This is a genomic window from Lacinutrix sp. MedPE-SW (genome assembly GCF_001874145.1).
Lineage (GTDB): Bacteria > Bacteroidota > Bacteroidia > Flavobacteriales > Flavobacteriaceae > Lacinutrix.
Map to the genome: position 1 here is coordinate 1 of NZ_MPCX01000016.1, position 53013 is coordinate 53013.

General features: G+C 29.7%; 47 protein-coding genes and 1 other RNA gene. 18 read left to right on the forward strand and 30 right to left on the reverse strand.

What is annotated here, in order from left to right; genetic code table 11:
• From BM549_RS13020 to BM549_RS13045, 6 genes are all read left to right on the forward strand, one after another.
• Positions 1-1738 (forward strand): T9SS type A sorting domain-containing protein (locus BM549_RS13020; protein WP_290470663.1); only part of this gene is annotated, 1738 nt, incomplete at its 5' end.
• 88 nt (positions 1739-1826) lie between these two features.
• A complete protein-coding gene (locus tag BM549_RS13025) occupies positions 1827-2834 on the forward strand; it encodes a glycosyltransferase (protein ID WP_290470704.1) in 1008 nt (335 codons plus the stop codon).
• The gene (locus BM549_RS13030) at positions 2834-3796 is read left to right on the forward strand and encodes a YbbR-like domain-containing protein (RefSeq protein WP_290470664.1); all 963 of its coding nucleotides are present in this window, start codon (positions 2834-2836) and stop codon (positions 3794-3796) included. Before BM549_RS13025 ends, BM549_RS13030 begins: the two co-directional genes overlap by 1 nt.
• Entirely contained in the window at positions 3793-4380 is a 588-nt protein-coding gene (coaE, locus tag BM549_RS13035; RefSeq protein WP_290470665.1) for a dephospho-CoA kinase, read from the forward strand. The genes BM549_RS13030 and coaE overlap by 4 nt, the downstream gene beginning before the upstream one ends.
• Before the next feature lie 75 nt (positions 4381-4455).
• Positions 4456-6012: an ATP-binding protein gene (locus BM549_RS13040; protein ID WP_290470705.1), complete on the forward strand. Its 1557-nt coding sequence runs from the start codon at positions 4456-4458 to the stop codon at positions 6010-6012.
• 4 nt (positions 6013-6016) lie between these two features.
• Positions 6017-6721 carry a response regulator transcription factor gene (locus BM549_RS13045; protein WP_290470666.1) on the forward strand — a complete coding sequence of 235 codons (705 nt, stop codon included), beginning with the start codon at positions 6017-6019 and terminating at the stop codon, positions 6719-6721.
• A 58-nt stretch (positions 6722-6779) separates the two neighbouring features.
• Here the strand turns inward: BM549_RS13045 and BM549_RS13050 are convergent, their stop codons facing one another.
• From BM549_RS13050 to BM549_RS13090, 9 genes are all read right to left on the reverse strand, one after another.
• On the reverse strand, positions 6780-8045 hold the full coding sequence (locus BM549_RS13050) for a DUF2254 domain-containing protein (RefSeq protein ID WP_290470667.1): 1266 nt from the start codon (positions 8043-8045) through the stop codon (positions 6780-6782).
• Positions 8046-8089: 44 nt separating this feature from the next.
• Positions 8090-9010 carry a tRNA (adenosine(37)-N6)-dimethylallyltransferase MiaA gene (gene miaA, locus BM549_RS13055; protein ID WP_290470668.1) on the reverse strand — a complete coding sequence of 307 codons (921 nt, stop codon included), beginning with the start codon at positions 9008-9010 and terminating at the stop codon, positions 8090-8092.
• A 5-nt stretch (positions 9011-9015) separates the two neighbouring features.
• Positions 9016-9876, reverse strand: a complete 861-nt coding sequence (locus BM549_RS13060; protein ID WP_013871560.1) for an ion transporter — start codon at positions 9874-9876, stop codon at positions 9016-9018.
• A gap of 28 nt (positions 9877-9904) precedes the next feature.
• Positions 9905-11278, reverse strand: coding sequence for an exonuclease domain-containing protein (locus BM549_RS13065; protein ID WP_290470706.1), 1374 nt, complete (start codon positions 11276-11278; stop codon positions 9905-9907).
• Between the two features lie 14 nt (positions 11279-11292).
• Complete coding sequence (locus BM549_RS13070; RefSeq protein WP_290470669.1) at positions 11293-11961, reverse strand: YggS family pyridoxal phosphate-dependent enzyme; 669 nt, start codon at positions 11959-11961, stop codon at positions 11293-11295.
• Complete coding sequence (locus BM549_RS13075) at positions 11961-12200, reverse strand: hypothetical protein (RefSeq protein WP_290470670.1); 240 nt, start codon at positions 12198-12200, stop codon at positions 11961-11963. The genes BM549_RS13070 and BM549_RS13075 overlap by 1 nt, the downstream gene beginning before the upstream one ends.
• Positions 12201-12207: 7 nt before the next feature.
• A complete protein-coding gene (locus tag BM549_RS13080) occupies positions 12208-13446 on the reverse strand; it encodes a DUF1015 domain-containing protein (RefSeq protein ID WP_290470671.1) in 1239 nt (412 codons plus the stop codon).
• 64 nt (positions 13447-13510) lie between these two features.
• On the reverse strand, positions 13511-14401 hold the full coding sequence (locus tag BM549_RS13085; protein ID WP_290470672.1) for a 3-hydroxybutyryl-CoA dehydrogenase: 891 nt from the start codon (positions 14399-14401) through the stop codon (positions 13511-13513).
• A 109-nt stretch (positions 14402-14510) separates the two neighbouring features.
• A complete protein-coding gene (locus BM549_RS13090) occupies positions 14511-15470 on the reverse strand; it encodes a Gfo/Idh/MocA family oxidoreductase (RefSeq protein WP_290470707.1) in 960 nt (319 codons plus the stop codon).
• A gap of 156 nt (positions 15471-15626) precedes the next feature.
• Between BM549_RS13090 and BM549_RS13095 the strand changes: the two genes are divergently transcribed.
• Positions 15627-16268, forward strand: a complete 642-nt coding sequence (locus tag BM549_RS13095) for a protein-L-isoaspartate(D-aspartate) O-methyltransferase (protein WP_290470673.1) — start codon at positions 15627-15629, stop codon at positions 16266-16268.
• Here BM549_RS13095 and BM549_RS13100 read toward each other — a convergent pair.
• The 4 genes from BM549_RS13100 to BM549_RS13115 form a co-directional block, all read right to left on the reverse strand.
• A complete protein-coding gene (locus BM549_RS13100) occupies positions 16265-16780 on the reverse strand; it encodes a DUF1648 domain-containing protein (protein WP_290470674.1) in 516 nt (171 codons plus the stop codon). The two genes, BM549_RS13095 and BM549_RS13100, sit on opposite strands and share 4 nt — an antisense overlap.
• 9 nt (positions 16781-16789) lie before the next feature.
• Positions 16790-19255 carry a DUF5686 and carboxypeptidase regulatory-like domain-containing protein gene (locus BM549_RS13105; RefSeq protein ID WP_290470675.1) on the reverse strand — a complete coding sequence of 822 codons (2466 nt, stop codon included), beginning with the start codon at positions 19253-19255 and terminating at the stop codon, positions 16790-16792.
• Positions 19256-19384: 129 nt separating this feature from the next.
• Positions 19385-19840, reverse strand: a complete 456-nt coding sequence (gene smpB / locus BM549_RS13110; RefSeq protein ID WP_290470676.1) for an SsrA-binding protein SmpB — start codon at positions 19838-19840, stop codon at positions 19385-19387.
• Positions 19841-19866: 26 nt separating this feature from the next.
• On the reverse strand, positions 19867-20385 hold the full coding sequence (locus BM549_RS13115; protein WP_290470677.1) for a phosphoglycerate mutase family protein: 519 nt from the start codon (positions 20383-20385) through the stop codon (positions 19867-19869).
• A gap of 94 nt (positions 20386-20479) precedes the next feature.
• Between BM549_RS13115 and mqo the strand changes: the two genes are divergently transcribed.
• The gene (gene mqo / locus BM549_RS13120; RefSeq protein WP_290470678.1) at positions 20480-21967 is read left to right on the forward strand and encodes a malate dehydrogenase (quinone); all 1488 of its coding nucleotides are present in this window, start codon (positions 20480-20482) and stop codon (positions 21965-21967) included.
• A 1-nt stretch (position 21968) separates the two neighbouring features.
• On the opposite strand, the gene BM549_RS13125 is transcribed toward mqo, so the two are convergent.
• The 3 genes from BM549_RS13125 to clpB form a co-directional block, all read right to left on the reverse strand.
• Entirely contained in the window at positions 21969-22373 is a 405-nt protein-coding gene (locus BM549_RS13125) for a hypothetical protein (protein ID WP_290470679.1), read from the reverse strand.
• A gap of 54 nt (positions 22374-22427) precedes the next feature.
• Positions 22428-22817, reverse strand: a complete 390-nt coding sequence (locus tag BM549_RS13130; protein ID WP_290470680.1) for a hypothetical protein — start codon at positions 22815-22817, stop codon at positions 22428-22430.
• Positions 22818-23009: 192 nt separating this feature from the next.
• A complete protein-coding gene (clpB, locus tag BM549_RS13135) occupies positions 23010-25616 on the reverse strand; it encodes an ATP-dependent chaperone ClpB (protein ID WP_290470681.1) in 2607 nt (868 codons plus the stop codon).
• A 258-nt stretch (positions 25617-25874) separates the two neighbouring features.
• On the opposite strand from clpB, the gene BM549_RS13140 reads away from it, so the two are divergent.
• The 3 genes from BM549_RS13140 (at position 25875) to ytxJ (ending at position 29686) form a co-directional block, all read left to right on the forward strand.
• Entirely contained in the window at positions 25875-28811 is a 2937-nt protein-coding gene (locus BM549_RS13140; RefSeq protein WP_290470682.1) for a PAS domain S-box protein, read from the forward strand.
• A 2-nt stretch (positions 28812-28813) separates the two neighbouring features.
• Positions 28814-29230, forward strand: coding sequence for a response regulator (locus BM549_RS13145; RefSeq protein WP_290470683.1), 417 nt, complete (start codon positions 28814-28816; stop codon positions 29228-29230).
• A gap of 69 nt (positions 29231-29299) precedes the next feature.
• A complete protein-coding gene (gene ytxJ / locus BM549_RS13150) occupies positions 29300-29686 on the forward strand; it encodes a bacillithiol system redox-active protein YtxJ (protein ID WP_290470684.1) in 387 nt (128 codons plus the stop codon).
• Between the two features lie 65 nt (positions 29687-29751).
• On the opposite strand, the gene BM549_RS13155 is transcribed toward ytxJ, so the two are convergent.
• Together BM549_RS13155 and fahA are read right to left on the reverse strand one after the other, a co-directional pair.
• Entirely contained in the window at positions 29752-30933 is a 1182-nt protein-coding gene (locus tag BM549_RS13155) for a hypothetical protein (protein ID WP_290470685.1), read from the reverse strand.
• Between the two features lie 120 nt (positions 30934-31053).
• Complete coding sequence (gene fahA / locus BM549_RS13160) at positions 31054-32340, reverse strand: fumarylacetoacetase (protein WP_290470686.1); 1287 nt, start codon at positions 32338-32340, stop codon at positions 31054-31056.
• Positions 32341-32562: 222 nt separating this feature from the next.
• On the opposite strand from fahA, the gene glyA reads away from it, so the two are divergent.
• Positions 32563-33837 carry a serine hydroxymethyltransferase gene (gene glyA / locus BM549_RS13165; RefSeq protein WP_290470687.1) on the forward strand — a complete coding sequence of 425 codons (1275 nt, stop codon included), beginning with the start codon at positions 32563-32565 and terminating at the stop codon, positions 33835-33837.
• Between the two features lie 72 nt (positions 33838-33909).
• On the opposite strand, the gene BM549_RS13170 is transcribed toward glyA, so the two are convergent.
• The 3 genes from BM549_RS13170 to BM549_RS13180 all read right to left on the reverse strand — a co-directional run bounded on the left by BM549_RS13170 (position 33910) and on the right by BM549_RS13180 (position 36966).
• Entirely contained in the window at positions 33910-35478 is a 1569-nt protein-coding gene (locus BM549_RS13170; RefSeq protein ID WP_290470688.1) for a hypothetical protein, read from the reverse strand.
• A 68-nt stretch (positions 35479-35546) separates the two neighbouring features.
• On the reverse strand, positions 35547-35936 hold the full coding sequence (locus tag BM549_RS13175; RefSeq protein WP_290470689.1) for a thioesterase family protein: 390 nt from the start codon (positions 35934-35936) through the stop codon (positions 35547-35549).
• A gap of 1 nt (position 35937) precedes the next feature.
• Positions 35938-36966, reverse strand: a complete 1029-nt coding sequence (locus BM549_RS13180) for a glutaminyl-peptide cyclotransferase (protein ID WP_290470690.1) — start codon at positions 36964-36966, stop codon at positions 35938-35940.
• An 87-nt stretch (positions 36967-37053) separates the two neighbouring features.
• Here BM549_RS13180 and ffs point away from each other — a divergent pair.
• The 3 genes from ffs to fsa all read left to right on the forward strand — a co-directional run bounded on the left by ffs (position 37054) and on the right by fsa (position 38802).
• An RNA gene (ffs, locus tag BM549_RS13185) (signal recognition particle sRNA small type) lies at positions 37054-37152 on the forward strand.
• A 106-nt stretch (positions 37153-37258) separates the two neighbouring features.
• Positions 37259-38059 (forward strand): SDR family oxidoreductase, encoded by an 801-nt coding sequence (locus BM549_RS13190; RefSeq protein ID WP_290470691.1) that lies wholly within the window; start codon positions 37259-37261, stop codon positions 38057-38059.
• 89 nt (positions 38060-38148) lie between these two features.
• The gene (gene fsa / locus BM549_RS13195) at positions 38149-38802 is read left to right on the forward strand and encodes a fructose-6-phosphate aldolase (RefSeq protein ID WP_290470692.1); all 654 of its coding nucleotides are present in this window, start codon (positions 38149-38151) and stop codon (positions 38800-38802) included.
• Between the two features lie 68 nt (positions 38803-38870).
• Here fsa and BM549_RS13200 read toward each other — a convergent pair whose 3' ends face one another.
• Positions 38871-40295 carry a redoxin domain-containing protein gene (locus tag BM549_RS13200; protein WP_290470693.1) on the reverse strand — a complete coding sequence of 475 codons (1425 nt, stop codon included), beginning with the start codon at positions 40293-40295 and terminating at the stop codon, positions 38871-38873.
• A 224-nt stretch (positions 40296-40519) separates the two neighbouring features.
• Between BM549_RS13200 and BM549_RS13205 the strand changes: the two genes are divergently transcribed.
• Positions 40520-42145 carry an ABC-F family ATP-binding cassette domain-containing protein gene (locus tag BM549_RS13205; protein WP_290470694.1) on the forward strand — a complete coding sequence of 542 codons (1626 nt, stop codon included), beginning with the start codon at positions 40520-40522 and terminating at the stop codon, positions 42143-42145.
• A 70-nt stretch (positions 42146-42215) separates the two neighbouring features.
• Here BM549_RS13205 and BM549_RS13210 read toward each other — a convergent pair whose 3' ends face one another.
• From BM549_RS13210 to pheT, 3 genes are all read right to left on the reverse strand, one after another.
• Positions 42216-42455, reverse strand: coding sequence for a DUF2007 domain-containing protein (locus BM549_RS13210; RefSeq protein ID WP_290470695.1), 240 nt, complete (start codon positions 42453-42455; stop codon positions 42216-42218).
• Between the two features lie 205 nt (positions 42456-42660).
• Complete coding sequence (locus BM549_RS13215) at positions 42661-43509, reverse strand: phosphatase PAP2 family protein (RefSeq protein WP_290470696.1); 849 nt, start codon at positions 43507-43509, stop codon at positions 42661-42663.
• Positions 43510-43528: 19 nt separating this feature from the next.
• On the reverse strand, positions 43529-45955 hold the full coding sequence (gene pheT / locus BM549_RS13220; RefSeq protein WP_290470697.1) for a phenylalanine--tRNA ligase subunit beta: 2427 nt from the start codon (positions 45953-45955) through the stop codon (positions 43529-43531).
• A gap of 189 nt (positions 45956-46144) precedes the next feature.
• On the opposite strand from pheT, the gene BM549_RS13225 reads away from it, so the two are divergent.
• Both BM549_RS13225 and BM549_RS13230 read left to right on the forward strand, forming a co-directional pair.
• Positions 46145-46474 carry a hypothetical protein gene (locus BM549_RS13225; RefSeq protein ID WP_290470698.1) on the forward strand — a complete coding sequence of 110 codons (330 nt, stop codon included), beginning with the start codon at positions 46145-46147 and terminating at the stop codon, positions 46472-46474.
• Between the two features lie 122 nt (positions 46475-46596).
• Positions 46597-47808, forward strand: coding sequence for a TlpA disulfide reductase family protein (locus BM549_RS13230; protein ID WP_290470699.1), 1212 nt, complete (start codon positions 46597-46599; stop codon positions 47806-47808).
• 58 nt (positions 47809-47866) lie between these two features.
• On the opposite strand, the gene BM549_RS13235 is transcribed toward BM549_RS13230, so the two are convergent.
• The 5 genes from BM549_RS13235 to BM549_RS13255 all read right to left on the reverse strand — a co-directional run bounded on the left by BM549_RS13235 (position 47867) and on the right by BM549_RS13255 (position 52805).
• Entirely contained in the window at positions 47867-48970 is a 1104-nt protein-coding gene (locus tag BM549_RS13235; RefSeq protein ID WP_290470700.1) for an ankyrin repeat domain-containing protein, read from the reverse strand.
• 374 nt (positions 48971-49344) lie between these two features.
• Positions 49345-49551 (reverse strand): hypothetical protein, encoded by a 207-nt coding sequence (locus BM549_RS13240; protein WP_290470701.1) that lies wholly within the window; start codon positions 49549-49551, stop codon positions 49345-49347.
• A 502-nt stretch (positions 49552-50053) separates the two neighbouring features.
• Entirely contained in the window at positions 50054-50617 is a 564-nt protein-coding gene (locus BM549_RS13245; RefSeq protein ID WP_290470702.1) for a helix-turn-helix domain-containing protein, read from the reverse strand.
• A gap of 288 nt (positions 50618-50905) precedes the next feature.
• Positions 50906-52069 (reverse strand): PQQ-dependent sugar dehydrogenase, encoded by a 1164-nt coding sequence (locus tag BM549_RS13250; RefSeq protein WP_290470703.1) that lies wholly within the window; start codon positions 52067-52069, stop codon positions 50906-50908.
• Between the two features lie 232 nt (positions 52070-52301).
• On the reverse strand, positions 52302-52805 hold the full coding sequence (locus tag BM549_RS13255; RefSeq protein ID WP_115839513.1) for a hypothetical protein: 504 nt from the start codon (positions 52803-52805) through the stop codon (positions 52302-52304).
• Between the last annotated feature and the right edge of the window lie 208 nt (positions 52806-53013).

Consider the following 53013-nt stretch of genomic DNA (forward strand, 5'->3'; position numbering starts at 1 on the left):
AGATGTTTGGTATAGTTTTACTGCAGCTGTAGATGGTACATATACTGTAACTATAGATGAGACTTTCGATTCTGGTTTTACATCTACATATGTTTCTGCATACGAAGGTAGTTGTGGAGCATTAACTCAAATTGGTTCTTCAACGAGTTGTTTTAATACTTCAAATTTAATTGTAACAACAGTTTCAGGCCAAACTTATTATGTTAATGTAAGAAGTAGTTCTGCTACAAATTACACAGAGTTTGATTTATGTATTTATGTAAATCCACCAGCTCCTGCAAATGACGATTGTGAAAATGCAACACCAATAAGTGCGTCTACAGATTCTTCATGTAATAATGTAATATCTGGAACAACACAAAGTGCAACAGATAGTACAGATGGATGTGGTACAAGTGGAAGAGATGTTTGGTACTCTTTTACAGCTCCTGCAGATGGAGATTTTGTTATAACAGAAACAGAGACTTTCGACTCAGGTTCTACTACAACATATGTAACGGCTTATGAAGGAGCGTGTGGAGCACTTACTCAAGTAGGAAGTAGTACAAGTTGTACTAATTCAAATGCTCTAACTCTAACTGCAGTTTCTGGTACAACGTACTATGTTAATATAAGAAGTAGTTCTGCTACAAATTATACAGAGTTTGATTTATGTATTTTCCAACTTGTTGTTCCAGAAAATGATGCTTGCGAAAATGCAACTACTATTAATGCTGGAGATTCAATATCTGGAAGTACTGTTGGTGCTACTAATGTAGAAAATTTAACAGTATGTTCAGGTGGTACAGTGGGTACTACTTGTGACCCAGGAGGAGATTCTTCACCTAATGGAGGTACTCTTGTTTTTGGAACTGGAGTATGGTATGTATATAACTCGCCTGGAAACGAGTCTATTTCTATAGAAGATTCTGCGGGTGCTTTTGATTCAGAGATTCAAGTTTGGTCTGGTGCTTGTGGCTCATTAGTATGTGTTGCAGGAGATGACGATAGTTCTAATGTAGGATCTGGTGGTTTTGTTTGTTTCGACTCTGAAGCCGCACCTACAACATATTATATTTATATAGATGGTAATGCATCAACAGGAGTAGGTAATTACACATTAAATTTAAATACAACTCCATTACCTCCAGCAAACAATTTATGTTCTGGTGCAGAGGCTTTAACTTTAGGAGTTCAAGCAACAGGAGATACTACTAATGCAACAGACTCTGGAGTTGCAGCAGCTTCTTGTGGAGCAGCAGGAGCAGATCAAGATATATGGTATTCTTTTGTAGCAACAGCTACTGGTCAAGTTGATATTGATACAGATGCAGATACAGCTGCTGTTTATGATGCTTGTGGAGGAACAGAAATAGCATGTGTTGGTACAGGTGTTACAAACGTTGATGGTTTAGTAGATGGTACAACTTACTATGTAAGACTTTATAATACAGGTACCGCTAAAGTAGCAGGACCAGTTGTGTTAACTGTTACAGAAAGTAGCTTATCTACTACAGATTTTGACAATAATATAGTATTCTCGTACTATCCAAACCCAGTTAAAAACACATTAACATTAAGTGCTCAAGAAGAGATTTCTAATGTTACTATTGTAAACATGTTAGGCCAAACAGTATTAAAAGCTGCACCAAATGCAGTTTCTAAAGAATTAGATATGTCTAGTTTAAGTTCTGGAGCTTACTTTGTTCAAGTAACTGTAGGTAATGCTGTTGACACAGTTAAGATTATTAAAAATTAAAACTAATACATGTTTTAACCTTTTAAGTGTTAAAAAAAGCCACTCAATTTTGAGTGGCTTTTTTATTGCGTTTCAGTACATTTGTGAGATGCAAAATGATTTTTCTTTTATAATACCTGTTTATAATAGGCCAAATGAGATTGAAGAACTTCTATTAAGTTTTACCAAGCTTACAACAAAATCAAAATATGAAATTGTTATTATTGAAGACGGTTCTACAGTTTCATCAAAGCCTATTGTAGACTCCTTTAGTTCTCAATTAAATATTTCATATTATTTTAAAGAAAATTCTGGACCTGGAGACTCTAGAAATTATGGAATGCAAAATGCCAAAGGCAATTATTTTATAATTTTAGATAGTGATTGTATTTTACCAATTCATTATTTAAATGAAGTAGAAAAAGAACTAAACAATGAATATGTAGATTGTTTTGGTGGTCCAGATACGGCAGATGATGCTTTCACAAACCTTCAAAAAGCTATAAATTTTAGTATGACTGCTTTTATAACCACTGGTGGTATTAGAGGTAAAGAAAATAGTGTTAATAAATTTCAGCCTAGAAGTTTTAATATGGGCTTATCTAAAAAAGCATTTATAGCAACAAAAGGCTTTGGCGATATTCATCCAGGAGAAGATCCAGATTTATCAATAAGATTGTGGCAATTAGGTTTTAAAACGAAATTGTTTAGTAAGGCTTATGTTTACCATAAAAGACGAATCTCTTGGTCTAAATTTTATAAACAAGTTAATAAATTTGGTAAAGTACGTCCTATATTAAATGCTTGGCATCCAAAAACAAAAAAACTTACCTATTGGTTTCCCAGTATATTTACTTTAGGTTTTATTGTTTCAATACTATTACTTATATTAAATATACCATTTGCATTTTATTTATTCTGCGTTTATTATGCAGTTGCATTTGTATCAGCTTTATTAAGTACTAAAAATATATTGGTAGCAATTCAATCTATAATAGCTATAACTATTCAGTTTTTTGGATATGGTGTGGGTTTTTTAAAATCTACGCTTTATCTTACAATATCAAATAAAACACCAGAGCAATTATTTCCGGAATTATTTTTTAAATCTAAATAATGTCTGCATTAAAAATAAAAATTAGAAATATTTTAAGAAGTAGAAAAATTAATAGCTTTTTGCTGTTTCTAGGTATGGCTTTTGGTATTTTAATATTAACCAAATTATCTAAAGATTATACAAACACAATAACGCTAGATATAAAAACGGTAAACTTGCCAGATGAGGTTGTAATTGTTAACGATTCTTCTCAAAAAATAAACTTAACATTAACAACATATGGTTTTAATTGGCTTAGCTATTATTTAAAGCCTCCTAAAATTGAAGTAGATTTTAATAAAGATGTTATTAAAAAAAATGAAACATATTTATGGACATCTAAAAAAGGATTTTCTAATATTAATAAACAAATTGGAAAAGAAACTACAATTCAAAATATAACACCAGACACATTACTTTTTAATTTTGATGTAAATGCTATAAAATTAGTACCTGTTAAACCAGAAATAGATTTAGATTTTAGTTTTGGTTACGATATAATGAAAGGTCTTAAGGCATATCCAGACTCTGTAAAAATTATAGGTCCTGAAACCTTAGTCTCAAAAATTAAATTTATAAAAACACAAAAATTAACATTAGAATCTGTAAATAAGCCTATAAATAAAAAAGTGAGTTTAGAAATAGACTCATTGAACCCAATTATAAATGTAAAAACAAAATGGGTTACCTTAAAAGCTAATGTAGAAAAGTTTACTGAAGGAGTTATAGAAGTACCAGTAACACTAATTAATGTGCCAAGCAATCTTACTATAAATTATTTTCCTAAAACAATAAAAGTGTCTTACTATACAAGTTTAGAGTATTTTAATAAAGTAAAAACTCAAGATTTTAAAATTATTTGCGATTTTAAAAAAGCTGATAAAAACAGTAGTTTTTTAACTCCAAAATTAGTGAGCGAACCAAGTTTAATTAAAACAGCAAGATTGCAACAGCAAAGTGTAGAATTTATAATAACAGAATGAAAATAGTTGGACTAACAGGCGGAATAGGTAGCGGAAAAACAACAGTTGCAAAAATGTTTAATAAATTAAATGTACCTGTTTACATTGCAGATGATGAAGCAAAAGCCTTAATGGTACGATCAAAAGTACTAATTAGACAATTAAAAGCTTTATTTGGAGAAAACGCTTATATAGGTAAAGAGCTTAATAAAAAGTTTTTAGCTAATGCTATTTTTAATGATAAAAACCTTTTAAAAAAAATGAATGCAATTGTACACCCAAAAGTGGCAAGGCATTTTAAACGTTGGGTTGCAAAACAAGATTCGCCATATGTTATTAAGGAAGCTGCTATATTATTTGAAAATGGTAACTATAAGCAGTGTGACATAGTAATAACTGTAACGGCACCACTTGAAACCAGAATTAATCGCGTAATAAGTAGAGATAATACTACTAAAGAAAAAGTTTTAGCAGTAATAAATAATCAATGGCCAGACTCAAAAAAAATAGAAAAATCTAACTACATAATAGAAAATACAGACTTAGAAGACACTAAACTACAAGTTAAAAAAGTCCATAAATTAATAGTTAATAAATCTCAATAATTCAAAATTTAACATTTTTGTTAACGTTAGGTTAAATGCTATGACATCTAAATGTTAAAATGTTAATTTTGATTGATGAAGAAGAAAGTGTTTCTTGTATTAGTCATTTTAATGACCCTATCGCTAATAGGAATAATATTTGTACAAGGCTATTACATATCGAACTCTGTTGCTAATAAACAAGACCAATTTACATTTAATGTTAAGAAAGCATTAAGTAATGTGTCTAATGAAATTAGTGATGAAGAGTACATGGATTTTGTTAAAAAAATTCGAGATTTATTAAGACAAGGTGTAGCAGTAAATGTAGATACAACAGCATTTATAGACCTTTACATAAAACAAGATATTTCTAATACAGACGAAACACTTATTTACAAAAATGGAATATTAGAAGAAAACTATAAGTTATCTTCTGCGATCTTTGACATAGGTTTAGATAGCGTAAGCATAAAAAAAATAATAAGTAAAAACGAAACGAAAGTTTACAAATCTAGTTCTTTAGATGGTACAGAAACCACAATATTTAGAAGTGGAGAAACCAATAGAACAGAAGATATAGATTTTGAACCACTATATCTTAAATATTCTAGCAGAAGACCAATACATAAACGAATTACTGTAGAAAAAATCGATAGATTAATTAAACTACAGTTACTGCAAGATGATATAGATATAGAATACGAATTTGCTGTATATAATAATGATTTAGCAACTAAAGTTAAAACTGAAAACTTTGATTATGAAAATGCTTTTATGAGCGTTCCTTTTTTTGATAATAAAAGCGAAAATAATTATAGATTATTAGTTGAGTTTCCAGATAAAAAAGAATTCATTTGGTCATCAATCATTGGTATGATAGCATTATCAATAATTTTTACAACTATTATAATTGTAGCATATTCTAGTGCCTTGTTTCAATTAATGAAACAAAGACAGATTTCTGAAATTAAAACAGATTTCATTAATAATATGACACACGAGTTCAAAACGCCTATAGCAACAATAAACTTAGCTTTAGACTCTATTAAAAATCCAAAAATAATAGACGATAAAGAAAAAGTGAAACGCTATTTACACATGATTCGTGAAGAAAATAAACGTATGCATGCACAAGTAGAAAATGTTTTACGAATATCTAAACTAGAAAAAAATGAATTAAACATTAGTAAAGATAGAGAGCGTTTGCACGACTTAATAGAAGATGCTATATCACATGTAGAGTTAATAGTAGAAGACCGTGGCGGTCATATAGAAACAAGTTTAAAGGCTTCAAAATCTACCGTATTAGCAAACGAAACTCACTTTACAAATGTATTGGTAAATATTCTGGATAACGCCATTAAATATTCTCCAGAAGCACCAATTATAAAAGTAGATACGCTAAATGTTGGAAACAACATTATAGTAAATATAAAAGATCACGGTAGCGGTATGAGTAAAGCCGTTGCAAAACGTGTTTTCGAAAAATTTTATAGAGAACACACAGGAAACGTGCACAACGTTAAAGGTCATGGTTTAGGATTGGCCTATGTAAAAAGAATAGTAGACGACCATCACGGTCATATATCAGTAGAAAGTGAAAAAGACAAAGGAAGTACATTTACAATAAAACTTCCGTTAATATCATAACATTATGGATGAACAACAAAAGAAAATATTATTAGTAGAAGACGACCCAAATTTTGGAACCGTTTTAAGAGATTATTTAATGATGAATGACTACGAAGTAGTACATGCCAAAAATGGTATGGAAGGTTTCGAGAAATTTAAAAAAGATGATTTTGATCTTTGTATTTTAGATGTTATGATGCCATACAAAGATGGATTTACCTTAGCAAAAGAAATAAGAGAAAAAAATGCCGATGTGCCAATTATTTTCCTTACCGCTAAAGCAATGAAAGAAGATGTATTAAAAGGTTATAAAGTTGGAGCAGACGACTATTTAAATAAACCTTTTGATAGTGAAGTGTTATTAATGAAAATAAAAGCTATCATGCAACGTAAAGCAACAGAGACAGTTGCAGATAGTAAACAATTTGAATTTAAAATTGGAAGTTTTGATTTAAACTCTAAACTTCGTTTTTTAACTTATAAAGGTGGAGAACCAACAAAACTATCTCCAAAAGAAAACGAATTATTACGTCTATTAGCGCTTCATGAAAATGATTTAATGCCAAGAGAATTAGCGTTAACTAAAATATGGAGAGATGATAATTACTTTACCTCTAGAAGTATGGATGTTTACATCGCAAAACTTCGTAAGTACTTAAAAGTAGATGAGAAAGTTGAAATATTAAACATTCATGGCGAAGGATTTAGATTAGTTGTAAATCCTTAATCAAGCATTGTTACAATAAAAAAAAGCACGACAGTTTTAATTGTCGTGCTTTTTTGTTTTATAAAGCATTAATAAATTTTACATCTCTTTCATTATCAACTGCACTTTTAGCATCTTCTACTAAAGCGTCAATTTCGTTAGCTATACAAGTGTTATAATTAGAATTTGTACAAACCTTTTTTAAATCGGTTAACATTTTATGTAGTTTAGTAACTAAAATTACATCGTGTTTGCAATAGGTTCTCAATGCAGCCATGACATAATATAATAAATCTTTAAAACTTACTGTAGCTAAGGCAACATTAGTAATCTCTTCATATTTATATAAACTCGTGTCACTTTTTTTACATCTTAAAACAAATAATTGTGTTAAGTAATCTATAGCATTTAAAGCTGTTCCAGGATCATTAATTCCAGGAGACATGGCTTTTAAAGCAATTTCTGTTAACTGTTTAAAAGCAAGTATATAATTATCTTCTATAAGTTCGCTTTTGGCAAAATCAAAATGTTTTAAAATAAGTTCTACTTTATCGTTATCAAGTTCTTTTTCAGATTTAAATAAACTGTCTTCTTTTAAAATAAAAGTTCCTTTTATAGGTAGTACTTCAATTTTAGTTTTAAGTTCATGGGCTATTCTTCCTATATTATCTATAGAAATATCTTGTAGGTAACCATTGTTTTTTGGTGTGTAAGTTGTCCAGTTACTAGTGTCTTTAAAAGCTTCAGTTTCTAAGTCTTTTTCAAGATCAATTAATTTTTCTAATCTAGATTTAGAGACTTTAAATATTTTAGACATAATGTTACTTATCTGTATTTCTTGAGAAATAGAGTGTATAAAATATATAAATGCAGCTAAGCAATTCACCATAAATATTATTGAAAATAAAACCGAAAAACCAGGAAGTTGATATTTGTTTCCGTCTGGTTCTATAGAAACTAAAATAAAAATACAATACAATATGGTTGCTAAATAAAAGCCTAAAACAATTTGATGTCTTCTATTAGATATTAGTCCTGGTAATAATCTTGGAGAAAAATTACTTGAGGCTTGGTTTAATAAAATCATTACCATAGAGAAACTAAAAACCATTATAGAAATTAAACCAGCAATAAAGGTTGTAAGTAAAGCTCTTGCAGTTTCACTGTTATTTATAACTAATTCTGGAACAATTTCTAGCAGGTATTTAGATATACCAAGATTTTCTAAAAAAAACATTAAATAAGCAAAAAGGCAGCCAGCAAGTCCTATTATAGAAGGATAGAAAGCTATTTTGTCTTTTAGTTTATATATTGTTCTAAAAAGTTGATTTATTTTATCTTTCATAATATTAGTTGTAAGTACTAATATAATGTTTGTAAATAGAATATTTAGTGGCTTTGCATATTAGTTTTTATACAGGCAATAATCTCTGTAACGTTGGTATTATAATCAAACCAGAAAGTAGATTTGTTTCTCTTAAACCAAGTAAGTTGTCTTTTTGCAAAACGGCGAGAATTTTTTTTAATTTCTTCAATAGCAAATTCTAAACTCCATTCGTTATTAAAGTATTTAAAAAGCTCTTTATATCCAACAGTATTTAATGCATTTAAATGTTGTTTGCTAATTAAGGCTTTTGCTTCTTCAATTTGTCCGTTATCAATCATGATATCTACACGCTTATTAATGCGGTTATAAATAATGTCACGATCTGCTGTTAAACCAATTGTTATAGTTTTAAAGTTACGGTTGTTTTTATCTTTATTTAAAAATGAAGAATATGGTTTTTTAGTTCCAATACATATTTCTAATGCGCGTATTACACGTTGCGGATTATCTATAGCTATTGTATTGTAAGATTTAGGATCTAAAGTTTTTAGTTTTAACTGAAGCGACTCTAAACCATGTGTTTCTAAATCCTTGTTTAACTGTGTTCTAATACTTTTATCTACGTCTGGAAAATAATCTAACCCTTTAGTTACAGCATCAACATAAAGACCAGAACCACCAACCATTATAACTACATTTTTATCTTTAAATAAAGTGTTTAATGTATTAATTGCTTCCTTTTCAAATGTGCCAACACTATAGTCATCAATTATAGATTTATTATGAATAAAATGGTGTTTAGCTTGAGAGCGTTCTTCATGAGTTGGAGCTGCAGTACCAATTTGCATTTCTTTAAAAAACTGTCTTGAGTCTGCCGAAAGTATTTCGGTATTAAAATGTTTAGCAAGTTTAATGCTTAAACTTGTTTTTCCTATAGCGGTTGGTCCAACTATGGCAATTAGGTATTTGTTATTTAAGCTCAATTTAATTATTGAATATGAAGGTTGTGACCACAGCTATAGCAATACTCTGCATCGTCTTTATGTTTTGTAGATAAACAGTTTTGGCATCTTTGCGAGTTTAATTGTATATCGTCATGATTGCCATTGTTTTTATTACCTGTTTTATTTGCACTTTTAGTATATTCTGCAGATACTATTCCTGTTGGTACTGCAATAATACCATAACCCATAATCATTATTAATGTGGCTAAAAATTGGCCTAATGGAGTTTGTGGTGCAATATCACCAAAACCAACTGTAGTTAACGTTACAATACACCAATACACACTTTTAGGAATATTGGTAAACCCATTTTCTTCACCTTCTATGAGGTACATTAACGTTCCAAAAATTATTGAAGCTATTATTACAGCAAATAAAAATACAGAGATTTTTGCACGACTAGCCTTTATAGCAGAAGCCAATTGGTTTGATGCACCAAGATACCGTGCTAGTTTTAGAATTCTAAATACTCTTAATAGACGTAATGCTCTTAAAGCAACTAGAGCATGAGTTCCTGCAAAAATTATAGATAAATATTTAGGTATTGTTGATAGGAAATCTATAATACCATAAAAGCTAAATATATACTTTAAAGGTTTTTTTACAGTTATTATTCTTGCAATATATTCTACGGTAAAGAGTATGGTAACTATCCATTCGCCGATATTTAGCAGGTTGTGATATTTATCATCAATCCACCTTACACTTTCAAGCATAACAAGTATAATACTTGCTAAAATAAAAACAAGTAAAACAACATCAAAAAGCTTTCCTGCAGGAGTATCTGCTTCGTAGATAATCTCATATAGTCTATCTTTCCAATATGTGTTTTTCTTTTTACTCATAGAATCAAAAGTACTAAAAAGATTACGTTTAATTTTCAGTATTAAATTTAAGAATTTTTAAACGCTTTTTTTTACGCATGTATGTTTGAATAATATGTTGCGTATCTCTATTATTATCCATTGGTGTTAATATAGATTTTAAGATTTCTATATTGTTTAATTGATAGTTTAAATCGTAAAAACTATAACCTTTATAAACACCATTTTCAATTAAAATGGCGCTTCGTTCGTTTACATTTCTTCCGCGATCAATTATAATCATGTTTTGATTACTGTAGCTATATTTTGTTATAATTTTTTGAACTCTAGAATTATAAGCTTCTGTGTTCTCTTCATTTATACAAGCGCCTTCACATTCTTTAATTTCGTATTTAAAACAACTGCTTAAGGTTTTTTCTAAACCTGTAAGTTTTAAGCATAGCTTATGTTTTTCGGCTGCATGATTTAAAAAAGCTTTGCCACTTTGTTTGTTTGTAAATGTGGTTATTGCTTTTTTTCTACCATCAACAGGTTCTATATTTAAATTTATATAACCATTGGTGTCAATAGATTTATAAAGGCCGAGAGAGAATAAACTTTTTTTTAGTGCTCTATTTAAAATAGGTTTATTACGCTTAATTTCTTCATTTTCTTTTAATAAAGCAATAAGTTCGTTTCCTGTTGCTTCGTAAGTTACTGTTGCTACTTTTAGCTGGATTTTTTTAGACTTACTATCTGTACCAGTAAAATGTTGGTTTATACGTCTTTTTATATTTTTACTTTTTCCTATATATATAATATCACCATCTTTATTATGTATATAATAAACGCCAGTAATACTTGGCATTTGTGCTATAATATCTACAAGCTTTGGTTCTAATTGAAGCTTTGGCTGTTTGCGTAAAAATGTTTGAATTATAGTTTTCTCAATATCTTTACTAAGTAAAAGTTTAAAAAGTTTAACTGTAGCTAATGCGTCTCCAGATGCACGATGCCTATCTGTCACGGGTATACCAAGTGAACGCACTAATTTACCTAGGCTATATGATGGTAAATCTGGAATAAGCGTTTTAGACAACTCTACAGTACAAAGTGTCTCGCGTTCAAACTCAAAACCTAAACGCTTAAATTCTGTACGTAAAATTCTATTATCAAATTGTGCATTGTGAGCAACTATAATACAGCCTTCGGTTATTTCAACTATACGTTTTGCAACCTCATAGAATTTTGGAGCATTGCGTAACATATTGCTATTTATACCTGTTAGGTTTACTACAAAAGGTTGTATTTCACGTTCTGGATTTACTAAACTTATAAATTGATCTACAACTTCGTGGCCATCAAATTTATAGATTGCAATTTCTGTTATGCCTTCTTCATTATACTTACCACCAGTAGTTTCTATGTCTAAAATTGCGTAAATAGGCTAAGTTCTTTTTAATTATAATTTCTAGCTCCAAATATACTACTTCCTATTCTAACCATTGTGCTTCCACAATCTATTGCTAGTTTATAATCGCCACTCATTCCCATACTTATAGTTTTTAGGTTACAGTGCTTACTATTTAGGAGTTTTAATTCTTCAAAAGCCGTTTTTAAAAGTTTAAATTCTTTTTCTATTTGAAGTTGGTTGTCTGTAAAGGTTGCCATTCCCATAACACCTGTAATATTGATGTTTTTTAATGTTGAAAAGTCCTCCGATTGTAAAATATCTGAAGCTTCTTGTGTAGACATTCCAAATTTAGAATTTTCTTCGGCAATTTTAATTTGAAGTAAACAATCTATAACTCTATCATGTTTAATAGCTTGTTTATTAATTTCTTTTAAAAGCTTAAAACTCTCAACACCATGAATTAAGCTAACAAATGGAGCCATGTATTTTACCTTATTACGTTGTACATGTCCAATCATGTGCCAAGCAATATCTTTAGGCATTTGTTCATGCTTTTCTACCATTTCTTGAATTTTATTTTCTCCAAAAATGCGTTGTCCAGCATTATAAGCTTCCATTAAATCACTTACCGGTTTTGTTTTAGAAACAGCTACTAGTGTAACTTGTTCTGGTAGTGATTGTTTAATTATGTTGAGGTTGTTTTGTATGCTCATTATTCTTCTTTTCTAGTAATTGCGTAATATATTACATAAAACCAGCTAAATAATCCATGAATTATTGCGAATAAAATAGATTTGTTTCTATCCAATGATGTAACTACAGCAATTACAGATCCCAATCCAACGCCATTTTTTATTATGGTTTTTTGTATTGTGGCAGATTCGTTTTGAAACGCAAAACATTCTAAGCCTATTAAAAATATAATACAAAAAGAAATAATGTGTTTATTCATATTTTATTTAAAATTCGTAGATAGTTACACCACTTCGTAGCTTAGGTTCAATATATGTGCTTTTTGGTGGCATTTTAAGGCCATCGTCTGCAATTTGTTTCATTTGTTCTATTGTTGCAGGAACCATACCAAAACCAACTTTAAACTCGCCACTATCTATTTTGCTTTTTAAATTTACAATATCTTTTTTTCCGCTTAAATAATCTATTCTATTATCATTACGTAAATCGGTAATACCAAGAATAGGTTTTAAAACGGTTTGGTAAAGAAGTTGTGCATCTAATTCTTCTAGAGAAGTTTTAAATTTATAGTGTGTTTTACGTAAATATAGTGAGTAAAACTCACCATCTAAATACATGCTAAAGTGATGAGGTTTAGATGGTTTGTAGGGCATTATTCCTCGATTTTCTATACGATAAATTGTGTCTAGTTGTATTAAAAATTCTTCTTTAGTATAGCCGTTTAAATCTTTTACCAATCTATTAAACTCATGAATTCGTAATTGAGATTCAGGAATTAAAAAACTCATAAAAAAATTATAAGCTTCATTGCCTTTATGGTTTTTATTTTCGGTTTTTAACTCTTTACAAAGTAACTGTGATGATGCCGAGCGGTGGTGACCATCTGCTATATAAAGTGTAGGCATATTTGCAAAAGCGTTACTAATAGTTTTAATGTGCTTTTGGTTGTCTATTTGCCATAAATAATGCGTATCGCGGTAAGTTGTGGTAAACTCAAACTCTGCACGTTGCTCTTGTATCTCATTAATAATTGTATTAATGGCTTTATTATCTGGATAGGTGAGTAGTACAGGTTCTGCATTAAAACCTACTGTTTTTAAGTAGTCTTTAAAAATGACTTCGCGACTAACAATAGTGTCTTCGTGTTTTTTAATAATATCGTTTTGGTAATCTTCAACACTTGCGGCGGCAACAATACCATTAAAAACCTGTTTATCTCTGTCTACAACTTTGTAAATGTAAAAACTAGAAGCATCATCTTTTTTAAATACAGCATCTTCTTTAAATTCCAAGTAGCGGTTTTTTACTAATTGATAACGTGCTTCTCCAGAAATTTCTTTTGCATATTTATAACCAGGATTTACAATGTGTAAAAACGAAAATGGGTTATAATCTAATCGCGCTTCACGTTCTGCTTGTGTATAACTTTGATACGAGCGTGAGGCAACTAAGCTAACTTTATCTCGTGTTGGTTTTACTGCTTTAAACGGAAGGATTTTTGCCATTAATTTTTATTACTTCTTTTATTTTTTAAACGGAAAAGCTATCAATTATTGTAAAAATCCCAGTTTACTTAATAAACTGAGATGATACTTTTTCTGCTTTTCTACTTTCTGAATAATCGTAAAAACCTTCACCAGATTTAACACCTAATTTTCCAGCTTGAACCATATTTACTAATAATGGACATGGTGCATATTTAGGGTTTTTAAAACCATCATACATCACATTTAATATAGATAAACAAACATCTAAGCCAATAAAATCTGCTAATTGTAATGGTCCCATTGGGTGTGCCATACCTAATTTCATTACCGTATCAATTTCTTCAACTCCAGCAACGCCATTATATAATGTTTCTATAGACTCGTTAAGCATTGGCATTAATATGCGGTTGGCAACAAAACCAGGATAATCGTTAACTTCTGTTGGTGTTTTACCTAAAGTTTTAGATAACTCCATTATGGTATTTGTAACTTCGTCGCTAGTATTGTAACCACGAATAATTTCTACCAGTTTCATAATAGGTACAGGATTCATAAAATGCATACCAATTACCATTTCTGGTCTTGATGTTACAGCAGCTATTTGTGTAATAGAAATAGACGACGTGTTTGTTGCTAAAATGGTGTCTTCTGGGCAAGCCTCGTCTAATTGCTTAAAAATTTTAAGTTTTAAATCTAAATTTTCTGTAGCTGCTTCAACCACTAATCCTGCATATTCAACACCTTCATTTACGTTAGTGTATGTTGTTATGTCTGCTAAAGTATTTGCTTTGTCTGCTTCAGAAATTTTTTCTTTAGCAACCATTCTATCTAAGTTTTTGGTGATAGTTGCAATACCTCTTTTTAGTGATTCTTCACTTATATCTATTAATTGAACTTTAAAGCCTGATTGTGCAAAGGTATGAGCAATACCATTTCCCATAGTTCCTGCTCCAATTACTGCTACGTTTTTCATATAAAAAAAATATTATTTTAATTCCTAAGAGATAAGGAATGTGTTATTATTAAATTGTTATAATACATCATTTAAGTATAAATGATTTTTGATTTTTATTTTGTGCTAATTAAAATTGATCGATTATCATAGTAGCAACACGTAAAGCCTCGGTACCATCATGTAATGTTACTATTGGTTTTGTGTTGTTATTAATAGCATCTGCAAAAGTTTCTAACTCGTCTAAAATGGCATTATTGCTTGATATTTGAGGGTTGTCAAAATAGATTTGCTTTTTTACACCTTCGGCATTTTGAAGAATCATATCAAAATCTCCAGGTTGTGTTGGTGCATCTTTCATTTTTACAACTTCGCATTTTTTCTCTAAAAAGTCTACAGAGATGTAAGCATCTTTTTGAAAGAAACGTGTTTTACGCATGTTTTTTAATGAAATTCTACTGGCTGTTAAATTAGCAACGCAGCCGTTTACAAATTCAATTCTTGCATTTGCAATATCTGGTGTGTCGCTTATTACCGAAACGCCACTTGCAGATACATGTTTAACTTTAGAGTTTACTACACTTAAAATGACATCGATATCATGAATCATTAAATCTAAAACTACAGGAACGTCTGTACCTCTTGGGTTAAATTCTGCCAAGCGATGAGTTTCTATAAACATAGGGTTTTCCAGTTGGTCTTTTATTGCAATAAATGCTGGATTAAAACGCTCTACGTGACCAACTTGACCTTTTACGCCATATTCTGCCACTAAGGTTCTTAGAGTTTCGGCTTCTTCAACAGTATTAGTAATTGGTTTCTCTATAAATATGTGTTTGCCTTTAGCAATTGCTTGCCTTGCGCAATCGTAGTGAGATAAAGTAGGTGTTACAATATCTACCATATCTACAGCATCTATTAATGCATCTATAGTATTAAAAAATTTATAACCAAATTCGGCTTCAACCTTTTTGCCATTTTCTTCATTAGCATCATAGAAACCAACAAGGTTGTATTTAGTAGACTCATTAAGAAGTCTTAAATGAATTTTTCCAAGGTGTCCAGCACCTAAAACTCCAGCGTTTAGCATTCTGTTTACGTTTTTTTCAAAAATAAGATATTTAGCTACGAATTTCACAAAATTGAGTGAATTTTTCACTGTTTTTTAGTTTAAAATTAAATTAAGAAATTACTTTTAAAACGAAAGATGTTTTGCTAATTTTATCGTTCCTAACTGCTTCCTATTTTGAGAGATACTTTTAAACATCAAGGCTTAAGACAACAACTTGTTAATGTGTTAAAAAACAAAGGTATTACAGATGCTTCTGTATTAGCTGCCATTGGTAAAATACCACGCCATTTATTTATGGATTCTAGTTTTTTAGATCATGCTTACCAAGATAAAGCGTTTCCTATTGCTGCAGACCAAACGATTTCTCAACCTTACACAGTAGCTTTTCAAACCGAATTAATGCAAGTAAATCGCGGTGATAAAGTTTTAGAAATTGGTACTGGTAGTGGTTATCAAACTGCAGTATTATGTGAAATAGGTGCAAAAGTTTATAGTATTGAAAGGCAACAAGAGCTTTTTAAAAAAACTAGCAAATTTTTACCAAAATTGGGATATAGAGCTAAAAAACTAATTTTTGGTGACGGTTATAAAGGTTTGGTAGAACAAGCACCTTTTAAAAGCATTATTGTAACAGCTGGAGCACCTTTTGTGCCAAAACCATTACTGGCACAATTAGAAATTGGTGGTCGACTTGTAATTCCTGTTGGTGATAAAGTACAGACCATGACTCTTTTTGTTAGAAAAGGACCAACGGAATTTGATAAAACTGAGTTTGGTGAGTTTAGATTTGTACCTCTTTTAGAAGATAAAAACTAAGGTTTCTTAAAAACATTAATTATAACTAAAACAATTGGTGCAAAGGTTAAAACTCCAATTATAATATATATTAAATATTCGCTCCATACTCCAAATTGGTTGCCGTTTTTTAAAGCAATATTTACTACTTGGTAACTAATAATAGCAAATAGTATAGCAATTAATAAATTTACATAGCTAAGCATTTTTACAGCATCTTTGTACTGTTTTTCTACATTTTCTGGAGTGATTTTTACTGGATAATTAAAAATATGAGGATGTTGATTAAGCTTATACAAACCAAAAGCTGTTATTGCTCCTATTATGCCTAAAACAAATACAGAGTTTTTACTACCGTAATTATCTACTTCTCCTTTGTAATTAAAATGCATTGGTACTTGTTCTGGTAAAACCGAATAATATATTGCTGGATAAATAAAACAGAAAGCAACACATAAAAATGTTATTAATTCTAACACTTTTTGAGTTTGATTTTTTTGAAGTTTTATTTTTGGTCTATAGTCGTTAAACATAAAAAAAAATTAAAAACTAATACCAAACATAACAGCATCGTTTAAAAAACCACTTTGGTATGAGCGAACATAATCTACACGTAAAAATCTAAATTTACCAAAACCAATATTATCTACACCAACAGAATATTCTGAATAGGGTTTGTTTTCTTGAGTGATTGCAGAATTAAAACCTAAGATAAGATTAAAATTTAATTTATTTACTAACGGTATTTTGTTTAAAATATAACCGTTAAAGCGATGTTCGGCATGAAACTCTGCATAGTTATTGTTTGTACTTAATGCGTAATATGGTAAGTTTTTAAAGGCATTTAAATAGGTGCCATTAATTTTTACATGTGTTTGATTACCGTTAAAATGATGGTAGTCCATAAAGGCTATGTTTTCTGCATTAGAAAATATACCTCCTAAAATATTATATTGAAATTCTCCTTTATTTCCTGCATCTATGCGTTGTCTTAACCTCGCTTTAAATTGGTCAAAATTATAATTAGAATCTGTTGCTGCGAACCCTTTTTCGTAACCTATTGAAAGTAATGGAAATTTTCTGTTAGGTATATTATACTTACCATTTGGATAACTTAAATAATCTTGAGCAAAACTAATAGTTGCATTTACATTAAGTTTAGCAATATTATGTGTTTTAAATGGTTTGTTTACAAAGTCTGTTTCGTTTAATGGGTTATTACTTGTGTATGTATCACGATCTTCATTTATAATTACATAATCTGTATTATTAACTAAAGTTTTACGACGTTCAAAACCTAAACTTGTATTTAATCTAAATCCATTAAATAGTTCTTGAAAATATTGACCTTGAATATAGCTTTTATCGTAAAGTTTTATGTAATTGTCTTCAAAAAACAATGAGCTAACTAGATTTTCTTTATTAGATATTGGATTAGAACTATTAAACTGCTCAACTTTTACACCTCCAGAAATCGAAATAAATTTATCATTGATATTATTAAATTTATAGTTTGCAGCTATTGTACCTCGTAATCTATTATCTGCTTCACCATAATTTATATTACCAGATATATTAAAAAATCTTTTATACTCATCTATTTGCTTTGTGTAGCGCAATCCAACACTACCGTTCCAGCCTTGTACTGTATTAAATGTAATTTTTTCTAGAGGAGAATCTATATTAAAGCGATAGTTTTTATGTGAATTTTGATAACTGTAACCATTAATAATATCACTTATTTTAAAAGTATTATTTTTTCTATCTATAGAGTCTAAATAAGGTTTAGATTCTTTAACTAACTGTATGCTATCTTTTTTAACATAGTCTGAAGATTCTTCAGCAGTTAAAGGTACAGGTCGTTTGTTTTTCCAAAATAAAGAGTCTTTTTTATTAGAATTTTCTTCAAAAGAAAGAATCTCGCGAGTAAAATGTTTATCGTCAAAATTTGGAGAAAAATCGTAATCACTATATACGGCAGTAAACCTTCCGTCTCCTTTAATACCAAAAAGACCATATTTAAAATCTATTGTTTGCGATATTAGTGCCCAGATATTATTTGTCTCAGAGTAGGCGAATGTTTGTTTTAAAGTAAGTAAATCTACAGGAGCAATACCTGTGCGTTTTCCTGTTATTGTAACATCTGTAGCATAAATTAACCATTGGTCTTCTACAATATAAATATAGCCAGAAAATGCAGGATCGTTATCACGTTTTGGTGTTAAAAGTATTTTATTAATAAGGTTATTATTATCATCATAAAATGTGCCTTCTAGTTTATAATTGTAATAATTAAAGGCGTAATCTGCAATTGGAGATATTACATTGTTTTCAAGTTCTATAGTATTTTTATAGAAGTTATAATTTACATCTGTAGCATTATTAAAACTAAAACCATTAGAGTCTCCACTAACTTTAGAAGCAATTATTTTTTCTTTTAATCGTCTAGGTTTTTGGTATTCTATTTTAGATATTGTTTCAGATAAATATATAATACCACTTCTTGTTGAGTCCAGTCCGCCACCAAGGTCACCAACTTCTTGGCCTAAGATTTTTTCAGGAGCGTCTATAATTTTAATTAATCCGCGAGAATAAAAATTAGCTTTATATTCACTAAGTTTTTCAAGAACATCTTTACGTTTTGCAATGGTGTTTTTTATAATTTGATTTGCAGGATTTTCATCAGAATTAATAACTACTTCACTTAACGAAATATTTTCTTCTATTAAAGTTGCATTTAAAGTGTAAGGAAAAGTATTAATTGTAACTGTTTTTTTTAAAGTTTGGTACCCTAAATATTGAAAAACAATTGTATAATTTTCTGCGGTTTCTATATCTAAAGTATAGTTTCCATCTTCGTTTGTAGTTGTTCCTGTATAGGTATTGTTTATATAAACATTTACAAAAGGTAAGGTTTCACCTGTATTAGAAGTTACATTTCCAGAAATTTGAGAAAATGAAAAATTAAAAGCAAAAAATAAGAGTTGAAGTAGTAGAAGTTTTTTCATAAAAAAAAGATTGATGTTTATTACTAAGACGTTTTTTTTTATAAAAAGGTTGCCTTGGTTACATCAAACATAAAAATAAATAAAAATTATAATTGTTATAACAATCATAATTTTTTGATATTTAGATAATTAAAAGTTTTTTTTAATTCTGTCTAAATTCCGTTTATTATCGCGATCTTTTATTGTTTCACGTTTATCATACAGTTTTTTTCCTTTTGCTAAAGCAATTACAAGTTTAGCATAACCTTTTTCGTTTATAAAAAGTCGCAATGGTATAATAGTAAGTCCAGATGTGTTTACCTCTTTTTCAAGTTTTTTTAATTCTCTACGGTTTAAAAGTAACTTACGTTCGGCTTTTGGTGCATGATTATAGTAGTTTCCATAAACGTATTCTTGAATAGTCATGTTTATAACAAACAGTTCGCTTTTATCATTAAATTCGCAAAAAGCTTCGGCAATAGAAGCTTTACTATCTCGAATAGATTTAATTTCTGTTCCTGTTAAAACTATTCCAGCCGTATATTTATCTAATATTTCGTATTGAAATTTAGCTTTTTTATTAAGTATGTTTATTGTTTTTTGCATGTTATGGCAAAGCTAAAAAAATAGTATTAATATATAGTTTTTAGCTCGTGTTTTATTCCTGTATTTGTTATTGTAACTATGTATAAATTATTATAATTGGTTTCATCTATTTCTGGATATATGTTTTCTCCAATTATAGCATTTACAAAATTAGGTATTGTATTACTATGGCCAACTATAAATACATTTTTACCAATATTATTATTTTTAAATGTATTATAATCTATAGATACTGGGTCGTAGATTTTTGTGCTTAAATTTTGAGATTTTGCAGTTGGTAAAGCAGTATTTAAAGTTCTAGTAAAATCTGTAGCATATACAGCATCAAGTTTTGTATTATTAAAAAAATTAGCAAGCGTATTTGCACGGGCTTTTCCGCTTGGTAATAGTTTTGGGTTGTTTTTAGGTTTGGTGTCTTTTTCGGCATGCCTAACAAAATAGAAGGTAGTAGTTTCTTGTTTAGTGTTTTTAGTATTTTTTTTATTTTGCGCTTTTGCGCAAGAAAATGTTGTAAATACTAATACTATTATAATTAAATGTTTCATTGCCAATTTCTTCAAAGAGTTGCGAAATTTAAAGATATTAAATTCAGCCTACAATACTATTTTATTGTTTTATATTTAGGCTAAAATTAACGAAATGAGTACCAAAAATATAGATGTAAATACAGATTACGATTTAATTTGTGTAGGAGCAGGAATTATGAGTGCCACTTTAGCACTTTTGGTAAAACTGGTAAAGCCAGAACTAAATATTTTAATTCTAGAACGATTAGATGGTGTTGCACAAGAAAGTACTGCTGCATGGAATAATGCTGGAACAGGACATTCTGCATTATGTGAATTAAATTATACACCACAAAAAGGAAATACTGTAGATTGCTCTAAGGCGTATAATATTTGTACTCAATTTGAATTGTCTAAACAATTTTGGAGCTATTTAGTTAATAATAAATTAATTACTAATCCTAAAGATTTTATTAATTCTGTACCGCATCACAGTTGGGTTACAGGAGAAGAAAATGTAGCATTTTTAGAAAAAAGATTTAATGCTCTAAAAGAGCATTTTATGTTTGAAGGCATGGAGTTTACCACAGCTTTAAGTAAAATGAAAACTTGGTTTCCTTTAATAACAGCAAATAGGAGTGAAGATGAAATTATGGCTGCAACGCGTATAGAGCGTGGTGCAGAAATGAATTTTGGAGCATTAACAAAAAAACTATTTGATGTGCTTGAAAATGAATTTAATACACCAGTACACTGTAATGAAGATGTTATAGATATAGATCCAGATAAAGATGTAGAATGGTCTGTAGAGGTAAAAAATAATATAACAAATAAAACCCAATATTTAGATGCTAAACATGTGTTTATTGGCGCTGGTGGCGGTAGTTTATTGTTGCTTCAAAAAGTTGAAATAGCCGAAAAAGATGGATACGGCGGTTTTCCTGTAAGTGGAGAATGGTTGGTTTGTAAAAATGAAAATATAATTAAACAACACTTAGGTAAAGTTTATAGTAAAGCAGGACCTAACGACCCACCAATGTCTACGCCACATTTAGACACACGATTTATTAATGGAAAGCGAGAATTATTATTTGGTCCATTTGCTGGTTTTAGTCCAAAATTTTTAAAAGAAGGTTCTAATTTAGACCTCTTTAAATCTATTAAGTTAGATAATATAAAACCTATGCTTGGTGCATTTTGGGATAATTTGCCATTAACTAAATATTTAATCGAGCAAGTTTCAATGTCTCATGAAGATAGGATGAATAATTTAAGAACTTTTGTTAAAGATGCAAAAAGTGAAGATTGGGAACTTTTGGTTGCAGGACAGCGTGTTCAAATTATAAAAAAAGATGAATATGAAGGTGGTAAATTACAATTTGGTACAGAAGTAGTTAAAAGTAAAGATGGTAGTATTACTTGTTTATTGGGTGCATCTCCAGGAGCATCGACTGCCACTCATGTAATGTTAGAAGTTTTTGAAACGGCCTTTCCAGAAGTGGTAAACTCTAAAGAAGGACAAGAAAAACTGAAAGGTATTGTGCCTTTTTGGAAAGCTAATATAACACCAGAGTTATTTAAAGAAACAATAGCGTATTCATCAAAAGCATTACAATTATAGTTTACATAGCTTTTTCGTCATCTTTTTTATTTTCATTTTTCATTATAACGCGCACCCATTTAATAGCTTGCGTTAGGTTGTCGAAAATTTGGTAAGGTTTGTTGTAAAATTGCCCTTCAAACTCTGCATTAGCACGCATACTTTCACTACCAGGAATAATAGCTACTGCTATTAAATTAGGAATTTTTTCTGCTTCCTTATAAATCATAGGGTTTATTGAAAAAGAATTAACTCTATTACCTATATAAACTAATTTTTTGCCATTAAAATGTTCTTTTAAAATACTTTTAAATTCTTCAGTTTCTTTATACGAAATTAGTTCGCCTTCCTTTACTTGTTTAATAAGAAAGTCATCGAAAATAAATATTTCGGCATGATCTAAATCGTAATATTGAATTACACCCATAGTTTTTTTGATTTGAGAGGTTAAATAAAAGTCAATACCATTAAAATGTAAAATTTACAAATTTGGCATTGGCTCATTTTTTATAATTGCATCTGCAATAACTATAGCATCGGTAAGACTTTTACAAATTTTAAAAGGTTTTTTAAAATCTTGCAACGGTATTTTTTTAACGGTATTATCATTATTTGCATTAACAATAATCATGGCAGCTAGATTAGGAATATTCTCAGCATACTTAAAGGCTAAAGGATCTACATGGTAAGATTTTACTTTGTTAGAAATGTACACCATTTTTTTATTATTAAAGTAGGTTTTAATAATATCGTTTAACATAAAGCCTTGTTCTGTACTTATCACTTTATCTTTTCGTATTTGATTTATTATATAATCATCAAAAACAAAAACTTCAGAATACCCTAAGTCAAAATAATGAAACATTCCCATATAAAACTGCTATTAATCTATACTAATTTAAAAAAAAATAAATAAAAAAGCGACGCTCAACTTTGCGTTTTGCGTCGCTTTTTCAAACTAACTAACTAACCATTGCCTACGAAACGGACAATTTTATTGTTTATTTTATAATGTTTTTTAATTAACAGTATTTTATGATTTTTTACACATTTAATACTTGATTTAGATGTCTTCAGAAATCATTTCGCCTTGATTTCTAAAAACAAGTTCATTATCAAATGCATCTAACAATATAATACTATCTGTTGTAACATGTCCTGATAGAACTTCTTTACTCAAGGCGTTTAAGACTTCTTTTTGTATAACGCGTTTTACAGGTCTTGCTCCAAACTCTGGTTCGTAACCTTTTACTGCTAAGTACGAGATAGCTTCTGGTGTAGCATCAAAAGTAATGCCTTGTTGCGCAATCATTTTAGTAACACTCTTAAGTTGTAGGCCAACAATTTCTTTTATATTTTCTTTAGTTAAAGGTGTAAATAAAATAGTATCGTCGATTCTGTTTAAAAATTCTGGTCTAACAGTTTGTTTTAATAATCCTAATACATCTACTTTAGCAGCTTCCATTGCGGTTTCAATATCTTTTGCAGCCTCAAAACGTTCTTGAATTAGTTGACTACCCATATTAGAGGTCATTATAATAATAGTGTTTTTAAAATCTGCAGTACGGCCTTTATTATCTGTTAAGTGACCTTCGTCTAATACTTGTAATAAAATATTAAAAGTGTCTGGGTGTGCTTTTTCAATTTCATCTAAAAGCACAACAGAATACGGTTTTCTTCTTACAGCTTCGGTTAATTGTCCACCTTCATCATAACCAACGTATCCTGGAGGCGCACCAACTAAACGGCTTACCGCATGGCGCTCTTGGTATTCACTCATGTCTATTCTTGTCATTGCACTTTCATCGTCAAACAAATATTCTGCTAAGGCTTTAGCAAGCTCTGTTTTACCAACACCTGTTGTACCTAAAAATAAAAAGGTTCCTATTGGTTTTTGTGGGTTTTGTAAACCGGCTCTAGAGCGACGTACAGCATCACTAACAGCAATAATAGCTTCATCTTGGCCAACAACACGTTTGTGTAATTGGTCTTCTAGTTTTAACAGTTTTTCACGTTCACTCTGTAGCATTTTGGTTACAGGAATACCTGTCCATTTTGCAACAACCTCTGCAATATCATCGTAAGTTACTTCTTCTTTAATGAGAGAATTTTCAGACTGTGCTTTTAATTCTTCTTGTAGTTTTTCAAGCGTTTCTTGAGCTTCTTTTATTTTACCATAACGTAACTCTGCAACTTTGCCATAGTTGCCTTCACGCTCTGCTTTTTCTGCTTCAATTTTAAAGTTTTCAATAGCTTGTTTTGTGTTTTGTATATTGTCTACAACTTCTTTTTCACTTTTCCATTTCGCATTAATCTCATTGCGTTCTTCTTTTAAGTTTGCTAAATCACTACGTAAAGCTTTTAGTTTTACTTCATCTTTTTCGCGTTTAATGGCCTCAATTTCAATTTCAAGTTGCATTATTTTACGATCTAAAACATCTAACTCTTCTGGTTTAGAGTTTATTTCCATACGTAATTTAGAGGCAGCTTCATCCATTAAATCAATGGCTTTATCTGGTAAAAATCTATTTGTAATGTATCTAGTAGATAATTCTACAGCGCCAATTATAGCTTCGTCTTTAATACGAACTTTATGGTGAGTTTCATATTTTTCTTTTATACCACGTAAAATTGAAATAGCACTTTCTGTATCTGGCTCATCAACCATAACTTTTTGAAAACGACGTTCTAAGGCTTTGTCTTTTTCAAAATATTTTTGATACTCGTCTAAAGTTGTTGCACCAATAGATCTTAATTCACCACGAGCTAATGCAGGTTTTAAAATATTAGCAGCATCCATTGCGCCTTGTCCGCCACCAGCTCCAACAAGTGTGTGAATTTCATCAATAAATAATACAATATCTCCTTCGCTATTGGTAACTTCTTTAATTACAGCTTTTAAGCGTTCTTCAAACTCACCTTTAAATTTGGCTCCGGCAATTAATGCTCCCATATCTAAAGCAAATATTTGCTTGTCAACTAGGTTTTCTGGTATATCACCATCTACAATTCTATGTGCTAAACCTTCAGCAATGGCGGTTTTACCAGTTCCTGGTTCTCCAACCAGAATAGGATTGTTTTTAGTTCTACGCGATAGAATTTGAAGTATTCTTCTAATTTCTTCATCTCTTCCTATAACAGGATCTAACTTGCCATCTTTTGCTAATTGGTTTAAATTTTTAGCATATTTATTTAGTGCATTATAGGTTTCTTCTTGACTTTGTGATGTTACACGATCACCTTGTCTTAATTCATCTATACTTGCTTTTAAAGCTTTTTCTGTAACACCTTGATCTTTTAACACCTGAGCAATTTTGCTTTTAGAATTAAAAATTGCTAAAATTAAATGCTCGATTGAAACAAATTCATCTTTCATATTTTTAGCAATATTAGAGGCTTCATTTAACATTTTAGAAGCGTCTCTAGAGATTGAGAAATCGCCACCACTAACTTTAGCAAAACTTTCTAGCTGTTTTTCTAGAATTTGCTTAAGCATAGGTATGTTAACCCTCATTTTCTTTAAAATAAATGGTAATACATTTTCATCAACGTCGAAAATTGCTTTAAAAATATGTTCGTTTTCTATTTGTTGATGTCCCAAGCCTTGCGCTATTTGTTGGGCTAGCTGTATAGCCTCTTGGGATTTTATTGTGAAATTATTTAAGTTCATTTTTATATATTTTAATTAATAGTTGTTGTGTTTTGTGTACAATAGTCAATTACCTTACCAATTTAGAAAACCAAAAATCAAACGACAAAATGACTTGTTTTTTTGCTTAAAGCATGACCTTTTGTCTTGTTTTTTAGCGCTTTTGAGTTATTTTTATAACCTTTTGTTATATTTTTAAATTGGGTTTTTTTTTGAAAATGAATAAATTAAGTCCTATTTTTATTTCTTTATTTTTTAACAATAGATTTATTACAATTAATGGATAGCCTCAAGAAAAAAATTAGACGTAGATATATATTATTCGCATCTGTATCAATAACATTATTTTCGCTATTATTTTTTGTAGTACACAGGCATATAACTATTCAAAAAGATGATGCTTATATTATTAATAGAGCTGGAAAACAGCGAATGTTAAGTCAAAATATAACCAAACAAGTTTTAGCTTATAATAATGCTTTTAATTCTTTAAAGTCAAAAAATAGTGATTCTGTTTTAGTAAATAACCTTATAACAGAGTTTAAAGATTCTCATGTTTATTTAATTAATTATTATAAAAAATTAAAGCACAATGAGAAACTTGATTCCCTTTTTAATATTGCCGATAAAAATTTAAAAAAGGTAACAACTTCAAGTAAATTAATTTTAAACACAACAGATAAAGCATTTATTAGTTTAGAAGCAGAAAAATTAATAGAGGCAGAAGAAAAGTTTTTAGAAATTATGGATGCAATAGTATTGGAGTACCAATATGTTGCAGAGAAAAACTTAAAGAAACTTCAAAATAACTTTTATAATTTAATGACAGTTTCTATACTGTTATTAGCATTAGGTTTCTTTTATTTATTGATACCCACAATTAGGGAGTTGATTACAAAAAATGAAGCCCTAATACTTTCTAACAAAGCCTTAAAAAATACTAAAGAAGAGATTAAAAATAATTTAAAAGAGCTAAAATTACTTAAAGAAAATTTAGAACAAAAAGAACATTACAATAAAATTTTTATAGAACAAGCGCCACCATCTATAGCCATGTTAGATAAAAACATGAAATATATAGCTGTTTCAAAAAAATGGAAAATAGATTATAAACTAGAAGATTGCGATGTAATAGGTAAGTCACATTATGATATTTTTCCAGAAATTGGAGACGGTTGGAAACAAAAACATAAAGAGTGTTTAAGTGGAGCGGTAGATATTTGTGACGAATATTTATTTGAAAGAGTAGATGGTACAAAGCAGTGGATATTTTGGGAGGTAAAACCATGGTATATAAACGAAGGTGAAATTGGTGGTTTAATAATGTACACTGGAGATATAACTCACATTAAAGAACAAGTTAGAGCAAAAGCTAGAGTAGAAGAAATTTTAGATAGAACAACAAACGTAGCTAAAATTGGAACTTGGGAACTAGATTATAAAACAAAAAAATACACATTAAATAAAATTACCAGAGAGATATTAAATATACCAGAAGATCGTACTATTTATGGCCAAGAAAGTTTAGAGTTATATAAAGAAGGAGAAAGTAGAAATAAGATTTTAGACGCAGTTGATGCCTTAGTAAATACTAAAAAACCATTTGATATTGAAGTTGAAATGACTACGCTTGATGGCAATCCAATTTGGGTAAGAGATATTGGTCAAGCCGAATTTAATGGAGGTGAATGTATACGACTTTTCGGGATATTTCAAGACATATCTCACATAAAGCGAGCAGAAATTGAATTAAAACGAAAAAATGAGCTTTTAAATTTTGCCGAGAAAATTACAATGATGGGTCATTGGCAATGGCATATTAATACTAATAAGGTAACATGGTCTTCAAATTTATATAGTATAATGGGTGTAGATGAAGATAAAAATGATATTACTATTAATACTATTTTAAATATAACACATCCTGAAGATGTAGAAAATGTTAAACTACACATGGAAAAATCATTTTCAGAAAAGCGTTTTCATGGTGAGTTAATACATAGAGTTATTTTAAAAGATGGAACAATAAAAACACTATTAGTTTTAGGAAAATTTATTTTAAATGATAATGATGAAGTAATAGAAATTATTGGTAGTATTCAAGATATAAGTAATCAAAGAATGGAAGAGGTTAAGTTTAAAAGCTTATTAGAATCTGCTCCAGATGCAATGATTATTTTAAACGAAGACAAAAAAATACATTTAATAAACAAACAAGCCGAGCGTTTGTTTGGTTATTCTCAATTAGAGTTGATAGATAAACCTATAGATCAATTAGTCCCAAAAAGAATATTAGAGAAGTTTAAAGAATATAGAGACAACTACTTTAATGATCCACAAACACTTGGTATGGGTGATAATAGGGAGTTAATTGGCGTAAATAAAAATGGAGATGAATTTCCAGTTCAAGTAAGTTTGAGTCCATTAGAAACAGAAAGTGGACTGTTAGTATCTTTAGCAATAAGAGATATAACAAAACAAAAACAAGTAGAATATAATATTAGAAGCTCTAAAGAAAACTTAGAGTTACTAGCAAAAAAATTAAAAACTCAAAACATTCAATTAGCAGATTTTGCACACATAACATCTCATAATTTAAGAGCACCTGTAAGTAATCTAAATTCTTTAATAGATATGTACTTTATGTGTGATAAAGAAGAAGATAAACAAGACGTATTTAAAAAGTTTCAAAAAGTTATTACCCATTTAACCGAAACATTAAATATACTTGTAAATGCTTTAAAAATAAAAAAAGAAAAAGCAAGTTTAAATCCAGTTAGGTTTTCTGAAACATTAAATAAAACAAAAGAATTGTTAGCTGCTCAAATTATTGTAACTGGAGCTGAAATTACCAGTGATTTCACCGAAATAAATAAAATTTCTTATAATAAAATTTATTTTGAAAGTATTTTTCTTAATTTAGTAGAAAACGCTATTAAATATAGAGCAAAAGACAGAGCCCCAAAAATACATTTGAGAACAAAACTAGTAGATAATCACATTGTTTTAGAAATTGAAGATAATGGACTAGGAATTAATCTTGATAGACATAAACACAAAATATTTGGTTTAAATAAAGTGTTTCATAGACATCCAGAAGCAAAAGGTGTTGGTTTATTTATGACTAAATTACAAATAGAATCATTGGGAGGAAAAATTACGGTTGAAAGTACTGTAGATAAAGGCTCTAAATTTATTATTAATTTTAATAAATAAATATGCATAACACTTTAAACATCTGCATTGTTGATGATGATGAAATCTATAAATTCACAGTTGTAAAAACTTTAGAGTCTATAGATTTTGATAAAAAAATAGAAGTCTTCTCAGATGGAGAAGAAGCTTTCTCCTTCCTTTTAGATAATATAGATAATATAGAACAGTTGCCAGATGTTATATTGTTAGATATAAACATGCCTGTTATGGATGGTTTTCAGTTTATGGAAGAATATATTAATATTAAACCACGCGTAGGAAAAAAAATCACAATCTATATGGTATCATCGTCTGTAGATTCTATGGATATTGAGAAGGCGAAAGGTATTAGTGAAATTTCCGACTATATAATAAAGCCAATAAAAAGAGGCGAATTAAAAGCAATAATTACTGGACTTCGAGACAAAGGTCGCATTTAAATTATTGTTTTTAAATTAATTTAAATATGCTTTAAAGCATATTTTTTTATACTTAATTAAAACAATTTTATGGGAATTTTTAATAAAATTTTTGGTGATTCTTCACAACCAAAAGAAGAAAAGGTATTACCATGGATTTCATTAACAGCTGTTTCTCAATTGGAAACTATAGCAGAAAAGTCGAAATCTAAAACACAAATTATATTTAAGCATTCTACTCGTTGTGGTATTAGCCGCATGGTAATGAACCAATTTATAGATGCATATAATTTAGATTTAAATGTAGATTTATATTATTTAGATTTATTGAATTATAGAGAGGTTTCAAACGAAGTTGGCTATAAGTTTCAGGTCATGCATCAATCTCCACAATTACTTATTATTAAAAATGGAGTAGCAGTAGCTCATGCAAGTCATGGAGCAATTAATGAATTAGAATTAGAAAAGTTTATCTAACTTTTAAAAATATATAAAGCTTAAAACTCCCAAATAACGATACTGTTATTTGGGAGTTTTTTTATTTAACTTTTAAAATTATATCTACGTATAATACTCTTTAGTTGAAGTTTAAGGTCTTCACCAGTGTCATAAACCATTTGTTCGTTACTTGGAAATCTTAATCTTCTGTTTTTAAGTAAATTTATATCTTCTGCTGTTAAGGCTCTTTCGTCTCCTTTTACATTGGCATATATATTATCGAAAATAAATTCGCTATTAATAGGGAAACTTCTAATTACTTGATTTTGCTTTAAATTATTGTATACAACTCTAGCTATAATTTGTGTAGATTTTAATTGATTATATTCAAAAAATCTAGCTTTAGCAGTTATTATTTTATCCTGCTTTAAATCATCACCAAGGCTGTCTTTTACAACATTTCCATTAGTGTCTAAAACGTATTCCCAACCATCAACAATATTTTTTTTTCTTATTAGCTGTTTTTCTGTAATACGCTCAGGCGAAATGTTTATACGTTGTAACTGTAATTGCATTTCGTAGTTATAATCTATGTTATTTACTGGATTTGCATGGTATACAGTCCAAAAATCATTTAAACCGTATGTATCAAAATTTAATAATTCATTTTGTAAACGATTAGGTATTAACTGGTTTGTATTATTAACAATACCAACAATAACATAGTCTGTACCTTGGTGTTTTGCAACCTCTATAAGTTGTCTTGTATCTTTATAATTAGGATTTATAGTTTCAACTTCATTAAACAATTGGTAAGCAATCCTGTTTTTAAGCTTATCATTAGTGTTTAACAAGGTTAAAGCTTCGTTGTATTTATAATTAGAAACCTTTTGTTTATAGTTAACTATGGCATTACTATAATTATTAAATTTTAACTCTAGTAGTTTACCATCAATATACAGTGGCATTACAGCTTTAATAGCACGTTGTCTATCTTCAAGATCTAAATACAAATTATAAATAGTTTCAAACTGCTCTGGATTTCCATCTTTTTTTAAATGATTAATAGAGTTATGGTTTTCGGTAACCACTTTGTAAAAAGCATCTTGTAACATAACAATAAAATCCTGCTTTCGTTTTTTATTTTTGTTATGCTCTAATTTTTTAAGCGCATTACTAATTGCCTGGTCATAATTTCCAGAGTTTAGTTGTTTTTCAATTTGCTTTCTTCCAACACAAGATGTTAGTATTAGAAGACCTACTAAAAATAGTGTAATTTTTTTCATCTTCTTACGTTTTACGGGTTTATACTATAAGTATAAAATCAAATGCCATGCCAAAAGCAAAAAAGCCTTAAAACGCTGTAGGTTTCAAGACTTTTTAAAAGCTTATTATTTTTAAAAAAACTATTTTTTTGCTTTATATATTGGTAATAATTTGGTTGATACTTCTCCAAACCCAATTCGTGTACCATCTTTCTCACAAAAGCCACGCATAATAACTGTATCGTTATCATTAATAAATTTACGTTCTGTGCCATCTGCCATTTTTAATGGTTTTTCACCACGCCATGATAACTCTAACATAGAACCGTAAGAATCTGGTGTTGGTCCAGAAATAGTACCACTTCCCATCATGTCTCCAGAGTTTAGCGGGCAACCATTTACAGTATGGTGTGTTAACTGTTGTGCCATACTCCAATACATATGTTTAAAGTTAGAACGGCTTACAACTGTTTCTTTTGCTTTTTCAGGTTGTATTGCAACTTCTAAGTTAATATCAAAACTCTTTTTGCCTTTTTGTTGTAAATAAGGTAATTGTTTTTTTAATGGTTTTGGTCCTGCAACTCTATAAGGTTCTAAAGCATCTAAAGTTACAATCCATGGAGAAATAGAAGAAGCAAAGCTTTTTGCTAAAAACGGACCTAATGGTACGTATTCCCATTTTTGAATATCTCTTGCGCTCCAGTCGTTAAATAATACTAAACCAAAAATATACTCTTCGGCTTCATCAATAGGAATAGGCTCACCTAAATCGTTAGCATCTGTTGTTATAAATGCCATTTCTAATTCGAAATCTACTAATTTACTTGGGCCATAAACAGGCTCTGTTTCACCAGCTGGTAAAGTTTGACCTTGTGGTCTATGTACAGGAATTCCAGAAGGAATAATAGATGAACTTCTACCATGATATCCAACAGGAATATGTAACCAGTTTGGTAATAAAGCATTATCTGGATCTCTAAACATAGTGCCTACATTAGTAGCATGTTCTATACTCGAGTAAAAATCTGTATAATCACCAATTTGAACTGGTAATTGCATTTCAATTTCATCTAAACGAAATAATACAGTTTCTTTATTTTTTTTATTGTCTTTTAATTCATCGTTTTCTGCATCAAAAATCTCTGCAATACGATTTCTTACTAAACGCCAAGTTTTACGGCCATCTGCTATAAAATCATTTAATGTATCTTGAAGAAAAATATCATCAGTTAATGGGATGCCTTCAAAATAGCCTAGTTGGTGTAAAGCACCTAAATCTATGGCTGTATCGCCAATACGAGTTCCAATAGTAATAATATCATCTCTTGTTAAAAAGACTCCAAAAGGAATATTTTGAATTGGAAAATCTGAATTTTTATCAACGTGTAGCCACGATTTTCTATCTGGATTGTTAGCAGTAATTGGCATAACTATATCTTGTGTTTTTTGTTTTTAAATCTATTCAAACCTACATAATTTTTTTTAGTTTGAAATACTTTTACTATTAAAAAATGCTTAAAATTCCACTAAACATATAGAGTTATAAACATAATGTAAAAGATAATAACAATCTATTAGAATCTACTGTTTTTAAGTAAAAAAAAGCATCCTTTTTAGTATTTTAGCGGCAATCTAAAAAAAGACATATTTATGCAACGTGATGAACAAATATTTGAGTTAATTCAAGCTGAAAAAGAACGCCAGTTACACGGCTTAGAATTAATCGCATCAGAAAACTTTGTAAGTGACCAAGTTATGGAAGCTGCAGGTTCTGTTTTAACCAATAAATATGCCGAAGGTTACCCAGGAAAACGTTATTATGGCGGATGTGAAGTAGTAGATGAGGTAGAGCAAATAGCAATAGATCGTGCCAAAGCATTATTTGGAGCAGAATATGCAAACGTACAACCACACTCTGGTAGCCAGGCAAATACAGCAGTTTACCATGCCTGTTTAAAACCAGGAGATAAAATTTTAGGTTTCGATTTATCTCACGGTGGACATTTAACTCATGGATCGCCAGTAAATTTTTCTGGTAAATTATATAACCCAGTTTTTTATGGTGTAGATAAAGAAACTGGTGTTTTAAATTATGATAAAATTGAAGAAATAGCAAAGCGTGAAAAACCACAATTAATAATTGCCGGAGCTTCTGCTTATTCTCGTGATATAGATTTTGAACGTTTTCGTAAAATTGCAGATAGCGTTGATGCTCTTTTATTAGCCGATGTTTCTCACCCAGCCGGTTTAATAGCAAAAGGTATTTTAAACGATCCTATTCCGCATTGTCATATTGTAACAACTACAACACATAAAACTTTACGTGGACCTCGTGGTGGAATGATTTTAATGGGTAAAGATTTTGAAAACCCATTTGGTATAAAACTTAAAAACGGAAACTTACGTAAAATGTCGTCGTTATTAGATTCTGGTGTTTTTCCAGGAAATCAAGGTGGACCATTAGAACATATTATTGCAGCAAAAGCAATTGCTTTTGGAGAAGCTTTAACAGATGAGTTTATGCATTATATGTTACAAGTAAAACGAAATGCTAAAGCTATGGCTGAAGCTTTTGTTGCTAAAGATTATAATATTATTTCTGGTGGTACAGATAACCACATGATGCTTATTGATTTAAGAAATAAAAACATTACAGGTAAAGATGCAGAACAAGCACTTGTAAAAGCAGATATTACAGTTAATAAAAACATGGTTCCTTTTGATGATAAATCACCATTTGTAACGTCTGGAATTAGAGTAGGTACAGCTGCAATTACAACTCGTGGTTTAAGAGAAAGTGAAATGGCTACTATTGTAGATTTAATTGATGAGGTTATTACTAATTATGAAGATGAAGATAAATTAGATGCTATTGCTGTTAGAGTAAATGCAATGATGAGTGATTTACCGTTATTCTCTGCATAGTTTTATTATTATATTATTTACATAAAAAAAGCCTGCAATTTGCAGGCTTTTTTTATAAGATGTTTTAATTTTTTATTCGAAAACAGTATGTTGGTATGCACCAGCATCTGGAGCACTTGTTCTGTTAACTCCTAATATATCATTTGGTACTTGTGAAGCAAAAGATGAAGCACCTATACCATTGGCATTAGAATTGTCTCCAATAATTAATTTATTTAGGCTTGTGTTTTTAAAATCTGGTTCTTGATTAAATATATTGTTCTCGTAATTTACGGTGTTTTCAAAATTGTAATTATCTCCAGTAAATTCATTTAAGTTATCACTAAAACGCAATAAGCTATTGGTGAATTTAAAATTGAATATAACTGAATCGTCTTCAATTTCATCTAATATAAATTCAGGATTATCATTACCATATATTATACAGTTGTTAAAATTAGCTTGGGTTAAATTGGTTATAGTAACTGCACCTTCAGTTTCTAAAAAGTTGTTAACTAATAAGGCAGGAAATTGCCTAAAACTATTATTCCAATAATTAGCAATTGTACTATGCGTAAAATTATATTTTCCTCCAAAAGTTAAAGCAACAGAAGATTGACCTGCGTTATTAACCACAAGGTTTTCTGCAGTTATAGATGTATTTCTTGCTAAAATACCATAATTACCAAAGTTGTATAATTGAGAATTTGTTATTGTCAATTTATCATTAACAGCTTCTGGATTTGCATCAACTAACAAACCAACAGTTCCGTTTTTAATAGTAGCATAATTAATGGTATTATTTATACTGTTTTCAAAAAGCCAAATGGTTCCCCATTGTCCAGGTACGTTTTCAAAATTAGGCTCTAAACGATCACTTTCAAAAATGACTTCGTTTTCTAATAATTCTGCATCTGTACTTAATGCACCATTTACATTTAGTGTCGCATTTTCTGAAACTATTAAACCAGAATCTGCATGAAAATGAATTCTCGCTCCTGCATTAACTGTTAAGGTTTCTCCATTTGGTACGGCAGCGTAACCGTAAATTACATATGGTTTTTCGTTTGTAAACGTTAATTCATCAGGCATAAGTTCTCGACCTTGAATTTCGGTTTCAAATTGTTCTCCATTAACATCAAAAGTTAGTGTTTCTATAATACCTGTTGCATCATCACGTTCTGGAAATATAAAAACAGCGTCTTTTACTAACGTTACTAAGTCAACATCTTGGTAATTACTTCCTGTATCAAATTCAATTTTGTCTGTATATAAAATTTCGTTATTAAAAAACGGATCGTTATTTGGGTTGTCTGTATTAAAAGTAGTTTCAATAAATATAAATAAACTGTCTTTTGCTTGAATTTCTACATTATTAAAAGATTTACCAGCAACACCATCTACATTTAACCTGAAACCAGAGTTTTCACCTCTATTTAGTTTTACAGTTGGAATGCTAATATCATCATCACTACGGTTATAAACTTTAAGGTTGTAAGTGCTTGAGCCTATATTGGCAAAAATAGTGTCAAGGTAAACCGTGTCTTTAGAAAACTCTAAATTGCCAGTACTAGGAGCAAAGTCAAAATCTTTACGGCAAGCGTTAGATAGAATTAAAAGTGCGATACAAAAAATAAAATATGTTATGCGTTTTATAGCCATGAGATAATTAACTTTAAGGGACTAAAATATAACTTTTGAAAAACTATTTTAGTATTAATATTCTTTTATTAAGTAAATAAATCTGCAATTTCTTGAGTTATACGTGTTGGTTTTTTTGATGACGCACTCATAAAACACCAATTGGTTGTAGATTTTGCTAATAAAGTATTGTTCTTTTTGTTAAAAATTTCTACAATTCTAGTTGATTTTACACCTTTAGCTTCTGTAACATACGTTTTAATTAAAAGTGTTTCATTTAAAAGTGCAGATGCTTTATAGTCTATAGTATGTGATAGTAGTACCCAAAAATAGTTTTTTAAAATAGTAGTAGAAGCGTTTTTATGCCAATGTGCTTTTGCAATATCATTAACCCATTGTACATAGCGTACGTTATTAACGTGCTGCAATTCATCTATATCATTTTCTGCAACTACTATTGTTTCGCTATAAACCTGCATGTTATTTTTCAATAATTCTCACTTCAAATAATTTGTCCCAGCGTTTTCCTGTAACAAATATAGTTTGTGTTTCTGGGTTGTAAGCAATACCATTAAGTACATCTAAACCTTTATGTTGTTTTACTTCTTTTTTTAAAGGAGAAAAATCTATTACAGCTTCAGTTGCACCATTTTTTGGGTTTATAATCGCAACACCATTACGTTGGTATATGTTAGCATAAATTTTTCCGTTAATCCATTCAAGTTCGTTAAGTTTACCAATTTTTCCTTTATTAGTATAGACTTGAATATTACTTTCTTCAACAAGATTTTCAGGATTTAACAGCCAAATTTTTTCGGTTCCATCACTTTTATAAAGCATTTTGCCATCATTACAAATTCCCCAACCTTCTTTGCTTTCACCAAATTTAAAAGTACTTGTGCGTTTAAACGTATCAAGATTGTATACAAAGCCTTTGCCGCTTAACCATGTTAATTGGTATATTTTATTATTTAATATGGTTAAACCTTCACCAAAATATTGATCGCCAAGATTTATATTTTTAAGTACTTCTCCAGTTTTATAATTTACTTTACGTAATTTACTCTCTCCTTTTTGTCCAGTACTTTCATATAATTCGCCGTTAAAAAATTCTAATCCTTGAGTATAAGATGTAATATCATGAGGATAGGTGTTTACAATCTCGTAACTATAAACTTTTGGAGATGCATTATTTACAATAGCGATGTTTTTGGTAGCAATTTCTGTTTCTCCATCAAAATTAATAGAGGCAGTAATAGTTTGAGATCCTAATTTAAAACCGCTTAAAAGTACAGATTTATCTACTGTTTTACCATCTATTTCATAGGTAACAGATTCTATTTCAATATTTTTAGGGTTAGCAATAGATAATTCTAGTGTTTCATTTAATGCTATTGTATTATTTGTTGCATTTGTTGTGATGTTAAAGTTTTTTTCTTGTTTAGAATCACCGCAACTAATAAGAGTTATTGCTAAAATTATGATTGTAAGGTAATTATGTAGTTTCATTTTTAGTAATTAATTTTAAGCAAGATATTTATTAAAATTCAGTATAAAAAATCATTGTGATAAAATTAAAACATTGTATATTTGCCGCGGCAAGTCCTACACAACCAGCTCCTGTTGAATCCTCCAGGTCGGGAACGAAGCAAAGGTAAGCGGTCGTAGCGGTGTGATGTAGGTAGCTTGCCTTTTTTTGTACACTAAACTCAAATCTTGAAAGCTTTTGCGAATCAGGATTTTTTTGTTTATTGTATTCTTTTCAATATAAAACTCATAATATTTAAACACTAAATTATATATGTCTAAAGTCGTTTTAATAACAGGAGGATCTTCAGGAATAGGAAAATCTATTGGTGAGTATTTAACTCAAAACGGTTATACTGTTTATGGTACAAGCCGAAGTGCAGAAAAGTATGTAAATCATCCTTTTAAAATTATTGCTTTAGATGTTAAAAATGTAGACTCAATAAAAAAAGCTGTAGCTCAAGTGGTTTTAGCTGAAGGAAAAATAGATGTGTTAATTAATAATGCAGGTGTTGGTATTACAGGTCCAATTGAAGAAATTCCAGCAGAAGAAATACAACATAATTTTGATACAAATTTTTTTGGTCCTATTAATGTAATAAAAGCTGTTTTACCAGAAATGAGAAAGCATAATAGCGGACTAATAATTAATATAACATCAATTGCTGGCTTTATGGGCTTACCTTATAGAGGAATTTATAGTGCAAGTAAAGGAGCTTTAGAGCTTTTAACCGAAGCCTTTAGAATAGAATTAAAAGACTTTAATATTAATATGGCAAATATTGCGCCTGGAGATTTTGCAACTAATATTGCCGCAGGACGTTATCATGCGCCATTAAAAGATACATCGCCATATAAAAAGTATGGTAGTGTTTTAAATGATATAGATGAGCATGTAGATAATAGTAGCGATCCTATTGCTGTAGCAAAACAAGTTTTAAAGGTGATTGAAACCAAAAAACCTAAAATACATTACAAGGTTGGCGCATTTATGCAGAAGTTTTCTATTGTTTTAAAATTTATTCTTCCAGATAGCGTTTATGAAAAGATGTTAATTAACCACTATAAATTATAGTTTTTTATTAATTAATATCATTTTCTATTTAAAAATAGTAAGAAGTTGTAACTTCGCGCTATTATTACAAACACAACTAAATATTTAATATGAAATTTTTTATAGACACAGCAAATCTTGCTCAAATTAAAGAAGCCGAAGATTTAGGAATTTTAGATGGAGTAACTACAAACCCATCACTAATGGCTAAAGAAGGTATTACTGGTACAGATAATATTTTAAAACATTATGTAGACATTTGTAACTTAGTGTCTGGTGATGTAAGTGCCGAGGTAATCTCTACAGATTTTGAAGGTATGGTTAGGGAAGGAGAAGCTTTAGCAGAATTACATGAGCAAATTGTAATTAAATTACCAATGATTAAAGATGGCGTTAAAGCATGTAAATATTTTAGCGATAAAGGAATTAAAACTAACGTAACTTTAGTGTTTTCTCCAGGTCAAGCTTTATTAGCAGCAAAAGCAGGAGCAACGTATGTATCTCCTTTTATTGGTCGTTTAGACGATATCTCTACAGATGGTTTAAATCTTATTGCAGAAATTAGACATATTTTCGATAATTATGCTTTTGAAACTCAAATTCTTGCAGCATCTGTACGTCACACAATGCATGTTATTGATTGTGCTAAATTAGGAGCCGATGTTATGACTGGTCCATTAAGTTCTATTGAAGGATTACTTAAACATCCATTAACAGATATTGGTTTAGCTAAATTTTTAGAAGATTATAAAAAAGGAAATTAATTTTCTTTTCATTTACAAAAAAAGCCTCAACTGCATGTTGAGGCTTTTTTTGTATTTAATTTAAGTAACTAATGATTTATAACTTCAAGTAACTCTTGTTCAAACTGTATTGTAAATATATTTGCTTTAGGGTTTACAATCTCACTTTTCTTATTAACTATATAAACGTTATTAATTGGTTTTATAGATAAAGAATCTATAGCGTTAGATGGTGACTTAAGTCTATACTCATTATGAATTCTCAAATCAAAGTGATTTAAAACCTTCTTTTGGTTAGCATAAGATATAGAATCTATATTTATAGCAATATATTCAACTTCTGGATATTTAGCGTTTAATTCTTTAATACGTTTATGTGACGTTGTAATATGGTTTTTATTAGTTTTAGTCCAAAAATATATTACAGTTGGTTTTTTTATTAAGCTTATTAAGTCAAGCTCTTTGTCACTTGTATTTAAAAGCGTGATGTTAGGTATTTTATTACCAGGTTTTAAACGTTGATAAGATCGTACAACATTTTGTGCTCTTGTAATTTGCTTTTTGTTAGAGCTTTTTTCTATAAACGAATTTAAAATACTACAATATTCTTCAGTTTTATGAGAGTTGTTTATAAAACGCATTGTAGCAGAATATAATAATCTATTTTTTATAGATTTATTTTTTACCTTTTCATCTATAATTCTAAGTTTATCTAAATTATACTCTAAAGACAGTTCATTGTAATTTGTATCGCTACTATGTTTAAAATGTTCTTCTAATGCTAAAGTGTTAAAGTGAAAACGTAAAAACGAAGTATATGCAGGATAATCTTTTAAAATATCATCATTATAATTAATATCATCTCTGTAGCTGTAAAAGTCTTCAGGTAAAATTTCTAGCATATGTTTTTCAGACTTGCTGTAGTTTGCAATAGGATAAACTTCTTTAGATGAGTAGTATTTATAATTAATATTACCTTCAACAAGTTTATCAAACAGCGCAGTTGTTTTATACTTTGCTTTAAATCGCTCTAGTTTTTTTAATTTATCGTCACGTAAAGCATTTAATCTTTGCTCAAAAGCCTCTGGCATGAGTTGACTAAGTGCTAATGTGTTTTTTTCATCCTCTTCATTAAGTAAAAATAATTCCATTAAAAAATTATTTTCTTTAGCACCAATACCAGAATAAACTAAAGATTCGTCAAAATCATAAGTATTTAATCTTAAAAGTAAACTGTCATTAGGTTGAATAAGTACAGTTTGTAACTCTTTGCCATCAAAAAATTGGTATAATCCAGACTTTACGTTTTTAATCTTATAAGCAAAACGGTTTTTCTCATCTAATCTAATAGTATCAATTACTTTTCTAGATTTAGATAAAACAATGTAGCTAGAATAAGGGTTAACTATTTTACCACCAAAAAAAGCCGACGTGCTTTCGGGTTTTTTATCATTTTCACACGAAGTAAAAATAGAAGTAAAGAAGCATAGTATGTAGAGTAATCTAAAATTCATTTAATATAATTCCAAAAATTGCAATCAAACAAAAGTATGTTTTGAATTATTGCAAAGGTGTTAAGGCGTTGTTAAATTGATAGAAACTTAAGTTAAACTCACAATTATAAGAATTTTTTTATAGTTATAAGGCATTTGTTTTACGAAACCAAAGATATTAATTACTTTTGCAGCCTTAAACTTTATAGCAATTTGCATAAGGTTAAATTAATAAATAGTAAGTCATGTTATCAGTTTCAAATCTTTCAGTTCAATTTGGAAAACGCGTTCTTTTCGACGAGGTAAGTACAGTTTTTAATAACGGTAATTGCTACGGTATTATTGGAGCTAATGGTGCCGGAAAATCTACATTTTTAAAAATTATTTCGGGACAACAAGAACCTACATCTGGCCATGTGCATTTAGAACCAGGTAAACGTATGTCTGTTCTAACGCAAGACCATAATAAGCATGATGAAGATACCGTTTTAGATACAGTATTACAAGGTAACAAACCACTTTATAAGCTTAAAGCAGAAATTGATGCTTTATATGCAGATTATACAGATGAAAATGCCGAGAAAATTGGAGAGCTTCAAGTGCAATTTGAAGAAATGAATGGGTGGAATGCAGATAGTGATGCTGCAGCAATGCTATCAAATCTAGGTATAAAAGAAGAGTTACATTATACTGTAATGGGTGATCTTGATGGTAAACAAAAGGTACGTGTTTTATTAGCACAAGCACTATTTGGAAATCCAGATGTTCTTATTATGGATGAGCCTACCAACGATTTAGATTACGAAACAATCGCTTGGTTAGAAAACTTTTTAGCGAATTACGATAATTGTGTTATTGTAGTCTCTCACGACAGGCACTTTTTAGATGCTGTTTGTACACATATTAGTGATATTGACTTCGGAAAAATTAACCATTTCTCAGGAAATTATACGTTTTGGTATGAGTCTTCTCAATTAGCAGCAAGACAACATGCACAACAAAACAAAAAAGCTGAAGAAAAGAAAAAAGAACTTGAAGAGTTTATTCGTCGTTTTTCTGCCAATGTAGCCAAAAGTAAACAGGCAACAAGTAGAAAAAAGATGATTGAAAAACTTAATATTGAAGATATTAAACGTACTAGTCGTCGTTATCCTGCCATTATTTTTGAACGTGATAGAGAAGCTGGAGATCAAATATTAAATGTTGAAGGTCTTACTGCCTCTTTAGATGGTGATATTTTATTTAAGGATATAGATTTAAACCTTGCTAAAGGTGATAAGGTTGTTGTGTTTTCTAGAGACTCTAGAGCCACAACAGCATTTTACGAAATTTTAAATGGTAAAGCTGAAGCAGATTCTGGTAAATTTGCTTGGGGAGTGACAACTACACAATCATATCTACCATTAGATAATAGTGAGTTTTTTGATAACGATTTAACTTTAATAGATTGGTTACGCCAATGGGCTCAAACTGAAGAAGAGCGTGAAGAAGTTAATATTAGAGGCTTTTTAGGTAAAATGATTTTTAGTGGAGAAGAAGCGTTTAAAAAATCTTCTGTATTATCTGGAGGAGAAAAAGTACGTTGTATGCTATCTAGAATGATGATGACAAGAGCAAATGTTTTACAATTAGATGAACCTACAAACCACTTGGATTTAGAAAGTATTACAGCTTTTAATAATTCGCTTAAAAACTTTAAAGGCACGGTTTTATTTACAACTCATGATCATGAATTTGCACAAACAGTTGCAAATAGAGTAGTAGAGCTTACTCCAAATGGTGTTATAGATAGATATACTACTTTCGATGAGTATATGCAAGATGCTAGCGTAAAAGAATTACGTGAAAAAATGTATACCGTTAAAGCATAATAGAAACTATTGTTTATAGTACAAAAAAAGCCTCAAAAATTATTTTTGAGGCTTTTTATATTTTAGTTGTTTAATTATTAGCTTCCATTTCGCCTCTTACAGCTTCTACAATTCTAACAGCCTTGTCTAACTCGCTTTCGTGAACATAAACTTCTGGTTGCCCTGGTAACGTTGTACCAAATCCTGCTAAACGTCCAGATTCAGTTTCGTCTTTTATTATGGGATTAATACCTATATCTTGTAGACGTTGTCTTATTAATTGAACAATAATTGTGTTGCCTGTATATATTTTTACATAGTTTGAATCCATAATCTTTAATTTTAAATCAATTATAAGTTACGAATTTTTCACCGCCATTGGTTATAAAACTTACGTTAAAATGTGTTAAATATAAAAACATATAAATTAACATGTTTTAAATGAGTTGTTTATGCGGTTGTTTATTGGAGCGTTACATTTGTTTTTATAAAAATAAAGCTATGGTATTGTAGAATAAAAATAATTGAGATTAAGCTTAAAAAGTACCAATTAAACCAATTTGATTTCCTGTAAAACTAATATTCCAAGAGATATTGTTTTTCTTTTTATTAGGGTAATCGTAAGCATTAGAGTTAAATAAAAATTTATCAATACTATCAACCACAACAATACTTAATACAGCACCAACGCCAACATCTGTAAGCCAATGCGCACCAACAAATAATCTTGAGATAGGAGCAATAGAGCCTAAAGCGTAAACGCCAACTTTAGACCAAGTATTTTCAAACTGTTTAGCTATAGAGTGTGCCATTGTTACAGACAATACAGTATGTCCAGACGGAAAAGAGTGGTGAGAAGGTTTGTGAGACCAAAATTGAAACTCATTACTTTTTAAACCATTTCCAGGTCTTGCTCTACCAAATACTGTTTTACTTAAACTTTGTATAACTCCTGTTGTGAATGATGATGAAATAATAAGAACACTTGTTTTTCTAATTTTTTCATTTTTGGTAAAAAGTCCATAGCCATATAATCCCGCGTTTGCAATAAAATATACTTGTGGGCTTCCAAAGCGTGTTCCAACTTCTTGAAATAATTTTGGTGGTTTCTGTCTAGTAAAATAAGCACTAGTTTCATCGTCTACAGTTGCTAAAGCTAGCGTACTTACTACAACAGTACCTAATGTTTTAAAATCTTTTTTATCCCAACTTAGCGGTCTTAAAAAAGCATGCTTAGCACTTAGTACAGCATTTTTTCCATCTTCAATAAAAAGTCTACCAATTGAAGTAGAGTCCTTTTTTTTCTCTGTTTTGTTTTGCGCATTTACGGTAATAGAGAAACATACTATTATAATATAAATAGCGCACTTAGTAAACTGCATCATAATTAAATAATTATAAAAACTACCTTAGTTCTGCTCCTAGTTTGTTTTCAAAATTAGATTGTAATTTGCTCATTATTTTGTCTATTACTTTATCTGTTAAGGTTTTATTTTCATCTAAAAAAGTAAAACTCACAGCGTAACTTTTTTTACCATTAGGTAGGTTTTTACCTTGATAAACATCAAACAAATTAACTTTTTTTAATAATTTTTTTTCTGTTTGTCTAGCAATAGTATTTATATCATCAAAAGTTACATTATTATCTAATAATAGTGCAAAATCTCTTCTAACTTCTGGGTATTTAGGTATTGGTGTAAATTTTATTTTATTACGTTTAGCAACTTCAATTATATTATCCCAATTAAAATTAGCAAATAAAACTTCTTGAGAGATATCAAAATGTTTTGCAATTTTAGATTTTACTATTCCAAAGTCTACTAATACTGTTTTGCCTTGGCTGTATTGTATACCTTCAGAAAATAAATCGCTTTTTACAGTAGTTGCACGATATCTAGAAATACCTAAACGGTCTAAAATACTTTCTACTGTGCCTTTAAGGTAAAAGAAAGAGCTTCTTTCACTTGCAGAAAACCAATTTTCTTCGGTTTTATTTCCTGTGATTAATAGTGTTAAGTGTTTTGGCTCTTCACGATTGCCATTATAATTATGGTATGTTTTACCAAATTCGAAAAACTTAATATTATTTTGTCTTCGGTTTATGTTATATGAAATAGCTTCTAATCCAGAAAATAATAATGACTGTCTTAAAACAGATAAGTCTTTACTTAAGGGATTAAGCATTGTAACATTATGCTCTTCTTTTAATTGCTCGCTTAAAGAAATATAATTAGGGTTTGTTAACGAATTAGCCATAATTTCGTAAAAACCTTGAGATACTAATTGGTTTCCTATTACATTTTGAAGCTTATAATCTTCAAATTTTGAAGCATTAGATATTGATGCATTTAATTTTGTTGTAGTTACAATATTATTATAACCATAAACACGTAGTATTTCTTCTATTACATCTGCTTCTCGTTGCACATCATTTCTAAATGCTGGAATGGTTAAGCCTAAACCAGTTTCGGTAACATTATTAACTTTAATTTCTAAAGATGATAAAATGCTTTTTATGGTTTCTTTAGGTATTTCTTGACCTATTAATTTTGTTACTTTATCAAAAGTTAAATGTACTTGAAAGTCTTCAATTTTATTTGGGTAAGCATCAGATACATCACTAGTAATTTCTCCTCCAGCAATATCTTGAATTAATAATGCTGCGCGTTTTAACGCATATTCTGTAATGTTTGGGTCTATACCTCTTTCAAATCTAAAAGATGCATCTGTATTTAGAGCGTGACGTTTTGCTGTTTTTCTAACACTTACAGGATTAAAAAAAGCGCTTTCTAAAAAAATGTTAGTAGTGCCTTGTGTTACTCCAGAATCTAATCCGCCAAAAACACCTGCAATACAAAGTGGTTTTTCTGTATCACAAATCATTAAATCATCTTCGTGTAATTCGCGCTCAATACCATCTAAAGTGGTAAATTTTGTTCCTTTCTCTAGTGTTTTAACTTCAATTTTATTACCTGAAATTTTATTAGCATCAAAGGCGTGGAGTGGTTGGCCTAACTCGTGCAAAACGTAGTTAGTGATATCTACAATATTATTTATTGGTGATAAACCTATAGCTTTTAAACGGTGTTTAATCCAATCTGGTGACTCTGCTACTTTTACACCAGAAATGGTTACGCCGCAATAACGTGGTGCTAACTCTTTGTTAGCAACATCAACATCTATTTTTAAAATTCTACTGTCTACATGAAAAGAACTTACAGATGGTGTTATTAACTCTAAATTAATGTCTTTATGTTGTAAACCAGCTTTTAGGTCTCTAGCAACACCAAAATGGCTCATGGCATCTGCACGATTTGGTGTTAAACCAATTTCAAAAACATAATCGTTTTCAATTTTAAACAAATCTGCACAAGGCGTTCCAACAACGGTATCTTCTGCTAATACCATAATACCGTCATGTGATGTTCCTAAGCCTAATTCATCTTCAGCACAAATCATACCATGACTTTCTTCACCTCTTATTTTGCCTTTTTTAATAGTCCATGCTTCTCCTTCATTTGTATATAAAGTTGTACCAATAGTAGCAACGGGTACTTTTTGTCCAGCAGCAACATTTGGTGCTCCACAAACTATTTGTACAGGATCTCCTGTACCAATATTCACAGTGGTAACCTTTAATTTATCGGCGTTTGTATGTTGTTCGCAAGTTAAAACTTCGCCAACTACAACTCCTTGTAATCCACCTTTTATACTCTGGTAAGTGTCTAAGCCTTCAACTTCAAGACCTAAATCTGTAAGCAATTCACTTGTTTGTTCTGTAGGCCAATCTATTTTTAAAAACTGTTTAATCCAGTTGTAAGAAATCTTCATTTTAACATAATTAGAAACCGCAAATATAGTAATACTTAAGTGTACTTTAAATTTTAGAAAAGGCTTTTATGTTATAAATTACAGTATAATTTGTGTGACAGTGTTAAATATTGTAGATAAAACGTCTAAATGGTTAAATAAATCGTAAATTAATTAAATATTAACAACTAATTTAAAAACATAGTAGTCATGAAAAAAAATAAATTAATAATGTTACTTGTAATAGGTTTACTATTTGCAGGAACACAGTTTGTTGTCGCTCAAGAAGATAAAAAGAAAGTAGAAACGGTAGAAACGGAAATTGAAATGGATGATGAAGATACCATGGAAATAGAAACTAAAAAAGAGGTTGAAATTAAACCCATTAAAGAGAAACAAGTTGATACTAAAATAGAAGTACAGCCAAACAGAGTTAATGGTGAAGGAACTAACAAAAAAGAAATTGAAATTATTGAAGAAGAAGATTTAGAAGATGATGATGATAAACCAGTATTAAAAGGTAAGTTGGTGGACGAATAATTTATTATGCTTAACCAATAAGAAAAGTGTTACCTATGTAATGCTTTTTTTTTGTGCAATAAAATTGCTTTTTTTTGTTAGTATTTTGTTGTTTCTTCGAATAATATTTAAACACTTTACAAATGCGACAATCATTAATACTTTTAGCTTTCATCATTATTTTTTCGTGTGAAGAAAAATCTTCACAAGAATTTTTGTCTAATGGAGACTATAGAGCTGAATTACAGGTGAGCAATACAGATGTTCTTCCGTTTACATTTAAAGTAAAAGATGCAAATAATTTAACCGTTTTTAACGCTGAAGAGGAAATTGAGGTAGATGAAATAGAATACAGAAACGATTCTGTTTTTATAAAAATGCCTGTATTTGAAGCGCTTTTAGCAGCTAAAATTGAAGATGAAACGCTAAACGGAAATTTTATTGTTGAAGGTAAAAATAGAGTCGTACCATTTACAGCTAAAAAAAGTAAATCAAGATTTGATGTTGATGCTAAAGCTGAAGCCAATATTTCTGGAAACTGGGAAACTGTATTTAGTCCAGAGACTGCTGCAGATCGCTACGTAGCAAAAGGTATTTTTAAGCAAGACGGTAATGTTGTTACAGGTACTTTTAGAACAGAAACCGGAGATTATCGATTTTTAGAAGGTGTTATTACAGGAAACGATTTAAAACTATCTGCTTTTGATGGTGCTCATGCATTTTTGTTTACAGGAAAAGTTACAGATTCTACAATAAAAGGTACGTTTTTCTCTGGAAACCATTGGAAAGAACCATTTGTAGCAAAAAGAAACGAGAACTATGAATTAGCAAATGCAGACGATTTAACTTATTTAAATGAAGGTTATGATAGTTTAGCATTTTCGTTTCCAGATGCTAATGGGAATATGGTTTCTTTAAGCGACGAGCAATTTAAAAATAAGGTGGTATTGGTTCAAATTATGGGTACTTGGTGTCCTAATTGCTTAGATGAAAGTAAATACTACGCTCAATTTTATAAAGACAATAAAGATAAAGGTTTAGAGATTGTAGCTTTGGCATTTGAGTATGCTAAAACCGAGGCTAAAGCTTTCGCAGGAATACAACGCTTACAAGATAGAATAGATATTACATATCCAGTTTTATTAGCGCAAACAGGAAGTACAAGTAAACAAAAGGCGCAAGAAAAATTACCAATGCTAAACCATGTATTAAGTTATCCTACAACTGTGTTTGTAGATAAAAAAGGTAAAGTAAGAAAAATTCATACAGGTTTTAATGGTCCTGCAACCGGAGAAAAATTTACAGAATTTAAAACAGAATTTACTCAATTTGTAGATACGTTGCTAAAAGAGTAAAATTTAAATTACTAAAAAACAGAATACTAAATGTGTTTTAACACACAAATAGTTGTTTTTAGTGTGATCTTATTATTTTAAGTATTTCTTTACGGGTTTTTTCGTCTAAAAAGCTATACTCTAATTTATCAAACTCGTTTGCTGGTTTTAAAATAATTTTAGAGTTAGCGCCATTATTTAACATCCACTTTAAAGTGTTAAGTGCTTGCAAATACTTCTCTTGCGGTTCGTTATTACTTACTAACCTACCAATTGAAGAAATAACATTTTGTATTGGGTAGTCTTTAAACCATTCATCCTGTTCGTTAATATCTATGCCGTGTTCTACTAGCATTTTTATTATAGGTAAGTTTAAATTATAGCACGCTTGTTTTAAGCAGCCTTTTGTTTCAATAGGATTTTTTGATAGTAAAAATTCTACTATTTCATTATTGTTTATTTGGCAAGCTCTTTCTAAAAACGAAATGTTTATATAGCCAGTTCTTGTTTCTGTATTTATATCGCCTTGATTAAAGTGATTTATAAAAGCTTCATTAAAACCTCTTTCAATTAAATGGTAATAATATCCTTTATTTGCTTCTTCTTGCGAAGGTTTTAGCCCATAAGTATGGTGCGGTTTATATATTTTAGGAAATTTTGGGTTGTTTTTATTTTCCTCAATTTCAAACTCTATTTGTTTTTCTATACCTAAATCTTTGTAAGCGTTCCATACACCACTAAACCCAACAGACGATTCTCCTATTTCTAAAACATCTAAGTTATGCGTGTAAAAACCAATACCGTGTTCATCATCCCAAGAACAGCTGCCGCAATACCCAATATATGCTTGCCCGTTTTTTTCTGGTATATCTATATATATTGAGGATATCTTAATGTGATCTTTAACATCGCATGCGGTTCTCATTACTGGTAAATGGTCTTCGTAAATTACTTTCCATTTATCATATTCAGCTAAAAAACTATTATATAAACTGCTTAAAATTTTTGTTTGATTATTAATAATAAAAGTCATGGCATTTAATTGTGCCATTTTGGGTTCTGGTTCTTCAGATAATTCATCTTCAAATTGAATATCAATTTCTTCATCTGGATTAAATTCTGACAGTAGGTAACACGTTTCCCAGTAACCATCCCAGCAATACTTTTTATTTAATAACTTCATTTTTTAATATATGAACACCCTATTTTTATATGCTTTTTTTGCATTTTAAAGTAACTAATTTAGAAAATAAATACCGAATGGCAATTTATTAAAAAACATACTATTTAATTAATTGTAATTCAAGTTGTTAGTGGTTGTGTTTTAGTGCCAATATTTTGTTAAAGCGTAAAATTGTAGTGTATAGTTGGTAAATAATATTAAATATATGTTTATAAAGTTATTATAATAGTCTGTAATAAATAAAAAAACTCAAATACTATTAACGGTTGAGGTTTTAGAAGTTGAAATTAGCCAATTTTTTATTTAGTAAGATTTAGATTGGGTTTAGTTAGTGTTTAAGCAATTAATTTTACAAGATGTTGGCAGTGGGATTTTTATTTTTCAGTTTTCTTATAAATCATAAAAGCTGAAAACAAGCCTGCTATTCCAAATAATATTAATAATATATATAAAATTTTATTTGATTTTCCGTTGTTTTCTTTTACCGAAACAGCGTTTTTAATAGCTAACATTTCTTCTTGAATTTTAATTATTTTTTCAGCAGTATTATTTAATTCTTCCAAAACTTTAATTTCTTCCAAAACTTTCGGATAAGCCATTAATGTTTTAACTATTTCAACTTTTTGGTCTTTAGAAAGTATTAATCCATTTTTCGATTGTAATTCAGATAGTAATTTATCTTTTTTATTAATTACCGATTCCTTACTATTTATTTCGTTTTCGTAATAATTTTTTTGGTTATTATATTTTATGTGCCAACTTGGGTCTAATACAGCCTCTAATTCATTAATGCGATTTTCTGAGCGATTTAATTCACTTTGAAGAATGCTAATTTCTCATTGATTGTAATTCAGAACTATACTTATAATTACAACAGCAGTTGTTGTTATCAAAGTAATAATGTTCCAATTAATTATATGTTTTTTCTTTTTTCCCATATTAATACCAACGGTTTTGGCTATGATACGTTGCGTGGTTTGAGTTACTAATTTAGCAAATAAAAAACCGAATAGAAAACCTGTTAGGATTTTTGTAAGTAGGCTTTAACTAGCAATGAATTAGATATGATTTTGTTGCAACCAACTATTTTATAAGTTTAATTATATTCGGATACAAACTTTCTGTTTTTCCTTTACTCGTTTTTATTGCAAAAGTTATTGGCAATATTATATTCAAAGCATAAAGTCCTATAAAAATATAAAAAAGAATAGGATAATAGCCATAATGCATAATTTTTGAAAATGCGAATATTGTTATACTTAAAAATGTAATAATCGACCATAGAATTTGATAATTAAGAACATTTGCTCCAATTTCTTTTAGTCCTACAATTTTATCTTTTTTGTTCATCCATAAAATAAGAGGGACAATTATGTTGCCAACAGGAATGGCTAAAAATGCTATTACAGAAAGGTGAAAAATTGTTAGATAGCTTTTATTGGTTTGTTTGCCATAGTCGAAAATATCTTCTGCATTTATGTCAAGAACCTTACAAATTAAATTCAAAGTTTTTCCACGAGGTTCACTTTCGTTGTTTTCAATCCGTTGAATTGTTCTTAGATTTACTTTAGCAGATTCAGCTAATTCCTCTTGAGAAAGTCCTTTTTGCTTTCTTATTTCTCTAATTTTTTTTCCGATTTCGTTCATAATTAATTTTGGTTTATTGTTCCCACAAAACTACTTATGAATCTATTAATTTGATAACGGTTTGTTTGCGACATTTTTACGACATTCTTGTCAATATGTTGATTTCGTTGAGTTTTCATCTAATTGGTGGCAACGGTCTAATGTGTGATTTCGTTGTGTGGTTTAAGTACTAAAGTTAGCAAATAAAAAACCGAATAGAAAACCTGTTAGGATTTTTTGTAAGTGGCAGTTAACTAACAATTAATTATATAGGGTGTTGTGTGTTCGTTATTTTTTTATGTTAATTTTTTATTCTAATATTTTCTGCTCTAACTTATAAATAAGTCCATCATAAATTCCAGTAACATAAATCTCATTATTTTTATCTACACCAAAAGTTGAAATTCCAATCTCAGTATCAAATAATAATTCATTTTCAAATGTATTAATATCTAAAGCCCATATTTTTCCTGAAATAAAATCTCCATAAATATACTTACCAATTAAATCAACATTCAAATTTCCTCTGTACACATATCCTCCAGTAATAGAACCACTATCTCCATCATGTTCATATTCAAAAACAGGAAAAATCAACCCTGATGAATCACAAGAACCAAAATAACACTCAGTCCCTTCAAAAAAACGCCATCCATAGTTTTTGCCACTTTCTATAATATCAATTTCTTCTATTTGGCTTTGACCAACATCTCCAACCCAAAGTTGTCCAGTTACAATATCAAAACTCATTCTCCATGGATTTCTAAATCCATATGCATAAATCTCGTTAAGCGCATCGTTATCATTTAAAAATGGATTATCATTAGGTATTCCATAGTTTAATCCATTTTCTGGATTATCTATATCTATACGCAAAATACTACCTGTAAACGTTTGTAAATCTTGACCATTATTTGAATTACCTCCATCACCAGAAGATATATATAAATAACCATCATCACCAAAAGCTAATTGACCTCCTTTGTGTATAATAGAAGGTTGATTGTATTCAAGTAACACAAATTCACTATTTGAATCAGCAATATTTTGATTGTTATTAGATACTTTAAATCTAGAAATCCTTGCTATATCTTCCGTATCTATAGGGTTGTAGTTGATATAAAAATAACCATTAGTTTCAAAATTAGGATGAAAAGCCAGTCCAAGTAAACCTTTTTCAACAGTTGCATCAACATTATCAGAAATTGATAGAAATGTTGAGCTAACTGAAGATTGTGTATTTTCAACTACTTTTATTACACCTGCTTTTTCTACAATAAATAATCTATCTGTTCCGTCTTGCGGACTTTGAATATCTACTGGTTGTTCAAAGGGTTGATTAGGGAAATAATTTGAAAGTACTAATTCTGTTTCTACAGGATCTGTAATTTGTTGGTCTTGAAGTTCTTCATCATTACAAGACGTTAAAATAAAAAATAATAACCCTAAAATAAATAGTAAAAAATTCTTCATAGAAAGTTGGTTTTAAGTTACTTTGATAGTGATTCATTTCACAAAAATTATACCACTATGTATTATACTAATAATGTAGCACAGTGGTTTTGTGTATGGTTAGTTACTGGTTAATATACGCAGGCTTTTTGGTTTAGCACAGACGTTAGCAATGCCGCGTGGATTCAGGCGTAGTCGAATTCGCCGTAATTGCGGTTATACGGTGTTGTAAGCAGTTTTTATTCCGCTATTGTTATTTTATAAATGCTATTCTTTCAAAATTATTATGACTGTGATTGAATTTCAGAGCTTTAAATTCAGAATCATAATAAAAGCTATGAGTTCTTTCATTTGAGCAATATCTTTTGTCAATCCAAAGCGGTTTTAGATTCAGTTCTGAATTTGCTTTTATATTATTTTCACAATATTCGAAATATACTTCTTGCAAGCTAAAACTTATTAAACATTCCTCAATTCCAAAGTTTAATTTTTTGTAATCAGTAAAGTCACTTTCCGTATATAACCAATGTTCGTTTGAATAAATTTTATCACTCTTTCTATTTACAGCTATATTCCAATTTCCAGAATTTTCCGCAATGAAATTGGTCAATTCTAATTCCGTTGAATTTTGACTTATTTCAAAATGGTCTTGATTGTTGTTTTTTTCAATTAATGCACCAAAATTCTTGACATAATTAAGTAAAATACTATTCGATTTAGAGATTAAATTCTCGTTCTCTAATCGAATAAATGGCAATCTCCACTCGTTGAAAAATAAGTTATGTAATTCGTTCAGGTTCTTTATCACGATATTTTTGTCAAATTGCTTACAACGGTTTTGTATATGATACGTTGCGTGGTTTAGTACGTAATTTAGCAAATAAAAACCAAATAGAAAATCCGCGAGGATTTTCGTAAGTAGGCTCTCACTAGCAATGGATTATATACGTTGTTGTAAGTAGTGC

Coding starts and splice junctions, on each gene's coding strand:
- BM549_RS13100 (WP_290470674.1), bottom strand. CDS start 16,780: ATGTTTAACGACTATAGACCAAAAATAAAACTTCAAAAAAATCAAACT.
- ytxJ (WP_290470684.1), top strand. CDS start 29,300: ATGGGAATTTTTAATAAAATTTTTGGTGATTCTTCACAACCAAAAGAA.
- BM549_RS13070 (WP_290470669.1), bottom strand. CDS start 11,961: ATGAGCATACAAAACAACCTCAACATAATTAAACAATCACTACCAGAA.
- coaE (WP_290470665.1), top strand. CDS start 3,793: ATGAAAATAGTTGGACTAACAGGCGGAATAGGTAGCGGAAAAACAACA.
- BM549_RS13230 (WP_290470699.1), top strand. CDS start 46,597: ATGCGACAATCATTAATACTTTTAGCTTTCATCATTATTTTTTCGTGT.
- BM549_RS13225 (WP_290470698.1), top strand. CDS start 46,145: ATGAAAAAAAATAAATTAATAATGTTACTTGTAATAGGTTTACTATTT.
- BM549_RS13060 (WP_013871560.1), bottom strand. CDS start 9,876: ATGAGTAAAAAGAAAAACACATATTGGAAAGATAGACTATATGAGATT.
- fahA (WP_290470686.1), bottom strand. CDS start 32,340: ATGCCAATTACTGCTAACAATCCAGATAGAAAATCGTGGCTACACGTT.
- BM549_RS13090 (WP_290470707.1), bottom strand. CDS start 15,470: ATGCTAAACGCTGGAGTTTTAGGTGCTGGACACCTTGGAAAAATTCAT.
- pheT (WP_290470697.1), bottom strand. CDS start 45,955: ATGAAGATTTCTTACAACTGGATTAAACAGTTTTTAAAAATAGATTGG.
- BM549_RS13130 (WP_290470680.1), bottom strand. CDS start 22,817: ATGGGAATGTTTCATTATTTTGACTTAGGGTATTCTGAAGTTTTTGTT.
- BM549_RS13125 (WP_290470679.1), bottom strand. CDS start 22,373: ATGGGTGTAATTCAATATTACGATTTAGATCATGCCGAAATATTTATT.
- BM549_RS13085 (WP_290470672.1), bottom strand. CDS start 14,401: ATGAAAAACGTAGCAGTAATTGGAGCAGGAACTATGGGAAATGGTATT.
- BM549_RS13040 (WP_290470705.1), top strand. CDS start 4,456: ATGAAGAAGAAAGTGTTTCTTGTATTAGTCATTTTAATGACCCTATCG.
- BM549_RS13200 (WP_290470693.1), bottom strand. CDS start 40,295: ATGAATTTTAGATTACTCTACATACTATGCTTCTTTACTTCTATTTTT.
- BM549_RS13210 (WP_290470695.1), bottom strand. CDS start 42,455: ATGGATTCAAACTATGTAAAAATATATACAGGCAACACAATTATTGTT.
- mqo (WP_290470678.1), top strand. CDS start 20,480: ATGAGTACCAAAAATATAGATGTAAATACAGATTACGATTTAATTTGT.
- BM549_RS13180 (WP_290470690.1), bottom strand. CDS start 36,966: ATGAAACTACATAATTACCTTACAATCATAATTTTAGCAATAACTCTT.
- glyA (WP_290470687.1), top strand. CDS start 32,563: ATGCAACGTGATGAACAAATATTTGAGTTAATTCAAGCTGAAAAAGAA.
- BM549_RS13075 (WP_290470670.1), bottom strand. CDS start 12,200: ATGAATAAACACATTATTTCTTTTTGTATTATATTTTTAATAGGCTTA.
- BM549_RS13215 (WP_290470696.1), bottom strand. CDS start 43,509: ATGATGCAGTTTACTAAGTGCGCTATTTATATTATAATAGTATGTTTC.
- BM549_RS13205 (WP_290470694.1), top strand. CDS start 40,520: ATGTTATCAGTTTCAAATCTTTCAGTTCAATTTGGAAAACGCGTTCTT.
- clpB (WP_290470681.1), bottom strand. CDS start 25,616: ATGAACTTAAATAATTTCACAATAAAATCCCAAGAGGCTATACAGCTA.
- BM549_RS13140 (WP_290470682.1), top strand. CDS start 25,875: ATGGATAGCCTCAAGAAAAAAATTAGACGTAGATATATATTATTCGCA.
- BM549_RS13080 (WP_290470671.1), bottom strand. CDS start 13,446: ATGGCAAAAATCCTTCCGTTTAAAGCAGTAAAACCAACACGAGATAAA.
- smpB (WP_290470676.1), bottom strand. CDS start 19,840: ATGCAAAAAACAATAAACATACTTAATAAAAAAGCTAAATTTCAATAC.
- BM549_RS13175 (WP_290470689.1), bottom strand. CDS start 35,936: ATGCAGGTTTATAGCGAAACAATAGTAGTTGCAGAAAATGATATAGAT.
- BM549_RS13170 (WP_290470688.1), bottom strand. CDS start 35,478: ATGGCTATAAAACGCATAACATATTTTATTTTTTGTATCGCACTTTTA.
- BM549_RS13155 (WP_290470685.1), bottom strand. CDS start 30,933: ATGAAAAAAATTACACTATTTTTAGTAGGTCTTCTAATACTAACATCT.
- fsa (WP_290470692.1), top strand. CDS start 38,149: ATGAAATTTTTTATAGACACAGCAAATCTTGCTCAAATTAAAGAAGCC.
- BM549_RS13025 (WP_290470704.1), top strand. CDS start 1,827: ATGCAAAATGATTTTTCTTTTATAATACCTGTTTATAATAGGCCAAAT.
- BM549_RS13145 (WP_290470683.1), top strand. CDS start 28,814: ATGCATAACACTTTAAACATCTGCATTGTTGATGATGATGAAATCTAT.
- BM549_RS13105 (WP_290470675.1), bottom strand. CDS start 19,255: ATGAAAAAACTTCTACTACTTCAACTCTTATTTTTTGCTTTTAATTTT.
- BM549_RS13190 (WP_290470691.1), top strand. CDS start 37,259: ATGTCTAAAGTCGTTTTAATAACAGGAGGATCTTCAGGAATAGGAAAA.
- BM549_RS13030 (WP_290470664.1), top strand. CDS start 2,834: ATGTCTGCATTAAAAATAAAAATTAGAAATATTTTAAGAAGTAGAAAA.
- BM549_RS13050 (WP_290470667.1), bottom strand. CDS start 8,045: ATGAAAGATAAAATAAATCAACTTTTTAGAACAATATATAAACTAAAA.
- BM549_RS13250 (WP_290470703.1), bottom strand. CDS start 52,069: ATGAAGAATTTTTTACTATTTATTTTAGGGTTATTATTTTTTATTTTA.
- BM549_RS13115 (WP_290470677.1), bottom strand. CDS start 20,385: ATGAAACATTTAATTATAATAGTATTAGTATTTACAACATTTTCTTGC.
- BM549_RS13045 (WP_290470666.1), top strand. CDS start 6,017: ATGGATGAACAACAAAAGAAAATATTATTAGTAGAAGACGACCCAAAT.
- BM549_RS13245 (WP_290470702.1), bottom strand. CDS start 50,617: ATGAACGAAATCGGAAAAAAAATTAGAGAAATAAGAAAGCAAAAAGGA.
- BM549_RS13235 (WP_290470700.1), bottom strand. CDS start 48,970: ATGAAGTTATTAAATAAAAAGTATTGCTGGGATGGTTACTGGGAAACG.